Origin of the sequence: Lacticaseibacillus zhaodongensis, assembly GCF_009687905.1 — a bacterium.
GTDB classification, from domain to species: domain Bacteria; phylum Bacillota; class Bacilli; order Lactobacillales; family Lactobacillaceae; genus Lacticaseibacillus; species Lacticaseibacillus zhaodongensis.
On sequence record NZ_BLBG01000002.1, the window covers coordinates 115061 to 172731 of the forward strand.

Below are 57671 nucleotides of genomic sequence, written 5' to 3' on the forward strand. Positions count from 1 at the left end.
GACGGTTAAATTCAATAAGACCGATGCTGACTCTTGGAACAAGAAACACCCTAATACCAAAGTTAAGGTTGGCGACCCCAAGAAGCTGCCTGGTCAAACTTCATGGCGGGTCTTCAATGACACGTATAAGGCCAACGGGACAACGTACTACAACCTTGGTGGGAATCAATACATCGATGCGAGTTATGTCATTCTGAAGAAGTAGCTGCAAGCGACTTGGTGTGTAATCATCGCCTAGTGTGAACTTGTTAAGCAATCAGCTTTCCGGGCTGATTGCTTTTTGTTTACGATCCTTGCCCAGACGTAAATTTGACCCAAGCCAAGAAAAATTTGCACTCTCGATAATAGTCTGCTAACGTCACAAATGCTGTAACCACGGCGTTTGTGGCGTTTTTCGTGCAAAAAAGTCAGAATTTAGTGCTTGCATTTCTACAGGCAGGTGTTATAGTAACAATTGTGTTAGCACTTAGTAATTAAGAGTGCTAAATCTAAACTATAAAACTTATCTTGCATGGAGGGATTGTCTTGCTAAAACCATTAGGAGATCGTGTCATTGTCAGCGTCGCTGAGGAAAAGGAACAAACCGTTGGCGGTATTGTACTTGCCAGCAACGCAAAGGAAAAGCCACAGACCGCTGAAGTAGTTGCAGTTGGTGAAGGCGAATTAGGCAAAGACGGTAAGCGTCTGCCAATGTCCGTTGCTAAGGGCGACGAAGTAATGTTTGATAAGTACGCCGGCTCAGAAGTTAAGTACGAAGGCAAGAAGTACCTGATTCTCCATGATAAAGACATCATGGCAATCGTTAAGTAATTTAAATTCTAAAACTTGAGGTGAATTGTAGAAATGGCAAAAGATATTAAGTTCTCTGAAGACGCACGCGCAGCAATGTTGCGTGGGGTTGATAAACTGGCTGACACCGTTAAGACAACGATCGGTCCTAAGGGTCGCAACGTTGTTCTGGACAAGGACTACGGCAACCCAGAAATCACCAACGATGGTGTTACGATTGCTAAGTCAATCGAACTGGAAGACCGTTACGAAAACATGGGTGCCAAGTTGGTTGCCGAAGTTGCTTCCAAGACCAACGACATCGCTGGTGACGGGACCACAACCGCAACGGTTCTGGCTCAGTCCATCATCCGTGAAGGCATGAAGAACGTTACCGCCGGTGCTAACCCTGTTGGTATCCGTCGCGGGATCGAGCTCGCAACCAAGGCTGCTGTTGACGCTTTGCACGAGCACTCCCACAAGGTTTCCGGCAAGAACGAAATCGCGCAGGTTGGTGCCGTATCTTCAGCTAGTGAAGAAGTCGGTAAGCTGATTGCTGACGCGATGGACAAGGTTGGTCACGATGGTGTTATTACCATTGAAGAAGGCAAGGGGATTCAGACCGAACTTTCTGTTGTTGAAGGGATGCAGTTCGACCGTGGCTACCTGTCCCAGTACATGGTTACCGACAATGACAAGATGGAAGCCGACCTCGACAATCCATACGTTCTGATCACTGACAAGAAGATCAGCAACATTCAGGACATCCTGCCATTGCTGCAGCAGATCGTTCAGCAGGGCAAGTCATTGCTCATCATTGCTGACGATGTTGACGGTGAAGCTCTCCCAACCCTTGTTCTGAACAAGATTCGTGGTACCTTCAACGTTGTTGCCGTTAAGGCTCCTGGCTTCGGTGACCGGCGTAAGGCTCAGCTCGATGACATCGCTGCTCTGACCGGTGCAACGGTTATCACTTCTGACCTTGGACTTGAACTGAAGGACACCACACTTGAACAGCTTGGTACTGCTGGCCGCATCACCGTTACTAAGGACAACACCACTATTGTTGAAGGTGCTGGTTCCAAGGATGCTATCGACGAGCGCGTCAACCTGATCAAGTCCCAGATTGCTGAAACAACTAGCGACTTCGACCGTGAGAAGTTGCAGGAACGCCTTGCTAAGCTCGCTGGTGGTGTAGCTGTTATCCGGGTTGGTGCTGCTACCGAGACCGAACTCAAGGAACGCAAGTACCGCATTGAAGATGCTCTGAACGCTACCCGCGCTGCTGTTGAAGAAGGCTACGTTGCTGGTGGTGGTGTTGCTCTGGTCAACGCTATCCCTGCTGTTGCTAAGTTGCACGAAGAGGGCGACGTTCAGACTGGTATCAACATTGTTGAGCGTGCTCTTGAGGAACCTGTTCGTCAGATCGTCGAGAACGCCGGCCTTGAAGGCTCCGTTATCGTTGAGCGCATGAAGAACGAGAAGGTTGGCTTCGGCTTCAACGCTGCTACTGGCAAGTGGGAAGACCTTGCTGAAGCTGGGATTATCGACCCAACTAAGGTAACTCGTTCCGCACTCCAGAACGCTGCTTCCGTTGCAGCTCTGATGCTGACTACTGAAGCTGTTGTAGCTAACAAGCCAGATCCAAACGCTGACAAGGGACCCGCTGCTGGTGCCCCTGCAGGCGGCATGGGCGGTATGATGTAGTTTCCACCTCACAAAAGTTTTAGAATCAGATCCAAGAAACAGCCGGCCGCAAATGGACGGCTGTTTCTTTGTGCTTGCAAACAAATTTTAGTTCGCTGGGGTGCTACGCAAACTCGGGTGTGCATTCCGGCGTCAATTACTGTAGAATAGTAACTTAACTATTAATAAATGATTTTTAAAAAGAACTAGGAGTTGATGTGCGTGAAACTGACAGTATTTTGCGGATCAAGATTTGGCAAACGTAAGGGCTATGAGCAGGTTGCCAATGCTTTGGGCTGGTACATGGGCCGGAATAATATTGATCTGATCTACGGTGGCTCACAGTCTGGCATCATGGGTACTATCAGCGGCGCCGTTCTTGCTGCGGGCGGGAAGGTCACGGGCATTTACCCTGAAGGTATTTTCGACAACGAGTTGCCACGCTATGATGCAACTGAGAATATCGTGACGAAGGATATGGACGAGCGGAAGCGACTCCTCATGTCCGAGCCTGATGCAATCATGGTTTTCCCTGGTGGCTTAGGCACACTGGAGGAGATTTCCCAGGCACTGTCCTGGATGGCAATCGGCCTGCTGCCAATGAAACCAATTGGTATCTTCAACATGAATCACTACTACGACTCCTTCATTGATATGCTGAATGAGTTCGTGGACGAAGAGTTTGCCGACTCCAAGGTAATGGACGAGCTGTTCGTTTCGGACAACTTCGAGACCTTGTTAACGGAAATGGCGGCTAACATCAGCACGCCTGATGAGCTTGAGGCGGCCAACTAATATTTCCTTGGCAATAAGTTAGGGAAACGATTGCAAAATTAAGGACCAGTTTCTAGTCTGCAGGCTAGAGGCTGGCTCTTTCATTATGGTAGCAAAAGGGCCAAGTAGGTGCTCAGCAGATTGCTGAGACCACTTGGTCCTTTTCGTATGTATCCCGCGTGGAAACCTCTTTCCACGGTGCTGCTGAGCTCAAGTTTACCGGATTGCCGGGCCACATTCGCCGGTGGCCGGTTTGACCAAGGTGCTGCGTGAAGCGAGCTGCCTTGGTGCCGTTGTCGTCATCATGATACGAGCAACAACGGACTTGAGTTTTGAAGTTACTTACGCTCCCATTGGAACACCTAAATTGCTTCGTTTACCTGAGCATGATTGCGACCCCCATCGCTAGTTCAGTGAAACGCGGATCTTGTTGTGCCCCCCAGCACTCATATCCTTTCAACGGTGATTACTATACGTCCGGGACCGGATGCAAGCAAGAAAATATAAATAACGGCGAGCTCGGATTAATGCAGCCGCATTGCTGATATAAAAGGCAAAACCTATTTTACGATAACAGGCCGCCTAAACTTATATAATTGGTTAGACTTTCGTGATGAATCTTGTGCTGAATTGCAAGTCGAATGTAAAGACACACCTGAAAAAATGTATAGCCAACTGTTAATGTAAGCATATAAAAAGCTCAAAATGTGAAAAATGGTGGGTACGAATTCCCAGGTGGCCAATCATTTTCAGACATTAATTACTACTTATTGCATATATAAATAGATGTCTGGTTTCAAAGCAGTCCCGCAATTCACCTAAATAAGTTCAAAAAATTTGTAATTTCTGCAAAAATACTAGAAAAGCGGGCCAACTCTCATCATCTTTTAATGTCTTGCGGATTTGCAAGTAAATCATCATTCTGACTGCCCGGGGTTACTTTCATCGCCAATTTTACGAAAGATCTATCAACACCCAAATTAGTTATTTTTACAACTAATAACCTTGCTCTGCTGGGCATCCGGGCTTGTTTGCCAGTGGCTCATCGTCCTTAAAAACTGGCAAACGCTAGACTACTGACATAAACCTGCAAATAATATTTATCGTGATGATAAGCAAATGTGTTGATGCTTGCTAAGCACATTGGAGATGACGTTGAATTGACGTAAAATCGATCAACTGCCGACTGGCTAATTATTCGCCGATCAGCGGTCTCTGCCCCGGCTTGATTTTCATCCTTTACTAACAGGCTCCTCGGACTACTTTCAGAATACAACCCGGAGTAATATGCTGTGAAATGCCCGTCCTGGGCCAAGCGTGCCAGCGTAAACATTAGGAAGTTGATATATGCATAAACAATAGTTTAAATTTTCATAGCCATTTTCAAAAGTGTGGAGTAGAATGGCTTGGTTCTGCAAAAATACAAGTAAGAATTCGGGAGTTTAGTGATGCAACATCTTAAACGCATGCTCATCGGGCGGCCGCTCAAGTCGTCCGAAGAAGGTGGGCAGAAGTTAGGCAAGTTAAAAGCACTAGCAATGCTCAGTTCCGATGCCCTTAGTTCGGTTGCGTATGGGACCGAACAAATCGTCCTCGTGCTGACCACGCTGTCGGCCGCAGCCATTTGGTACTCGCTACCAATCGCGGGCTTCGTGCTGATCCTGCTGCTGAGCCTGACGCTGTCTTACCGGCAGATCATCCATGCTTACCCCAGTGGTGGTGGCGCCTACGTTGTGTCCAGTGAGAATCTGGGCAAAAATGCCGGCCTACTTGCTGGGGGTTCGCTGCTGATCGACTACATGCTGACCGTTGCGGTTTCCGTGTCCGCGGGTGCTGAGGCCATTACCTCCGCCATCCCCGCGCTGTACGGTCACCAGGTCGCAATTTCGCTGGTTATCATCGTGATCTTGATGGCAATGAACCTGCGCGGGATGAGTGAATCTGCTAACTTCCTGATGATTCCCGTCTACCTCTTCGTGATTTCCATGATTGCGATGATTTTGTGGGGGCTTTACCGCATTGCAACGGGGGATATCCCGATGCAGGCGCGCGCCCAAGTTGGGGCCGTGGTGCCAGGGATTTCTGCAGCACTGATTTTCCGGGCGTTCAGTAGTGGTTCCAGTTCGCTGACCGGGGTCGAGGCGATTTCTAACGCCGTGCCGTTCTTCAAGAAGCCCCGCGCGCACAACGCTGCCAGCACACTCGCCATCATGGCCGGCATTCTGGGCTTCTTCTTCGCCGGCATCACCTTCCTGAACTACTGGTACGGCATCGTGCCACAAGCAAAAGTCACCGTGCTCTCACAAGTCGCCAGCTTCACTTTTGGCCACGGCTTCATGTACTACGTGACCCAGTTCGCGACCGCGATGATTCTCGCCGTTGCCGCCAACACCGGTTTCTCAGCATTCCCGGTCCTCGCTTACAACTTAGCTAAGGACAAGTTTATGCCGCACATGTACCAAGACAGGGGCGACCGGCTTGGCTACTCCAACGGGATCATCACACTGGCGGTCGGGTCCGCGATTTTGATTGCCTTATTCCATGGCAGCACCGCGCGCCTGATTCCGCTGTACGCGGTCGGCGTGTTCATTCCGTTCACGCTCAGTCAGTCCGGAATGATCATCCACTGGCTGCGCCGTAAACCGGCTGGCTGGTTCAAGAAAACCATCGCTAACTTCACTGGGGCCCTGATTTCCTTTGCCATCCTGGTAATTCTCTTCGTTTACCGCTTGCCAGATATCTGGCCATTCTTCGTCATCATGCCGGTTTTGCTGTACTTCTTCTACCGCATCCATAAGCATTATGAGAACGTGGCGGAACAGCTGCGGCTGCCTGAAGAGGTGGCACTCCACGATTATGACGGCAGCACTGTCATCGTGCTCGTCGGCAACGTGACGCGGGTGACCCGCGGCGCGCTCAATTACGCCCAGACGATCGGCGATTACGTCATCGCCATGCACGTGTCCATGGATGAGAATCCGGATAAAGAGCACGAGACGCAGACCGAGTTCCGGAAAGACTTCCCCGACGTGCGTTTTGTTGACGTGCACTCGTCCTACCGTTCAGTTGAAGGGCCGGTCAAGCGCTTTGTGGACATGATCGCCCGCAACGCCGCCAAGCGTAACTACACGACAACCGTGTTGATTCCGCAATTTGTCCCGAGCAAGCCGTGGCAGAACATTCTGCATAACCAGACTAATCTCCGGCTGCGCGCATCATTTGCCAGCCAAGAAAACATTATCGTGGCCACTTACTCCTATCACTTGAAGAAGTAGCTTAACGTAAAAAGTCAGCCGGATCACCCGTAAACGGGATGGTCCGACTGACTTTTTTGACTAGAAGTTTACTCTTAGGCGAGTTCCACCAGGCATAAGCTTGTGCTTAACACACTCAGAGCCAGATACTAAAGTCCAGTATCCGGCTCTGAGTACGTTAATGCTCAGCTTCTGGACGCCTGGTTCCACTCTGTGCTCAGCAGCTCCACGTCCACGTGAATACTCGGCAGCGGATTAGCCAACAACGCCGCGCGCTTCTCCGGGTCAGCTTGCCAGCTGAGCGGTGTCATGCGCACGATGTCGGCGAATAGCTCCGGCGTGCAGGCAAAATCATAACTGATGGGCTCACTCACGGCGTCTGGGTAACGGGCGTAAAAGTGGTCCTTAACGCTCGCGTTGGAGTAAGTGGCCTTATCCGTGCCAGCGTAGAGCGCCTGGCGCAATTCGCGCAGGTAACCACTGGCCGGGATGATCTTGAGAATTTTGCCACCAGGCCGCAAAACGCGCTCGAACTCGGCGTAAGCCCCAGGGGAGAAGATGTCGGCAATGGCGGTGAAGCTGTTCTCGAGGAAGGGTAGGCGCGCGAGGTCGGCAACACAGAATAGGGCCGGCCCATTTAGTGCCCCTGCGAGCTTGATGGCCGGTGCGGAGATGTCAAAGCCCACGCTGGTCGCAACGTTTGCGCCCAGGTAGTCGGTCGGTGTCCCTTCACCACAGCCGATGTCGAGCAGGCGGTCGGCGGGCGCGAGCTGGCTGGCCATCCGTTTGAGGAAGGGCGTGAAGAAGCCTGCAGTGAGCACGCGGCGGCGGGCGGCAAGCATTTCTTCATCGTATTCAGTATTAACGGGAGCGTTCAGAAAGTTGACGCAACCCTTTTTGTTCAGGTCGAAAACGTGGTCCTGGGGACAAACGAGGCTGGTACCCTTAACCGTGAGCTCCTCATGGCAGACGGGACAGGCAAACAGCGGCGCTGCGGCGGCCATGGCCTGCGCCTTCAGTTCAATTTTGCGCATGTGGTCCTCCTTCGAATCGTAAATTACTGTTCCTAGCTTAACATGTATCAGCAGCTAGCATACAATTAAAACATTGTTGTTAGGGTTGCAGTTGGGGGAAGTCGCTTGACTAAGTGGAAATCATTCTTAAATAAGTTACGGTCGCTGTTGCGGCTGGGGTCCCAGACGGGCACCTTTGCTTACGCAGTTCTGCTCATGTGCGCCCAGTTTCTACCGGGCTTCGTCCATGACCCGCTGGATGACGCTCTGCCGAGTTTGGCCCGGCTAGCTGCCAGCATGGCCAAGCTGGACGTCATCGCCAAGCCAGTGGATTATGCATTGCTGATCATGCCTTGGCTCGTTGCGCTGTGTGCGTTGTTTCTGCCGCGCAAAATCCGGTGGTTGGGGCTATTGCCAGCCGTTGTCGAATTGGCAGCGGTCCTGACCGTGGTTGCATGCAGTAGTCGGACGTATATCGGCATGGTGCGGCCACATGGTGAGTTCTTCCTGTTGAAGCCGGCATTCACCGGCTGGGTGGTAATTGCTCTGGCCTGCATCATGTTCATGTCAGTCTTCGCGTGGGCGTGCAAAAGTGAGTATGAACCTGACTAAAAAAGTTATCCCCAAGATGGACACCGTCTTGGCGATAACTTTTTTTCGTGGCATCAATTTAGTGGTTAATAATCTGATCCATGACCTGGCCTGCTAGCGGCCCGATTGCTTCATCGCTGCGCGGGTAAGCCAAGTCATTTTGGCCGTCCCAAGCGATTTCGTGATCGCGCACCACGTAGATGTGGGTGGCCATGCGTACCGCCTCGTTCACGTCGTGGGTGACGAGGATAGTGGTCATTTTGCGTTCCTGCCATAATTCGAGGATGAGATCCTGCATTTTGCGGCGGGTGAGGGCATCAAGGGCACCCAGTGGTTCGTCCAGTAGTAGTAGTTCTGGGTCCGCCATCAGCGCGCGGGCTAAGGCGACCCGCTGGCGCTGACCACCAGACAAGGCATCGGGGTAGACGTCAGCGTAGTCCCCGAGTTCAACCCGGTCCAGCAGGCTGTTGGCGCGGTCCCGGTCAGCGGCGGAGTGAGGCTTGCCAAAAGTGAGGTTGTCGCGGACCGTGAGCCACGGCAGCAGCCGGTCGTCTTGGAACATGACGCGGCTGTTGGCGTTACTGCCGGAAATCTCTTGGCCGTCCTGAACGATGCTGCCGCTGGTAGGTTCTTCCAGCCCGGCAATCAGCCGCAGCAGGGTGCTTTTACCACCACCGGATTGACCAACGAGGGCGACGAACTCACCAGGCGCAATGTCCATTTGGATGTCGCGGAGTACGTGCTGATCGCCGTAGTACTTTTCAATCGCCTGAATGCTCAGTGCGGTTTTAGTAGTAGTTGCCATTAATTTTGCGTCCTTCCTGCGTTTTGCCAGCTGAGGAGTGATTTCTCAAGGGAGCCAGCCATGACGTCAGAAACCTTACCCAGCAGAGCGTAAATCACGATACACATGATGATGGTGGGCATGTCCATGAAGTTCTGGGCGTTGGTCGACATGTAGCCGATCCCGGAGCTAGACGCGATGGTTTCGGAAACGATCAGCGTGGTCCACATCACCCCGAGGGCGTAGCGGACCCCAACCAGGATGGTCGGCAGGGCGCCCGGGAGCAAAATTTTGGTGAACAGCTGCCAAGCGTTGAGCTGGTAGGAGCGGCCCATTTCGATCAGGCGCTTATCTACGGTGGTCAGACCGTGATAGGTGTTGATGTAAATTGGGAAGAGGACCCCGATTGCAACGAGAGAGATTTTGGACGCCTCACCGACCCCGAGCCAAACAATAATCAGGGGAATAAGAGCTAAGTGGGGGATGTTCCGCAGCATCTGCACGGAGGAGTTGAGCAGCAGGTTGAGCGTCTTCGACAGCCCTGTGCACAGCGCGAGGATGAAGCCAACGCTGCCGCCAATCAGGAAGCCGCTGATTGCGCGGTACAAGGAGATGGCCATGTTGCGTTCGAGCACGCCGGTTTGGGCGCTGGCGATGGATGCCGTGACGACCTGACTCGGGCTGGGTAGAACGGTGGTGTCGATGATGCCGACGCTGCAGGCGAGTTGCCAGGCAATGATCAAAACGATGGGGATGGCCCAGGGTAGTAGCGTTCGGATGACCGCTTTGAGACTCCGGCTGCCTAACGAGGGTTTGGCATTGATTGGGTTAGAATTAACTGTTTGCATGCTTAGGTTCCTCCTTGGCGGCTAGTTGCTGCATGATGGCGCGGCGGACGCGGGTGTGTTGGATTTTGCCGGTCGGACCCGCTGCCAGCTCGTGCACGTAGATGACCTGTGCGGGCACCTTGAATGCGGCGAGGCGGTCCGCGGCGTATTGCTGCAGCTGCTTGCTCAGCTGGTCATCCGCGGTGTAGCCGGCATTGGGGATGACAGCCGCAACGACGCGCTCACCATAGATGGGGTCGGGCAGGCCGATGACCGCAAGTGCGGACACGGCGGGGTGCTGAATCAGCACGTTTTCGACTTCGGACGGGCTGACCTTGTCGCCACTACGGTTGATCAGTTCCTTCTTGCGGCCGACGATGAAGAGGAAGCCATCTGCGTCGAGGTAACCAACATCGCCAGTGTGGAACCAGCCGTGCGCAAAATCGGCTTGGTGTGCTGGGTCGAGGTAAGAGGTGATAACGTGGTCGCCGCGCAGGGAAATCTCACCGGTTTCACCAGCTGGCAGGGGCTTGTCGTTTTCATCGAGGATACAGATCGCGGTGCCGCTGCTCTTACCAACCGAGCCAACGCGCGTGTGCCCGATTGGATTCAAGGTGATTTGACTGGCACATTCGGTCATACCGTAGCCTTGGATGATGGGGATGTTGAAGAAGCCTTCAAAATCATTTTGGACTGCCGGCAGCAGGGGTGCGCTGGCCGAGCGGACGAAGCGCAAGCTCGGCACATCTGGTGCAATTTCCGGCCGAGTTTTGTTCAAAATGGCAATAATTGCGGGTGCGGCCGATACCCAGGTGATTGCTTCCTGCGCAATTTGCGGCCAGAACTGGTGGGCCGAGAACTTCGGCGCAATCAGCAACTTGCCGCCGGACACGAGTGTCGAAAGGAGAGAGATGACCTGCGCATTGATGTGGAACAGCGGCAGGATGAGCAGCGACCGGTCCGCAGCGGTCAAATCTTGGGAAGCGGCGATGTCTCTAGCCGCAGCGAGCAGTTGGTCTTGATCAAGTACGACCGCTTTCGGCGCGCCGGTAGTGCCACTGGTGTACATCAGCACGGCTAACGGGCTTGCGGTCCGCTTCTGGAAGGCTGTGAACATGGGATTACTTGGGCGGCCGGTCCGCTGCAGACTGAGCAACGGCTGCGTCTGGCCGAGAATGTTAACGCTGGTCTGGCTGAAGTCACGGCCAGACTGCTGGTAAATGTCGCTCAGCATGGCCGCGTTCTCCGGGCCGGGCACGATTGCCGCATATTCGTGCCGCTGTAAGATCTCCGTGAATTCGGCTGCCGGCATTTTGGGATTAACGGTGTAGGCAATCGCGTCGAGTTGCCAGCAAGCCAGCAGTGCAACCAGTAATTCGGCGGAGTTACCGTGTGCTAGCAAAACGATGTCGCCACTCTGCACGCCCTGCGCTTGCAAGCCAGCAGCGAGGGTGTTACGAGCAGCTGTTAGTTCGGCACCGGTGTACCAAGTGTCCCGCGCGAGCGCTTTGACCAGTGGCTTAGTACTACTCTGGTCGAGCTGCGCTGTTAAAACCGTGTGCAAATATCCCATGTTACAATTCCTCCAAAAATCATCAAAATTATTTAAGTTAAATTAATATTCGTCCGCGCGTTGTGAGCACGGGCGTTTTGCATGCTAAAGTCAACATAATAATGTTTATGTAGGCCAAACGGTTGGGTCACTAACGAACTGAGGTGAGCGGAATGCGAAAAATATTTCTGGCGCTCATTTGCGCGCTCACATTGACCGTGGTTGCTGTGCCCGAAACAACTGTCGCGGCAGCAAGCACCAATGGCTACTCGCGCCCAACCGTGCTGGTGCATGGTTACAAAGCCGGTTCCGGTGCGTTTGACAACTTTATCAACGAAACGCAGGTCAACGGCCAGACGACTTTTGCACTGCGGGTAATCATTGACCGTGGGCACATGGTTGTTCAGGGCCACATGCTGCCGCACATGCACCACCCGCTGGTTCAGGTGGTGTTTACGCAAAACCGGGAACCCTGGAACCAAAATGCAATCTGGCTCAACCGGGCTTTGTGCATGTTGCGGCGCCGTTACGGTATCAGAAGCTTCGATGCCATCACGCATTCGCGCGGCTGCATGGACCTGCTTGTGGCATATGCCCACAAGCAGCCACTGCGTCTGCACAAGGCTGTCCTGATTGCAGGACCATATGACGGCGCGCTTTGGCGGGATGACCGCCTCGGCGCCAACCACTTGAACGCTCAGGATGTCCCAGCAATCAAGCACCGGGAGTACCGTGAGCTGCAGCACCTTGCGCCTGATTTTCCGAAGGGTGTGCAGGTACTGAATGTGATGGGCAACAAAGGGGATCGTAGCGACGGCGTGGTCACCAACGTGTCAACACTATCGCTCAAGTCAGCCCTGGGTTCCCGTTTCCGGGCCTACAAGGTAGCCACATTCCACGGCCCACTAGCGGTGCACCATGCGTTGCCGCGGCGGAACCCATACGTCTGGGCGACAACGGTGCACTTCCTGTGGCCAGGGGATCATGGACACCACCGCTTGCAGCATGTGGCGGCGGCGTTTAACCATGATTACATTCTTAAACACAAATATGGCGAAACTATGAAAACGAAGAGTAAAAAATACCAAGATGCTGTTATGCATGAGTAAATGTGGCTGCTGAGGTCCGCCTGGAGGGGCGCCGCTGCTCCGCACTCCGCGGCTTTGCCGCTCCGATGTCGATTGAACTAGCGGCGGCAGAGCCGTAGCAGTTCAAGTCGCGCCGCAAATACTTTCGCGTGGACCAGCCCGGGGCCGGCTCCCGCCAAACTACGCTGCGCTTCGTGTGGCTCCCACCTAATTTTGGGCCCGCCCTCGCGTTGCTCAGTCGCGGTCCCAAAATCACCCCCAGTTGTTAAGCAGAAAACCACTGCTTAACACCTGTTTGGGCTTTACGCGGCATATACTCCACTACACAGCGGCGCCCCTCCAGGCTACAATCATCTTTTGGTTAGAATGTCTTCGCGGATTCCCCAATTGTGATGTGAGAAATATGATAATCCCTAATCAACCTTATAGTTGTAATTCATAATGGGTATTAGATTCAAGTGAAATTGTGGATTTTCTGCGCCAGTAAGTTTAATTGTTGGCATGTGGCATTGCACCGACGATTACAAACTAAAAACGTGTGCTGACCGGGGCAATTAGCTCATCATCAGCACGCGTTTTTGTTGGAACTACATAATAGTTTGTTTTTCCTTACTGCGCTTTGAATTTTGGCGGACCAAAATAGCATCGACGTCTTCAGCTGGAGTATGTTTGCTTCGGTATCTATTTGCACGTCATTGTGGATTGAATTCCGCGTGTCTTGAACGTTGCCGCCGAATATGAATAGTAGGGTGGTTTTCTCGTCGACATCCAGCAATTTGCATTTGTACTCGGCTGCTAGATATACGTCAAGCAATGTGATGTCTTCCGGGTCCTTGGCTACTGTCAATCCCGCCTTGCCTGCTTAGTTGTTCAGCAAACCACTATTATTTGGTGCAGGCAAAAGAGTACCTGGCAGTTTGCACTGGTGAAGTTATATTTGTGAACCAACGGCATGCGTAGGTTGCGGGGCGCCTCTTCCGGGAACGGAGCTTGTGGTAGTGACCATGCTGAAACGATAAACGAAGGCATTGCCTTCGTTTATCGGGGTTAGCGGAGAGACCGCCAAGGATAATAAACGTTCTAACGGTGAGAGTGACACGATTGTTTGAAAAACACGGGCGGGCTCGCAGCTAAGGCGGAAGACTTGGCGCGAACTTCGCCAAGCCTGAAGACGACCCCAGCATGCCTGTCTGTCACTACCACAAGTGTAGTGGGAGGAAGAGGTGCCCCGCCACCGGGGTCTAGCACTGCAATATTTTGCCCGCAAAGTCTTTGCAGTCCGTTAGCTTATAAGCTAGAATTGAGGGACAGATTACATAGGAAAGCAGGGGCAAAAATGGCACTGAGTCAGGCACAAAAAGCCGCGCAGAAACGCTATAAAGAAAAGAATCGCGAGCGGCAACGTTATTATGTTGCGAAGTCGACCGCGTTGCGCTTTATTGACATGGCCAGCGCCGATGATTTTGCCCAGCTCTGCGCCCGGATTGATGAGCGCCGCAGTCAGGAATCTAAAGAAGTTGAGGAACGAATTAATGGCTAAAACTAAAGCAACAACGCCAATGATGCAGCAGTATTTTGCGGTTAAAAAGCAGTACCCAGACGCATTCCTGTTTTACCGAATTGGCGATTTCTACGAGCTGTTCTACGACGACGCCATCAAGGGTTCCCAGCTGCTTGAGCTGACCCTCACCTCGCGGAATAAGAGTGCGGACGACCCGATTCCAATGTGTGGGGTGCCGCACCGTGCCGTTGATAGTTACATCAACGTTTTGATCGACCACGGATACAAGGTCGCTATCTGTGAACAGATGGAGGACCCCAAGCTGGCCGTGGGGATGGTCAAACGCGAAGTCATTCAGTTGGTGACTCCCGGGACCACCACGAATGTGCACCCTGGTGAGGCCAAAAAGAACAACTACTTAAGTGCCGTTTTGCCGCTGGACAAGGGGTACGCGTTTGCTTACGGGGATGTATCGACCGGTGAGCTTAAGGTGACGGTGCTGGATGACATTTACGCCATCAACAACGAGCTGGAAGCCCTGAACTCGGTTGAAATCGTCGTGCCGGAGCACCTTGACGAGGAGCTGGCCAAGGACCTGCACCGCGGTGACCGCTTGCTGTCAGTACAAAAGGATGACGGCTTGAAGCACTCCGAAATCAGTTACGTCAGTCAGGACTTGGATGATGCGGCGGAAATCGCCGTTGTCAAACAGCTGATGCTCTACATGCTGGCAACGCAAAAGCGCAGTCTGGCGCACATCCAGAAGGCCGTGGCTTACGAACCAGCTGCCTACCTGGAAATGGACGCGGACGCGCGGCGCAACCTAGATATTTTGGCTAACAGCCGTAGCGGCAAGAAGGGCGATAGTCTGCTCGGCCTGCTGGACGCGACCAAGACCGCGATGGGCGGCCGGATGCTACGCAACTGGTTGGAGCGGCCACTTCTGAACTCTAAGGCCATCAATCTGCGGCACGCCCAGGTGGCGACACTGCTGGACAACTTTTTCGAGCGCAGTGAGCTCGCTGACGCGCTGACTAGTGTCTATGACCTGGAGCGGCTCGCTGGCCGGGTGGCTTTCGGGAACGTCAACGGGCGCGACATGCTCCAGCTGGCGACTAGTCTGGAACAAGTACCACTCATTCAAGAAGTAATTGCCAAAATGCCTGGTGACAGCCTGCAGAATTACGCTAAGCTCGATCCGGTTGCGGACATCGACGAGCTGATTCGCCGCAGCATCAACGACGACCCGCCGCTTTCCGTTAAGGATGGCGGCGTCATCAAGGATGGCTACAGTGAGAAGCTGGACCATTATCGGCAAACCGAGAACACCAGCAAAGCATGGCTGGCAGACCTGCAGGCAACCGAGCGGGAGAAGACCGGCATTCACAACCTGCGGATCCGCTACAACTCTGTTTTCGGTTACTACATTGAAGTCACCAAGTCTAACCTGGATTTGGTGCCGGAAGACCGTTACGACCGTAAGCAGACCCTGACCAACGCCGAGCGCTTCACAACGCCGGAACTGAAGGCGAAGGAGTCCGAGATTTTGGAAGCCCAGGCTAGTTCAACGGCGCTTGAATACCAGCTGTTCACGGAGGTGCGGGACCAGATCAAGGCCCAAATCGCACGCTTGCAGAAGCTGGCGAAACAGGTGGCCGAACTCGACGTCTTGCAGAGTTTTGCCCAGATTGCGGAAAGTCAGCATTTTGTGAAGCCGACAATGCACCGTCAGGGTCACGCCATTGATATTGATGCCGGGCGTCATCCTGTGGTCGAGAACGTGATCGGTAAGTCGGCTTATATTCCCAATGACGTCAAAATGCCTGATGGAACCGACATCCTGCTCATCACCGGCCCGAACATGTCCGGAAAGAGTACTTACATGCGCCAGTTGGCTCTGATCGTCATTATGGCCCAAGCGGGGAGCTTTGTGCCCGCGGACAAGGCCGAACTGCCGATTTTTGACCACATCTTCACGCGGATTGGGGCCGCTGATGACCTCGCGAGTGGCCAGAGTACCTTCATGGTCGAGATGCTGGAGGCCAACGCCGCCCTTAGTCACGCCACCGCGCACAGCCTGATTCTGTTTGACGAACTTGGCCGTGGGACCGCCACCTACGACGGGATGGCGCTGGCGCAGGCCATCATCGAGTACCTGCACGACAATGTGCACGCTAAGACGCTGTTCTCCACCCACTACCACGAGCTGACCGCGCTGGACAAGACCCTGCCGCGGCTGCGCAACGTGCACGTCGGGGCGACCCTTGAGCACGGCAACCTCGTGTTCGAACACAAAATGCTGACGGGGCCAGCCGACAAGTCTTATGGGATCCACGTTGCCAAGTTGGCGGGGTTGCCGAACGACTTGCTGAAGCGCGCGGACTCAATTTTGACGCGGCTTGAAGGTAAGGAGCAGGTTGCAATCCCGGCGGCGCCAAGCAGCAGTGCTGACAACGTGGCCGAAGACACAGCACAGCTGACGAGCGCTGACGAAAAGGCACAGCCGGTAGCTGATCAAGCCGCGTCACAACCCGCAACCGCAGGCGAGGCAGACGAGCAGCTTGAACTGTTTGCACCTGAACCAGTACCTGCCAAGTCTTCTCTTAACAAGAAGGAGACCGCGGTGCTTAAGGAACTGGGTGATTTTGACCTACTCAGCGCCAACCCCATGGGCGCGATGAACCTCATTTATGAGCTGCAGAACAAACTAAAGTCGGGGAAGTGATCGCGTGGCTAAGATTCACGAACTATCAGAAGAATTAAGCAACCAGATTTCAGCCGGGGAAGTCATCGAACGCCCCGCGTCCGTCATCAAGGAGCTGGTCGAAAACAGTATTGACGCCGGCGCCACGCAAATTGACGCCCGGGTCGTGGACGCTGGCCTCAAGCTAATTGAAGTTAGTGATAATGGTTCTGGCATCGCCGCTGAAGACGTACCGACGGCATTCAAGCGGCACGCAACCAGCAAAATTGCGACGATTCGCGACCTGTTTGCCATTCATTCCCTGGGCTTCCGTGGCGAGGCCTTGGCTAGTATCGCCAGTGTCGCGGACGTGACCCTTGAAACGGCAGTTGAAGCGGGTAAAGGGACTAGTGCGCACATCGCCGGCAGCAAAATGTTCGATCAACACAGTCTGCCGCTGCGGCAGGGGACTAAAATTGCCGTGGCCGACCTCTTCTTCAACACGCCGGCCCGCCTGAAGTACGTGCGCTCGCAGGCCACCGAGATGAGCCACATCGGTGATATCATCAGCCGGCTGGCACTCGGTCACCCCGAGATTGCCTTCACCTTGCGGAACGGTGACAAAATGGTGTTCCGCACCGCTGGCAACGGCGACCTGCAGCAGACCATCGCCGGCATTTACGGTGTGCAGATTGCCCGCTCAATGTTGCGCTTTGAAGGCGAGGACCAGGACTTCTCCGTTGACGGTTACGTCAGCCTGCCCGACACGACGCGTTCCAGCCGCAACGCTATGACACTGCTGATTAATGGCCGCTATTTTAAGAACTACAACCTGATCAAGGGCGTCATTGCCGGCTACGGTTCAAAACTGATGGTCGGCCGCTTCCCGATTGCGGTCATCAATATTAACCTGGACCCGCAGTTGGTAGATGTGAACGTGCACCCAACCAAGCAGGAAGTCCGCATCAGCAAGGAAAACGCGCTCGCAACATTGCTCCAGCGCAGTATTTACAACCGGATTGCCGGGGAGAACCTGATTCCCGATGCCCTGCACAACCTGCGGGGTAAGCGTGAGCCAAGGCCCGAACAGGGTGACCTCCTGCAGAGCAATAACGTTGCTGAAAGTACGGTTGCCCCGGTCTTTCCAGAACAGGCTAGTCGGGGGGCCTTTGTCCCGACGACACCGGCCGCGGCGCCAGCTAAGCCGCAGCAGCCAGAAACTGGCGCTGCTGCAAGTGCTGATACTGACACCGGTCTGGACATTGACCAGCTCGACAAAAATAGTATTTTCACAGAGCCGGAGCGGCTTGCCGCTTGGGATTCGAAGTATGCGGACGAAGCGGTTGACGCCTTTGATCTCGGCACTGATAACGGGGCGCAGGTCCCAGCGTCGGCCGCGGAACAGGCGGCAGCTGCTGCCGGTCTCGGTGACGCCGCCGCGCCACTGACCGCAAATGACCGCTTCCCGCAGCTCCGCTATCTGGGCCAGGTGCACGGCACTTACCTCATGGCGGAGACGCCGGCCGCATTTTACATGATTGACCAACACGCCGCGCAGGAGCGCGTCAATTACGAGTACTACCGGGTCGAAATCGGCAAGGTTGCGGACGCCCAGCAGCAGTTACTGGCACCAATCGTGTTGGATTATCCGCTGAGTGATGCGGAGCTGATTCGCGACCGCCGCGACATTTTGCGGAGCGTGGGTGTTGAACTCGAGGATTTTGGTCAAAATAGTTTCATTGCCAATAGCCACCCGACTTGGTTCAAAGAGGGTCAGGAGGAAGACACTTTGCGTGAGATGATCGACTGGGTGCTCAAAGACGGCCACCTGACCGTCGCGGCCTTCCGCGAGAAGGCGGCCATCATGATGAGCTGTAAGCGGGCAATCAAGGCCAATCACCATTTGGATGCCAAGCAGGCGCAGGCCCTGCTCGACAAGCTAGCGCACGCCGAGAACCCCTACAATTGTCCGCACGGCCGGCCGGTGCTAGTGTCCTTCAGCAACACGGACCTCGAGAAGATGTTCAAGCGGATCCAAGACAGCCATGAAAGTGACGGGTGGGCAGAATGATCGTTTTAGCAAGTAGTTCACCGCGGCGGCAGGAATTGCTGCGGCGGATCTATCCGGATTTCGTCAGTGACCCCGCCGATATTGACGAGCGGGCGCTGCCCATGTTGCCGGCTCCGGAATACGTTGCGACGCTAGCACATGCAAAAGGGGCGAGTGTTGCGCGGCGGCATCCGGGAGCGGTAGTTATTGGCGCGGATACAGTGGTCGAAATTGATGGCCACATTTTGGGCAAGCCACAAAACCGCACGGATGCGTGCGACATGTTGCAAATGCTCTCTGGGCACTTCCACCATGTGCATACCGGCGTTTGGATTCGGTTTAGCGATGGCAGCACCAAGGAGGACGTCGTTACGACCAGCGTTGAGTTCTGGCACCTAACTAACGCAGAACTCAACGCCTATCTGGATAAAGGTACTTATCAGGGCAAGGCCGGTGCGTATGGCATTCAGGATGATGGCGCAATGTTGATCAAGCGCATCGATGGCGATTTTTATAGCGTCATGGGGCTACCAATCAGCCGCCTCAACCGGATGTTGCGCGACGCTGATGGTAAATTGGCCGAGTGATTTTGCCAAAATGGATTCGCAGCGCGCCATAAGTGTGCTATGGTTTTGGTAGAACATTGCGAACGTACGTGCGTAAACTTGCACGATAATTCAGCACGAGGAGAAGATAATGTACGAATATTTCAAGGGCCTCATTGCGACGGTCACACCCGAATACGTGGTGGTTGATGTGAATGGCGTCGGTTACCACTTACTGGTTGCCAACCCCTACGCTTTCAAACAGGGCGAAACGGCGACCGTGTACGCCCAATTGATCATCCGGGACAACGACCAGAGTCTCTACGGCTTCGTGGACGCGGAGCAAAAGCGTCTCTTCAACCTGTTGTTGTCGGTTACTGGGATCGGTCCCAAAAGTGCGCTCGCTATTCTCGCTAACGTGGACGGCAATGGCCTCGCCAAGGCGGTTAACGCCAACGACGTGACCTTCCTGACGCACTTTCCGGGGATCGGCAAGAAGACGGCGGCCCAGATTATTTTGGACCTGCAGGGCAAGATCGACGCGAACACCGACCTGTTCACGCCGGAAGCGACGACCGATGCCGCCAAGCCGTCGTCTGCTGTTGATGATGCGCTCGCTGCACTGACCGCACTTGGGTTCACGGAACGTGAGGTCAAGCGAGTCGAGCCGAAGCTGCTGGAACAAGACCTGCAGAGCACAGAGGAATACCTGCGCGCCGGTTTGAAACTGCTAACTAAGAAGTAGGAGGGGACTGCATGTCAGAAGATGAACGTCTGCTTGCCAGTGATAAGCAAGACGATGATGCGCAGACAGATAGCACACTGCGGCCCCAGACACTCGCCGAGTATGTGGGGCAAGATGCGGTCAAGGGTCAACTGAAGGTCTACATCGCGGCGGCGAAAAAGCGGGAGGAATCCCTCGACCACGTGTTGCTCTACGGACCACCCGGTTTAGGTAAAACCACCATGGCCCTCGTGATTGCCAACGAACTGGGCGTTAACGTGCGCACGACCAGCGGCCCGGCTATCGATAAGCCTGGCGACCTGGTGGCGTTACTGAACGAACTGCAGGCCGGCGACGTCCTCTTTATTGACGAAATTCACCGCCTGCCTAAAATCGTGGAGGAAATGCTCTACTCGGCGATGGAAGACTTCTACGTTGACATCGTGGTTGGCCAGGGCCCGGCCGCGCACCCAGTGCATTTTCCGCTACCGCCGTTTACGCTGATTGGGGCAACAACGCGGGCAGGGGCCTTGTCCGCACCGTTGCGCGATCGTTTTGGTATTAGTGCACACATGGCCTACTACACGACCAAGGATTTGAGCCAAATCGTTACGCGTTCGGCAGCAATCTATAACCTCGCAATTGCACCGGACGCCGTGCACGAGATTGCTTTGCGGTCGCGGGGCACGCCCCGAATCGCCAACCGGTTGCTGAAGCGGGTCCGTGACTACGCCGACGTGGCGGACATGACTGAAGCTACCCAGCCACTGGTCGACAAGGCACTGACGGCGTTGCAAGTCGATAGCAGTGGCCTGGATGCGACTGACCGGCGGATACTGCAGCTGATGATTACGCAGTACAATGGCGGCCCGGTCGGCTTGAGCACGATTGCCGCTAACATCGGTGAGGAAATGACGACCATCGAGGAGGTTTACGAACCCTACCTGCTGCAGATTGGCTTCCTGCAGCGGACTCCCCGCGGCCGGACGGTCACTAAGGCTGGCTACGCCCACATGGGTGCCATTTGGCCGGAAGAAAAAGAGTAGAGAGTGGGCAGCAATGCGGTTAGCTCCTGAGCATTAGCTTAAAAACCGCTAATTCCTGTACTGGAATTGGCGGTTTTTGGGCTAAGCGGAGCCAGTTTCACTTGTGCAGCTTGCTGCCCATAGCGAAATGGACAACGAAGTAGGAGCTGCATTGCGGGCCACGTTTGGAGGCCGCCTCCTCACCATAATTACGAACGGTCAGGAGGCGGCCGGCGGTGATGGTCCTCAGTCGATTCGAAGCTTGTCATTGTGAGTGAGCCTCGTTTTTGCGTTTTGGCCACGTAAAAAGGGTCACCGCAAGCGATGACCCAACGCGGGGCGTTATTTTCAACCTTGACTACGAAAGTTAGGCAGTTTCTTCTACCGCACTGCCGTACGGACTACAAAAACCAACAAGCGATCACAGAGAGCGTATAAAGGAGCTACGCAAAAAGTTTATCTATTCGCCCCGCACCTTTATTATAAGCGCTTGCACTATAGCGCCGCAAGCGGCTAGCGGGCGGTCTTGAGCAGGCTTGACACGTTTGTCATATTTAAGCGGCTGAAGTGACATTATGTCATGCGGACTATGGCAAAGCAGTCTAAAGTTTGTTACAGTGTCCTATGACGAAAAAATTCAAAATGAGGTGTGATATCCATGTTCGTAGCAGCAGCAAATAGTAATCCAATGATGATGATTGTCCTAGTAGTAATTATGGTTGTCATGATGTACTTCTCCATGGTCCGTGCACCTAAGAAGCAGCAGGAAAAGCGCAAGGAAATGATGAACAGCCTCAAGAAGGGCGACACGGTTGTTACGGTTGGTGGCCTGTACGGTGTGATTGACTCCGTTGACCCGAAGAAGAACACAATCGTGCTCGATTCTAACGGTGTTTACCTGACCTTCTCCGCCCAGGCGGTTGGTCACGTTGACAAGCGTGCTGCCGCTCCTAAGGCTGCTGCAACCACGGCTGATGACGCTAAGGTTGACGCTCCTAAAGCAGACGACGCCAAGGCAGACGATGCTAAGGCTGACGACAAGTAATCACCAATTTCAATAATCAATGCCAAATGGGTCGCTTCGAGAGGAGGGGCCCATTTTGCTTATCCGCAACATATTGTCACGAGGAGGTGAACTAGCGCGCTTGCCCGTCAACACTGCCTTTTCATGCAAAAAACGTTAACAAAAATTTTGATAATTGACTACGCAAATGTGACAAATAATACTATCATGTAATTATGTTGATGACTGATGCGGGCCAAATGGTGCCGCTCAGTCCAAGGTCGGGGGATGGCGCCATGAATGAAAGCTTGAATATGAGCAAACCCGCTGTGGCGGACGATAAAACCTTGCGCGTCGTGCACGTGATGTATCTTGATGATCGGGTGCGCGAATGGCTCTGCACCGATACGGTTTTCGGGAAGAGCGGCGCAACAATTAATTACGACACGGCGCGACGAATTGCGGAGTACAGTGCTCAAGGCTATACACTTGTTAAGGACGATTTTATCAGCGCGCGGACTTTCCGCCGGGCGCCGAGTAGTGACCAAATCTTCACAGTGCACCTTAGTAGTCCGGTAGTTGGCACCGCAGAGCCCGTAGTGCAGGGTGTGGCGACGCGCCGTGCCCGGACTCGCGGCAGCCTTATGCGCCGGCTGCGGGAGCGGCTGGCGTTTATGGCGAAACGGGACTAAAAATGATTGTGGCGGGGGGTCACGATTTTTTTTTGCTTATCAATCCATAAATCGCGAACAATTTTGACGGAATTTGAGCAAAAGTTAAGATTCTGCTTAAACGGCGATTTTGAACAGCTAGCTTTGTTACAATTACGAGTAGTTACACTAACATCCGGCACCCACCAATGGAGGTAGAATTTGACAGATTACATGCAGCAAGATCCACAGTTGTGGACAGCAATCACAAATGAAGAGGCGCGCCAGGAACACAACATTGAATTGATTGCTTCAGAGAACATTGTTTCCCCAGCGGTTCGTGCAGCGCAGGGGTCTGTTTTGACCAACAAGTATTCTGAAGGTTATCCGGGCAAGCGTTACTACGGCGGTAATCAGTACATTGATGTCGTTGAGCAGTTAGCCATCGACCGCGCGAAGAAGTTGTTTGGTGCGGAGGCTGCAAATGTGCAGCCACATTCCGGATCGCAGGCGAATATGGCTGCGTACCGGGCGCTGATCAAGCCTGGTGATAAAGTGCTGGCGATGGACCTGACAGACGGCGGGCACCTGACGCACGGGGCGGACGTTAATTTCTCCGGTCAGACCTACCACTTTTACCATTACGGCTTGGACGAGAACGGCCGCCTAGATTATGCGGCGATTCAGGATCAAGCGGAGCAGGTGCGGCCGGCGTTGATCGTGGCGGGGGCGAGTGCTTATAGCCGGATCATCGACTTCGCCGCGTTTAAACAAATCGCGGATTCAGTTGGCGCGCTTTTGATGGTGGACATGGCGCACATTGCGGGGCTCGTGGCCGCGGGCGTGCACCCGAATCCGGTTCCGTACTGCGATGTGGTCACGACCACGACTCACAAAACGCTGCGCGGTCCGCGGGGTGGCCTGATTTTGTGCAAGGAAAAGTATCTCAAAAAAATCAACTCGGCCCTTTTCCCCGGAATTCAGGGTGGACCGCTCGAGCACGTGATTGCGGGGAAGGCGGTGGCCTTGGGTGAGGCAATGCGGCCAGAATTCACCACTTATGCCAAGCAGATCATCAAGAACATGCAGGCCTTGAATCGGGGCTTGTGCGCCGATGATTCCAAGCTCAGCATCGTATCTGGTGGTTCTGACAATCACCTCGCACTGGTGAACGTGACCGGTTACGGGACGAATGGCCGCGACGTCCAAAACTTACTTGACGAGGTCATGATTACTTGCAACAAGAACCAGCTGCCGGGTGAGCAGGATGGGCCCGTGCGGACCAGTGGCGTTCGGGTCGGCACCGCAGCCATCACCACGCGCGGTTTTGATGAGGATGATTGCTACGCAGTCGGTAAGCTGATTGTGCAGGCAATTGCCGGTCGCGACGATGCTGCCGGCTTGGAACAGGTGGCAGCGCAGGTGCGGGCACTGACTGATAAGCACCCGATTGCTGATATCAAGTATTAAGCAGTTCTGAAAACCAAAATAAGGTCCCTGACTCAGATTACTGAGTCGGGGACCTTATTGCATATTAGCGGTGCTCTTTTACTGAATTTTGCTGGCTGCCTTGGCGATGGTTTGTTTGAGCAGCATGTTGACGGTCATGGGCCCAACGCCACCGGGCACGGGCGTGATGGCGCCGGCAACTTCGGCGACAGCTGGGTAATCAACGTCCCCGACCAGCCGCTTCTTGCCGTTTTCGTCCACGAAGCGGTTCATGCCGACATCGATGACCGTTGCGCCGGGCTTGACGTCGCTAGCTGTGATGAGCCCGCGGCGGCCGGTCGCGGCCACGATGATGTCGGCCGTTAGAAGCAGGCTGTGTAGGTCGGTGGTCTGCGAGTGGGCGATGGTGACGGTGGCCCCCTTATTTAAGAGCATTGCCGCCATGGGCTTACCGACGATGTTTGAGCGGCCCACAATGACGGCGTGCTTGCCGGCAACTGGCAACTGGTAGTAATCCAGCATGGCCATGATGCCCAGTGGGGTGCAGGGACCGACGTGCTCGGGGCTGTTCTTGGGCAGGTTCCAAAGGCGGCCGGTTGTGCTCAGGGTGAAACCATCGACGTCCTTGTCGACGGCAATCGTGTTGATGATGGCGTCCGCATCGATCTGCTGGGGAAGTGGCAACTGGACGATGATGCCGTCGACAGTTGGGTCCGCGTTGAGCTTTTGCACAGCGGTCACAACGTCCTCTTGGGTGCTCGTTGCGGGCATGCGCAGGGTGTCGGAGTGCACCCCGATCTGATCAGCCCGCTTTTGCTTGTTGCGGACGTAGATTGCGCTAGCTGGATCATCGCCGACCAGGACTACCGTTAGCCCCGGCTTGCGGCCCAGAGCTGCCGTTACATGCGCTGCACTAGTACTTAGTTCGTCTGTTAGGGCCGCGACGATGGGTTTCGCCTTCATAATTACCGTCATTCAGTTGACCTCCACAATTCTTTCGTAATTCTAATAATATAGCATCTATTATAACGAATCACGGGCGACCCGTCAGGCATTTTGGTGGCTGAATTAAGTTTAGCCCTTGCTGTTAATATAATGTGATAGCGCTTATAATAACGATGTAAGGGTGAAAATAGGGTCACAACAGGAGGAGCAACTATGACGGAAAATTCTGCGATTCGGCTGACGGATATCCAAAAGCATTTTGGTGCAAAGGCGGTTCTCACGGGCGTTAGCTTCGATATCGCCCCGGGGACGATTGTCGGCTACATCGGGCCCAACGGTGCGGGTAAAAGTACAACTGTTAAAATAATCCTGGGCCTGCTGCAGCAAGATTCCGGCACGGTTGAAATCAATGGCCAGCTGATTGATCCTGAGGCGGCGGATTACAAGCGCCACATCGGTTACGTGCCTGAGGGGGCGGACCTGTTCAACGCGCTGACGGCCCGGGAGTACCTGCAGCTGATCGGCCAACTGTACGGGATGGATCCAGATGTGGCGGGGAATAAGGCGGAGCAGCTTGCCCGGATTGTTGGCTTAGAAGCGGCCTATGACCAGCGGCTGCGCTCGTATTCGAAGGGGATGCGGCAGCTAGTACTGATTATCGCCAGCCTGATTCACAATCCCGACATTCTCTTTTGGGACGAACCGCTCAACGGGCTAGATGCCAACTCGGTGCTAGTGATCGAGGAGATCCTGCAAGAATTGCGGGACCGGGGCAAAACCATCTTCTACTCCAGCCACATCATGGACGTTGTGCAGAAGCTATCTGACCGGATTATTTTGCTGAACGGCGGCCAGGTGGTTGCGGACGGGTCCTTCAAGGAAATCTCCCAGGCCGCGGACGTGAACCTGCAGGAGCTATTCAACACCATGACTGGCTTTGCGGAACACGGCGAGAAGGCGCGGGCCTTCGTCGACGTGGTGACAGGAGGCGACGCTGATGCCTGAAGCAAAAGAGGCAATGGCCCCGGCAATGGTGCTGCTGGACCACCTTTCTGGCTTGATCAAAAGTTGGGGGATTGATTATGGCCAGTACCGGCTGATCGTGGCGACCAAGTTCAAACTGGCGGCGCGAGATAACGTTGGCGTTGGGCTCGCCTTGAATACCACCAGCAAGAAACCAAGCGGGCACCCGGTGCGCAACTCATTTTTAATCAATCTGCTATTTGGAGTCTTCATGATTATCCTCACAATCTTGCCGATGCCTGAAATCATGACTTACACGATGTACTTTTCGACCTTGTTCGTCATGACCTTCCTGACCATGTTGACGAGCTATTCCGGGCTGATGCTGGATCCACGCGACAGGGAACTATACATCACGCGCGGGGTCCAGCCGCGGACGCTCAACGCAGCGCGGTTGACGGTGGTTGCCGTCTACCTATTCCTGAACGTGCTGGCATTAGGCGTACCAGCGTTGATTGGCATCTTTTTGCGGCTCGGTGTTTTTGCAACCGTTGGCACCTTTATCAGCCTGCTGATCATGACCGAGTTTGCGTTCATGCTGGCGCTGTTTGTGTACCTGCTGGTGCTCCGCTTCTTCGATGGTGAACGCCTGAAGAATATTTTGAATTTTGTCCAAATTGCCCTCATCATTGGTATCTACGGTGGCTCACAAATTCTACCGCGGCTGTCGGGCAACTGGATGCAGGTTCTCGGTAAGGGTGCGGCACACACTCCTTGGTACACTTTGCTGTCGATTCCAAGCTGGTTCGGTGGGTTGCCAATGCTGCTGCGGGGACATTTTGAGGTGATTCCAGTTGCATTAACGGTGCTGAGCATCGTTGTGCCGGTGGCGTTGACCTTGGTTTACGCGCGCAACGCGGGTAATTTTGAACAGTACTTGGCAAAATTGGACCAGGCGAGCAGCCGCAAACGCAAGGACAGCTGGTACTTCCGGATCAGTCGGCGCCTGCTCATCAAGAGTTCCGAGGAGGCCACTTACTATGACTTCGGCTGGCACATGTTGCAAGAGGAGCGCGAATACAAGCTGCGGGTTTACCCGTCAATCGGCTACGCGCTGATCATTCCCATTGTGATGGGCGCCAGTTTTTTCAATAGCGGCGGCGGGCACCTCCTGCAGCAAATCACCAATTTCGGACCCTATGCCTTGATTGCACTGCTGATGGCCTTGCCGGGGGCGATTTATAATCTGGCCTTTTCCAGCCAGCCGGCCGCAATGAGCCTGTTTCTGCGGGTACCAATGCTGCACCACGGTTACATGTTGCGGGCAATTCTGAAGGCGATGTTCGTGCGCATCTTCTTGCCCCTGATTGTTGTGTGGACGGTGGTGATGCTGGTGCTGGGCGGCTGGAACGCACTGCTGGCCTGTGTCGGCATGGCGGTATTAATTTACGCGGCGACCCTAGTAATGGGCCGAATTTTAGGCGATAACGCACTGCCGTTTGCTCGGGAATTTAACCCCAACAAGCAAAATGGTGGCGGTGCGGTCGGCAGCGTGATGATCACCTTGCCAATTATCATTATCGTGATTGTTGCTGGTGGCCTGCTGCACACCTGGCTACTCGGCGCTGCCTTCTTAGTCATCGGGCTGATTATCTTCTTCAGTATTAATTCTGGGTTCAAGGACAGCATCCACTTTGATTTGAGCAAAATTGACGCGGACGAACACTAACACAGAGCGGAACGAGGCGTTTTGAAGCTGAGGACTAGAGGGCTTTGGACATAATGCCGGGTTTCAGGCATTAGGTTCAAAGCCAGCTAGCCGCAAGCTTCAGCCTTGTGTAGCTCGACTAGAACACAGAGCGGGGACACACGGTCAAGAGCTGAGCATTGCGTACTTTGTTCTCTGATAATAGTCAGTGACATAAAAGGGCACCTGCATCCCAAACTTTTGGAATGCAGATGCCCTTATTTTCTACTTTACTGCGCATCACTGCGGCGTTTGATTGCTAGTCCGAAGACAGAGAGAATGAACGCAATCGTGCCCAGCAAGGTGAGGCTGTGGTTCTGCCGGTCACCAGTTTGGGGTAGTGTCCGCTCACTAGTTGTAGTGTGCTGCGCTACCGCTGATTGTTGTTGAATCTGTTCGCCAGCTGTCTTCTTGGCGTCAGTTGTGGCAATTTTTACTGGCTTACTAGAATCCTTAGCGGTGTCCGCACCGCCAAAAGTATCTGGCAGCGTGCTCGGTTCGTCACCAGCGGTATTTGGCAATGTTGTGGCAATCGGCTCCTCAGTAACGGACTGGTTGTCTGGTGTTGGTGTGGTTGCTGGTGTACTGCCATCAGGATTAGTGACTACCGGCACATCGGCAGATGGAGCTGGGTCGGCCGTGTAGGTGATTGTCAGCTCAACATTGGCTGGCAGGTGGTCGCTAGCCCCCACATTTTGCATGGCAGTTTCTGTTTGCTTAGTTGTGTAGCCGGCAATCGCTGGACTAGTGCTCGCAGCATAAACGTTTTGCGGCGTGTACACGGTGTTGCCGCTAGCCGGATCAGTCGTGCTGAGGTAAACAATCGTCTGCACTAAATCTGGTGCCAGTGTGTGGCCGGCCTCGTCAACATAGTGGATTGTCCGAGTCGTGGATGCGGTGCCATGGGTGAATGCGGGTGCTGCGTAGATGACTCGCTCCGTAGTATTTGTCGGTGCTTCCGTGCTTGGCTGAACGAGTGCCCGGGCAATCGTTGCTTGACCAGCATCTACCAGTGTCAAGCCGGCCGGTGTTGGACTGGTCACAGCTTCGTAAACATTTTGTGCTGTGTAGACGGTGTGGCCGGCTGCATCAGTCGTTGTCTTGTAGATAATAGTTTGGGTGACGCTTGGGGCTACCGTTTTGCCGTCTTCGGTCTGGTAATTAATCGTCCGTGTCGAGCTCACGGTGCCGTGCGCAAAATCTGGTGCGGCATACTTGACGGTGACTTCTGAATCACTTGGGGTCGTGGTGCTGGCACCGGCAGACACCGCCGAAATTGTGGCTTGCTTAGGGTCTGCGAGTGTGAGAGCCGTTGGGCTGGTCACCGCCGAAATCTGGTTTTGGGCGGTGTAGACAGTCCGACCATTTTCGTCGGTAACGGTCTTGTAATTGATGGTCTGCACAACGTCTGGTGCGACGGTCTTGCCATCTTCAGTTTGGTAATGGATCGTGCGGGTCGCGGTTGCCGTGCCGTAGCTGTAACTTGGGTTTACGTACCAGACGGTGATCTCACTGTCGTGTGGAGCGTTTGTACCTGGGGAACTAATTTCCCGGGCAATAATGGCTTGGTTCGCCGTTTTAAGGGTGAGCGCTGGCTTATTTGGACTGGTGACTGCTTCGTAAACATTTTGCGGGGTGTAGATGGTTTTGCCCGCTTTATCTGTCGTGGTCTTGTAGTCAATTGTTTGCATAACGTCTGGTGCGACGGTTTTGCCGTCTTCCGTGCGGTAGTGGATGGTGCGGGTCGCGGTGGCCGTGCCATAGCTGTAAGTCGGATCGGCGTAAGTGACCGTGATTTCTTCAGCTTGCGGTTTAGTAGTGCCTGGAACAATCACTTTTTGCGCAACTATTTCCTGCTGTGAGTCTAGAAGTGTTAGGTCAGCACCAGTTGGGCTGGTCACCGAAGCGTATAAACCGGTTGGTGTGTAGACCGTTGTTCCGTCTGGTATGCTGACTGTCTTGTAATTAACGGTTTGCACAGCATCGGGAGCGACGGTGCGGCCAGATTCAGTTTGATAGTGGATGGTTCGCGTGGAAGTCATGGTGCCGTATGTGAAGCTTGGCTTGTAGAGAACCTTGATTTCTTCATCTTTGGGGGCAGCGGTGCTTGGTGCAAGTAGATTCTGGCTAATTGTTGCCTGGTTAGCGTCCGCCAAAGTTACTCCGTCTGGTTGCGGACTCGTGACACTGGTGTAAATGCCTCTTGGTGTGTAGATTGTGGACTTGCCATCAGTTGTGGTTGCGTAAGTCACAGTCTGGACATTATCTGGGGCAACGGTGATCCCGTCTTTGGTGACATAGTGAATGGTGCGTTTAGTACTGAGAGTGCCATGCGTCACCTTTGCATAATCGAGCGTGGCCACGCCGTTATCACCAGAGACGATGGTGTACTCTTGGGCAGACTTAAGGCTGTAGCCCATATCAGTTTCTGGAACGGCAATTTGGGCAACATATGCCTTGCCATTTTTATCTGCTGTGGCCGGCGTGGTGCCTTTAGGGTAGAACAAGACCGTGTCACCAACAAAGCCAACAATGTTACTTTGGTCGGGGCGGTTGTCTCCCTCCGGTAAGCCCGTAGCAGTAATCGCAAAATGCCCAGTTGCGGGATGGTAGGTGAAGTAGTTGATTTGCGCGGTATAGGTCGCTTTGGATTCGGCAATGCTCGCTGAAGCTCCCAAGGTGAATGAAGTGCTGGTTTTGGACGCAGATTCAGGGACAGCGTAATCCCAAGTGGCAATCTGATTATTGCTGTCAGCGGTCGCTGCGGCAGCGCCTTTATAGACTTGGGTGTTTAGGTGGCGCGTGGCGGCCGTGTATTTCATCAGCAAGGTATAAGTAATGCTGCCGTCTTGATCGTCCAGGACGATGCCGGTGTCGGTGACCGCACTAGTTGGCTTAGTGGCGTCTGCCCCAGCTTGAAACAGGTACCATTTGTCTGCGTCATCTTTAGCGGTGTAGCCGGCGAGATTGTGCGATGCGTTAGTAGAGACGTTGAAGCTAATTGTATCTTTGGCGTTAGGGTACTTGTTGGTGTTTGTGACTAGGCCGAGATGTTCACCGCTTTGTGCATCAGCAGAGTTAATTGTTGTTGGGTCCAGTGCTTCGAAAAAGAGCGAGATACCGTCACCACCAAGCCAAGGATTATGGACGGCTTGGTTATTGCGCATGTCAGTTGTGTAGGTGGAGGTGAGGGTGGTGCTGAGGGTGAAATCAGTCGTGAAGTCGATGCGTTGATTTGACAGCAGGTAGCCCGTTCCTTGTGCATAGCCACCCAACAATTTCATTTGGGTGTGACCTTCAGTGAGGGTGGTGGACCCATCAGGGCGAATTTCCAGTTGCTCGCCGGCTCTATTCGTCGCTGTGAAGTAGTGAGCGGCGTCTGCCGGCGTCAAGGCAACTGTCCCGCCCGTTTTGTCAGGGGTGACTGAATAGTCGCCGCGTGCATCTTTAGCCGTGACGAGCTGGGTGTTTACTGGCTCACTTTTTGGGGACCCAGTTGGTAGTTGGCTGTCTGGATTGGTATTAGCAGTTATTTGCTCTGTGGAGGCCAGTGTATCCTTAGTTTCTGCGTCTGGGTTACGGCCGCCGTTTGTATCTGTCCCATCCGTGTTGGTAACGGTGGACGCTTTCGGAGTGGGGTTAGTGCCGGAATTGGCCGCCAATGGTTCGCCACCTGGTTCCGTTGTAGTTGCACTGATTGGCGAGCTAGTGCTTGTTTCCGAATTAGGTGTGGGGTCATCCTTTGGAACGATGGGCTGGTTGTTTTCCTTACTGGTTTCTGCCGCACCCGCTTGGTCTTGACCACCGCTTTGCAAAATCTGGGTACTTCCAGTAGTCACCCCGGTAGTGGGCGGAGCCTCCGTGGTTGCTGGTGGTTCTGAAGCGGCGTGGGTATTATGGCTAGGCAAAATGCCAATTGTACCCACACCAGCGATTGTAATCACCGCGGCAACCCACATTTTTTCTGACTTGTACAGCTTGGTTCTGGTTATTTCGTCAGCCATTACGTCCGTTATTCTATTTTTGGTGGTGTGCATAATCTAATCCCCTCCCGGTTCGATTGTGGCTGAAATATTTTGCCGCGATAGATCCAACTAATGCCGATGTTAAGCTATTAATTCGCGGAGCCACATTCATTTGTTTATGTCCATTCTGATTATATTGCTGATTTGTGGATGACTGGCTTATAAACGCTAAACCGATTTTATCGTTATTGGAAACCGCTTGCTGGCAATGCGAAATTGTCATTATAGATGCGGAATTTTACTACTGCAACGCTGCGCCCATCAAAAAAAGCTCAGCCCGCAGCTAAGGGGATGAGCTTTTTGTGGAAATCGTTGTGTTCATGGTTGCCGGGACCGCATGCACGCGGCTTACGGGAGAAATACGTAATATATAGCTGTGCTGCTTAAATTTTGTCGAGTGCCTGGGCTAGATCAGCGATAATGTCCTCACTGTTCTCAATGCCAACGGAAATCCGAATCAAGTCCGGCGTAATTCCGGCCTTGGCAAGCGCAGCGTCAGAGAGCTGAGCGTGGGTGGTGGACTTCGGGTGGATGATCAGGGACTTGGCATCACCAACGTTAGCAAGCAAGCTGAACAGCTTAAGGTTGTTGATGAGTTTGACGGCACCCTCTTCACCCGACTTGAGGCCAAAGGTGAAAATCGAACCGGTGCCGCGCGGGAAGTACTTCTTGGCGAGGTCCTTGTACTTGGACTCTGGTGTCTGCGGGTAGGAGACCCAAGCTACCTTTGGGTGGTTCTCAAGGAAGGCGACCACCTTGCGGGCGTTTTCGCCGTGACGCTCAACGCGCAGGGACAGGGTTTCTAGTCCCTGCAGGAAGTACCAGGCTGACTGGGGTGAGAGGGTCGCACCGGTGTCGCGCAAAGTTTCTGCCCGAATCTTGGTCGTGAATGCTGCTGGTCCAAGGTCTGCCCAAACGAGGCCGTTGTAAGATTCAACTGGGGTCGTGAAGCCAGGGTAGCGCCCACTAGCCGCGTAGTCAAAGTCACCTTTTTCAACGACCAAGCCGCCGAGCGTGGCCCCGTGACCACCAATGAACTTGGTTGCTGAGTGCACCACAACGTCAATGCCGTAGTCAAATGGGCGGATCAGGTATGGTGTTGCAAACGTGGAGTCGACGATGGTGATAATGCCGTGGTCGTGGGCAATTTTGGCGACCGCCTCGAAGTCGACGATGTTAATCGCCGGGTTGCCAAGTGATTCGAAGAAGATGGCTTTCGTGTTGTCCTGGATGGCATCCGCAAAATTCTGGGGGTCATCAGGGTTTACGAAGGTGACATCGATGCCGAGCCGCTTGAAGGTCTCAGAGAACAACTCGTAGCTGCCACCATAGATGGTGCTGGCACTGACGATGTGATCGCCGGCACCAGCCACGTTCAGCACGGCAGCGGTGACGGCCGCAGCCCCAGATGCTAGTGAAATGGCACTGGTGCCACCTTCGAGTGCGTCAATGCGGTCTTCAAGCGCCGCGTTGGTTGGGTTGGTTAAACGACCGTAAATGTTGCCGGGGTCGCGCAAAGCGAAGCGGTCAGCCGCTTGTTTGGCATCCTTAAAGACGAACGCGGCGGTTTGGTAAATCGGGGTTACGCGGGCACCCGTTGCGGGGTCTGCTTCCTCCTGGCCGGCGTGCAACTGCAAGGTTTCAAAGTGATATTTGTTTTCTGACATGTGAATCCATCCTTTCGAGACAATTAGTGATTAATTAATAGAATGAAAGGAGTGCCACGCCGTGAACGGCCCTGTTCCGGAGGGGTACCTCTTTGAGATTAGTGCAAGCAAGCCACCGGGAGCGTTGCTGCCGGAATGCTTGCGGGGTGCAGACCGGCTGCCAGCCAGCCTGCACGGAGGAAAATGGAACTAATTTGGTGCCAAGTATTTTTGTTTAAGCCCAAACCTCTTCACTGATTTCGCGGATGAGTCTGAGCTTTGCCCACTCGTCGGCTTCGGTGAGGGCGTTGCCTTCCTCTGTTGAAGCGAAGCCACACTGTGTGGAGAGGGCGAGGTTGCTGAGCGGAACGTACTTTGCAGCGTCGTGGATCCGTTCCTCAACGTCTTCCTTCTTCTCAAGCTCGGGAAACTTGCTGGTAACTAGTCCGAGGACGATTTCAACGTCTTCACGGTTGTTCCAGATTTTTGCTAGTGGGGCAAAATCACCAGAACGCTCGTTGTCGTATTCGAGGAAGAAGGCGTCATAGTTCAACTGGCCTAAGTAGTCAGCAACATCTTCGTAACCACCGGCAAACAAATAGGTAGATTTGAAGTTGCCGCGGCAGATGTGGGTGGAAACGCGCAAGCTGTCAGGTAAGTCCTCAAGTGCCTTGTTAACAACGTAGACGATGTCTTCAGCGAGCTGAGCGTACTTGGTGAATTCGCTGGGGTTGTCTTCGTTGCTGGAGAGACGCGCAATCAGGAATGCCCAAGTGGTGTCGTCAAGCTGCACATAGCGAGCGCCATGGTCAAATAGCTGCTGCAGGGTGTCGTGGTATGTCTGGGCCAGTGCGTCCAGGTACTGACCCCAAGTGGTGTAGAATTGGTGCCAGTTGTCGGAACGGTTGTCGCGGAACAACATGCTTGGTGAGGGGATGGTAATTTTTGCTTCAACTCCGGCTGGCAACAAGGACTTCAGGAAGTCGAAGTCCGCGTAGAAGGGGTGCTCCGGGTTAGCCGCGATGGGACCGGTCAGTTCAACATTGTCCGTGCGCGTTTTGGAGCCGTGGAACTTGTAGGACTTGTCGTAGTCGTACTTGCTGACACCCGTGAGGTTCCATAAGAAGTCGAGGTGCCACCATGACCGGTTGAATTCCCCGTCGGTTACGTCGCGGAGGCCAGCCTTGATTTCGTTGGCAACCAGCGCTTCGATAGCAGTGTGCTTAGCATCAGCTAAGGCCTGGGCGTCAATCTTTCCGGCGGCAAAATCCTTATGTGCCTGTTTCAGTGCTGCTGGGCGGAGGTAGGAACCGACCTGATCGATTTTGTAGTTAAGACTTGTACTCATAATGTGAACTCCTTTGTGTTTGTAGTGATGTTAAGTAATGGGGCTGAGTTTTTACTGTTTCCGGTGTCTAGTCGAGCTACGGCCCGCAGAAGCTTGCGCTTTGCACGCTCCAGAAGTAATGCCTAAAACCAGGCATTCCTCGTGAAGTACGCAAATGCTCAGCTTCTGAGCGCGGGCCTCCGCTCTGTGTGCACAAAAAAGTCCCGGCAAACGTTAATATACGTTTGCCGGGACGATTACTCGTGTTACCACCCGTGTTCCGAATACTGTCATCAGTATCCGCTCAGTAACTGCAGTCATCCGGCCAAAAGCAGATGACGATAGCTCTGCGCGATAACGGGCGCACCCGGAGGCAGTTTACTTTGCAGCTCACCGCCATTACGGCTCCAGGACCATTTTCTAGCAAGAAGGTCACCGGCTCGCACCAACCGCCGGCTCTCTGAACATCTGCTTGCTGTACTTATCCTTTCATCACCATGTGATTGCGATTAGCTTATTATGATTAACTATCATTGTCAAGAACTTTTTCTAATTAAATTTTGGCGCCAGACTTAGAGTGCGTAGTCCAAACGATTACGCGAACGATTAGCTTGGCAGACGGACGAATTATTAGACTTGCAGGTGTCATTTTTTTGGGAATCAGGCATAATAGAGTAGTGAAATACTCAAATAGGGGATTGACCATGACTCCAAATAAAGAAGACTATCTCAAAATCATACTGGAATTAGGTGGGGACACACGGAAGGTGAACAATAAGGAAATCGTTGCTAGCCTTAACGTGTCAGCCGCTTCGGTGAGCGAGATGATCAGCAAAATGGTCAAACAGAATTACGTTACGCACACCCCATATCAGGGCATTCAGCTCACAAAATCAGGAATTTCGCTCGCAGCCAAGTTGGTCCGGAACCACCGGCTGTGGGAGGTCTTCCTCATGAAGCAACTGCTTTATCCTTATGATGCGCTCCATAAAGAGGCCGAAGCACTTGAGCACGCGACGACTGACGACATGGCTAACCGCCTTGATTACTTGCTTGAGCATCCCCGTTACTGTCCGCACGGCGGGGTGATTCCGGATGCAAACGGGAAGTACGAGCAGCAAAGCCGGGTGACAATGGCGAGTCTTGCCATCGGTGACCGGGCGCGGGTCGAGCGCGTGATCGATGAGACCTCATTGCTTGATTATCTGAGCGCGATCGACATCAAACTCGGTGATTCTGTTTTCGTGCTCGCGGCGACGCCGAAATTGTTAACAGTGCGTAACGCCCGGACCAAGAAGGTTACGCCCATTCAAGCCCTGAACGCGAAGAACGTCTTCGTTGACCAGATTGAACATGCGGGCAGCTTAGATTAGAATCGGCTACGAATAAAATTGATGGGAAGTAGAAAAATGGCTAAGGAACAAGCAAGCATTATCACTATTTTTGGTGGCTCAGGTGACCTTGCACGGCGGAAGCTGTACCCGTCACTGTATCAGTTGTACCATCGCGGCGTTCTTAAGCAGCATTTTGCCGTGATTGGGACCGCACGGCGGCCGTGGACTAATGACTACTACCACCAGATCATCGCGGAAAGTCTGCAGGATGAACCGAATACCGATGCGGAATCCGTACGCGATTTTGCCAGTCACTTCTATTACCAAAGCCATGACGTGACTGATTCCGATCACTACGTCACGCTGAAGAACCTTTCCAGCAAGTTGGATGAAGAATACGGCGCTGAAGGAAACCGCCTGTTCTATATGGCGATGGCACCACGTTTCTTTGGCACCATTGCGAGCCACATTAAGTCGGAAGACCTGTTCTCCAAGACCGGTTACAACCGCCTGATCATTGAAAAGCCGTTCGGCCGCGATTATGCCACGGCTAAGGAACTGAACGATTCCATCCGGGCCGCGTTCGATGAGGACCAGATCTACCGGATCGATCACTATCTGGGCAAGGAAATGGTGCAAGGCCTGCTGGCACTGCGCTTCACCAACCCGCTACTGACGCCGATTTGGAACAAGGATTACATCGCGAACGTGCAGATCACGCTCGCCGAATCCGTTGGGGTCGAGGAACGTGCCGGTTACTATGAGACCGCTGGTGCCTTGCGCGATATGGTCCAAAATCACATCATGCAGCTGATTGCCTATGTGGCGATGGAACAGCCAGAAAGCTTCACCCCGGAACATGTGCACGCGGCGAAAAACAAGCTCTTTAGCCACCTGCCAGTGTTGAGCGCTGAGCAGGCGGCCAAGGATTGGGTCCGCGGCCAGTATGCGGCTGGCAATGGGCAGCCCGCCTACTGCGACGAAGATAAAGTTGACGCGGGTTCCCAAATCGAAACCTACGTTGCCGGTAAGGTTGAGCTTGATGATCCCCGCTGGGTCGGCGTCCCGTTCTATGTCCGCACCGGTAAGCGGCTACCTCGGAAAACAACGCAGATCACAATCAACTTCAAGTCGATGGGTCAAAACATTTTTGATACAGTCGGCTGCGCCGAGGCCCGTACTAACCGGCTCACCGTCTACGTTGAACCAGAGCAAGGTTACACGCTGACCTTGAACGGGAAAACTCTGGGTGCAAACTACGAGTTGGAACAGCATGACCTTGACTTCCGCCAGCAGCAGGCTGATATCGACGCGGCTCCGGAGGCATATGAGCGGCTGATTCGCGACGCACTGTCCGGCGACCAGACCAACTTCACCCGCTGGACTGAGCAGAAGTACACCTGGCAGTACATTGATGCGATTCGGCAGGCTTGGGATGCCGGTGCATCATTGACGAAATACGCTGCTGGCAGCAATGGGCCCGCAGCTGCCGATGAGTTACTCGCCCGCGATGGTTTTGAATGGGCGGAGCAGTTCAAATAAATTTAAACGTTAATTTGCTGGATAAGGGACTTCCTGCCGCTGTGGGGAGTCCCTTTTGTTTGGTTAGGGTTTGGCTGGCTAAATCGTGGTACCATGTAGGCGATTAGAGCGACAGAATGGGAATCGAAACGAGATACGGAGGCAAATTGATGCTTAGTGATGAAGAGTTACGCACCCAGTTGAGTGGAATCGTGCATGACGTTCTTGACGCTGCCCGCTTGGAACCAGGCGACACGTTGGTCCTAGGCTGCACGACTAGTGAGGTCGTCGGTGGCCAGATTGGCAAGCAGTCCAGCCCGGAAACGGGTAAGGTGATCGTGCGCACCCTGCTCGATATTTTGCAGCCACTGCACATTAACTTGGCGGTGCAGGGTTGTGAACACATCAACCGGGCACTGGCAGTTGAGCGCAAGGTGGCTAAAGAGAAGGGCTGGGAAATCGTCAGCGTCGTGCCCGCGCTGCACGCCGGCGGGTCTTGCTCGATGGCGACCTTTGAGATGTTCACTGATCCGGTCGAGGTCGAGCACATTGTCGCCGAAGCCGGCATTGATATTGGTGACACCAGTATCGGCATGCACGTGAAGTTCGTGCAGGTGCCAGTGCGGCCGCGGCAAAAGGAACTTGGCGGCGCCCACGTCACTGCACTGCGGTCGCGGCCGAAGTACATCGGCGGCGAGCGGGCGCAGTATGGGCCTAGGTTGTAGGATTAGCTAAATCAAGTCACCGTCAACACAGGATCAAGTTGACGGTGGCTTTTTTTTGTCCTTCATGTCCGCGGGGAGGGGCGCCGCTGCTCCATTACGTATATGCTTTCGCGTGGAACAGCCCGGGGCCGGCTCCAGCCTAGCTGCGCGAGGCTTACACCTAATTTTGGGGCCGCCTCGCTATCGCTCGCTGCGGTCCCAAAATCACCCCCAGCTGTTAAGCAGAAACCCACTGCTTAACAACTGTTTGGGCTTTACGCGGCATATACTCCATTACGCAGCGGCATCCCTCCCGGCTACATTTGTTTCTAACCAGCAGATGATGACATAGTCTACCTAACTAAGAAGACTGCTTACAATACATAATGTAACCTCCAACGGCATGAGGTACATTCTCCTAGGCTGCTGAGTATCCAAGCGACCCGTGATGCTTATACGTGGTAAGTAAGATGATGGTCAGATTTCACTTCTGGCTGAATAGACGTCCAGTTCAGATGTGCGTGAATTAAGGACAACGACATAGGGTGGCGGGCGCCTTTTCCGGGAGCGAAACTGGTGATAGTGACCATGCTGAAACGAATATTGGAGGTAATTGTCTTGCGGGCTTTGCAAGGCTACTACCCCCAATATTCGGGGATAGCGGAGAGACCGCCAAGAAAGATTGAAGAAGTACTGCAGGCTTACCGATAGCGTTGAGAAAACACGGCGGGCTCGTAGCTAAGGCGGAAGACTTGACCTGGTCTTGGTCAAGCCTGAAGCCGGACCCCAGCATGCCTGTCTGTCACTAACGCCAGTGTAGCGGACGAAAAATGCGCCCGCCGACCGGAAGCTAAAAGCAGAGCGGCCGCGCATGCAAAACGCGTGAACTACTCAGTCATTTATGGCCGAGTAGTTCACGCTTGTATGGCGAATATGAATATGCGAAAATCAATTACGAAAGTATGTTCGTAATTTTGCCGGGAGGAGGTAACTGGAGCGTGGGTGAATTATTTAGATTGCGCTTTCCGAACGATACTAGCCGGCGCATTGTGCACGTCGACATGGACGCGTTCTACGCCTCAATCGAGATGCGGGACCGCCCCGAATACCGCAAGAAGGCCCTAGTCATCGCGCACGATCCGCGCAAAACGGGTGGCAAGGGGGTTGTCACGACCGCCAATTATGTTGCCCGCCAGTTTGGTGTGCACTCCGCGATGCCAGCTCAGGAGGCCTTGCACCTGGTTCCCCGGGAATTGCTGGTGTTTCGGGATCCCGATTTTGAAAAATACCGGGCGGTTTCCGCGCAGATTCACCAGATTTTTCATCAGGTCAGTGACCTCGTGCAACCGGTGGCGCTTGATGAAGCGTACATTGACGTTACCGCTAACCATGATTTCAGTAACAGCATCAGCCTCGCGGTGTGGCTGCAGCGCAGTATTGAGGCGGCGACGCACCTGACCTGTGCCGTGGGCGTGTCCTACAACAAATTTCTGGCCAAAATGGCGTCAGAATACAACAAACCGGGTGGCCGCACCGTGGTGACACCGGACTCAGCACAGGAATTCCTTGCTGACCAGCCGATTGGTAGCTTCCATGGGGTCGGCAAGAAGACACTCCCCAAGCTCATCGACATGCACATCACGAACGGGGCCGAACTGCGCGCCGCTGACCCGCAGCTGCTGGAACGGCGCTTTGGCAAAATGGGCTTCGTGCTCGCGCAGCACGCCCGGGGGATCGATCCGCGGCCAGTTGAGGTGCGCAAGGCCAAGTCCATCGGCAAGGAGCGGACTTACAATCCGCCGCTGCAAAGTGATGTTGCCGTTAAAAAGGAGCTAGAACATCTAGCAGCGATGACGGTTGCCGCGGCCCGCAAGCATGAATTGCACGGCAAGACCGTCGTCCTCAAGGTGCGGGACGTTGATTTCCATACGCAGACGCGGCGGGTGACCGCGGAGAATTATTTTGAAGATGAGACGGCGGTGGCAGAAGCGGCGTGGCAGCTCTGGGTCGAATTGGGGCGCCTGCAGCGGCCGGTGCGCTTGCTGGGCGTGACGGAGACGGCCCTTGCGCCAATGAGTTATCAGAACATCGACCTGCCATTGAATTAACAGGTACAGTTTAGCCGAACTGTAACAATTCCATGCTATACTTGTACTAATTAAGCAGGAAAGGCGGGTGCAGCGTGCAGAAGAGCGAAGTGTTACTCCACTATATTGAATCCTTAGACGTTGGGAGCCGGATCTCGGTGCGGCAGATGGCGATGCACCAGCACGTTTCGGCCGGAACGGCTTACCGGGCAATTAAGGCTGCGAAGGACCGCGGCTTGGTCGCAACCATTGACCGGGTCGGGACGGTGCGGACGGATCCGCGCCCGCGCAGCACCGGTACTAGTCTGACTTTTGCCGACCTCGTGCGCATCATCAACGGCACGGTACTTGGCGGAAATGCCGGACTCGACAAACCCCTCGAGAAGTTCGTCATTGGGGCGATGAAGAATAGCGCGATGGAGCACTACATCAGCCGTAACTCGCTGCTCATCGTTGGTAACCGGGAAGAGGCCCAGATGCTTGCGCTGCGCAGTGGTGCGGCGGTGCTGATCACTGGGGGCTTCGATAGCACGAAGGAAGTCACGCAGCAGGCTAACGCAGCGGCGTTGCCCGTGATCACGACTTCCTATGATACTTTCACCGTGGCAACGATGATCAACCGGGCCTTGTCGGACCAGGCAATTCGGCGGGACATCCTGACGGTTGCCAGCCTCTACACACCGCTCGCAGATGCCAGTTACCTGGTTGTACCGGCGACAATTGCTGATTACATGGCGATGAACGAAGCGAGCGGGCACGCAGAGCTACCGGTAGTTTCCGCTAGTGGGCGCGTGCTTGGCGTGGCCACTCCTGCGACTGTTCTTGGCAAGCGTCCCGGCAGTATGATCGAACGGGGGATGGAGAAACATCCCGCTGTAGTCAAAACCGCCGAGTCCGTCGCGACCGTGAACCACCTGATGCAGGCCCGGGGCATCAACCTCGTGCCCGTTGTCGACGATGCCGGGCAACTGCTTGGCGTTTTGACCAAGGCCACCGTGTTGGCGCAACTGCAGGACGTGCCGGTGCAAGAACGCCTGCCTGACACCATTGCCGACCAGCTCAGCGCGGCTTTGCACGCGCAGGACGTAGCAGATAGTGAACTGAACGCTTGCTACACCGTCGCCACCGCGCCGATGATGACCAACAAGTATGGGGCGCTCAACGTGGGGGTCCTGAGCGGGCTCATCACTTCTGCCGCCAGCAAGTTTCTGCGCGGTCAAGGCCGGCAGAACGTGCTTGTCGACAAACTGGACCTGACGACTGTGCGGCCAATTCAGCTGACCGCGCACGTTGAAATCAAGCTGCGGGTTCTAGAAATCAACCGGCGCAACGCGATTTTCGACGTGGATATTGATGCGGATAAGCAGGTGGCGGCCAAAGCACTATTGACCTGTCAGCTACTGGAGAGGAATTAATTTAACATGATTCAAGATAAAATTTTGCAGGCAATCGCTGCGCATGATACGATCATTGTTCACCGGCACGCGCGCCCGGATCCGGATGCGTACGGGTCTCAGGTGGGGTTGGCGGAGACCATTCGTAACTCCTACCCTGACAAGAAGGTTTATGTTGTCGGTGAGTCTGTCCCGAGCCTAGCTTGGGAGGCCACGATGGACACCGTCAGTGATGATCAATATGCTGGTGCGCTGGTCATTGTGACCGATACGGCCGACACACCGCGGATTGACGATGACCGTTACGACAAGGGTGCCATGCTGATTAAAATCGATCACCATCCAAATGATGATGCGTATGGCGACCTGCAGCTGGTGCAGCCGGAACTCTCCAGTGCATCTGAACTGCTTGTTGACCTGATCAACGGTAGTAATGGTCAGCTCAAAATGAACACGGCCGCCGCCCGCCTCTTCTACACCGGCATCGTGGGTGACACTGGCCGCTTCATGTACAACAACACGACCGCCAAAACTTTGACCATCGTGGCCCAGCTGTATGGCTATGATTTTGACCCAAGCCTCGTTAACCAAAAGATGAACGAGGTGACGCTCGGTCAAGCCAAGCTGCAAGCACTCGCGATGGACGAACTGACGATTACGGATAATGGCGCGGGCTACTACGTCATTCGCCAGGCGGACCTCAAGCGTCTCGGTGTTGCAGCTGATCAGTACCAGGCCGCGGTCGGCACTGGTGGCCGGCTCGCCGAGGTGCGCGCTTGGGCGATGTTTACCGAACAGCCTGAGGGTAACTTCCGGGTCAGCCTGCGTTCAAAGGGGCCAGTCATTAGCGGCATTGCTAAGAACCACAACGGTGGCGGGCATGACCTGGCTAGTGGCGCCAAGGCGGCCAATGAAGATGAAATTAAGCAAATTGTCAGCGAGCTAGACGAATTACTCGCTAGCACGAGAAAGTGAGAACATGGAAAACCAATTTAAACAGTACGCACTGAAGCCGGAGTTAATCACGGCGCTCAGCGACAACGGCTTTGTGAAGCCAACGCCAATTCAGACGAAGGTCATTCCTAAGGCCCTGCGCGGCGACTCCATCGTTGGCCAGTCGCAGACGGGTTCCGGCAAAACGCTGGCCTTTCTGTTGCCAATTATGAACAACATTGATCTTGGTTCCGACACGCTCCAAGCGGTTATCACCACCCCGAGCCGGGAACTAGCCGACCAAATCTATCAGGTTGCTAAAAGCCTCCAAGACACGCTACCTGAATTGCGCATTGGCCGCTACGTTGGCGGTACTGACCGCCAGAAGCAAGAACGCAAGCTGGAGAACCACGAGGCGCAGATTGCCATTGGTACCCCCGGCCGGATTTTGGACCTTCTGAGTGATAGTGCCCTGACCGGTTACACCGTCAAGACCTTCGTTGTTGATGAGGCCGACATGACCCTCGACATGGGCTTCCTAGACACAGTCGACAAGATTGCCAGCACCTTCCCCGAGAAGCTGCAGATGATGGTCTTTTCCGCAACCATTCCCCAGAAGTTGCAGCCGTTCCTGAAGAAGTACATGGCCAACCCTGTCACCATCGAGCTCAAGCCCCAGACGGTCATTGCTGACTCAGTTGATAACTGGCTGATTGCGAAGAAGGGTAAGGATGCCAACGAAATCATCTACCACCTGCTGACGATTGGCCAGCCATACTTGGTTTTGATTTTTGCTAACACGAAGACGGCCGTTGACAAGATTCACGCCTACCTGAAGAATCAGGGCCTGAAGGTTGCCAAAATTCACGGGGGCATCGAGCCGCGTGAACGGCGGCGGGTCATGAAGGAAGTTGCCGCCCAGAAGTTCCAGTTCGTTGTGGCGACCGACCTCGCAGCCCGCGGGATCGACATCAAGGGCGTTTCGCACGTCATTAACGCCGAAATCCCGACCGACAACGAGTTCTTCATTCACCGCGTGGGCCGGACCGGTCGCAACGGGATGAAGGGAATCGCCATCACGCTCTACGCTCCCGGTGAGGAAAATAAGGTTGCTGAGCTTGAAGCCATGGGCATTCACTTTACCCCGAAGGCAATCAAGAACGGCGAAATCGTGGATACGCACGACCGTAACCGCCGGACCACGCGCAGCAAGAAGAACGAGAAGCTTTCGCAGACCATGTACGGGATGCTGAAGAAGGAACAGAAGAAGCGGATGCCTGGCTACAAGAAGAAGGTCCGCAAGGCGGTTGAAAAAGAAGAGTGGTTTAACCGCCGGGTTGAGAAGCGCGCGCAGATGCGGGCTACCAAGAAGAAGAACAAGTCCAAGGGGCTCGGTCACGCATAGGATGTTGTGCACTTGCTTATGGACTAGTTAGACACAGCTAGGCATTTATTTAGTACTCAACAAAATGAAGACTTCAACGCCGATTATGGTGATCGAAGGCTTCTTTTTTTGCACTTGGCCATGATATGATAACAACATCAATAAGCGTAGCCGAATTCAGAACTGCTACATTTAAGAATGTAAACGCTTATTATTGTTGCAAAATTGTTTTTCACGAAATGATAATACAAGCCGGTATAACCTGTAAAATCGGAAATTGTTCGTGTTTTTGGATACAGTTTCGTGACAAGTTTCAGAAAACACCTTATAGCTCTATAATCCCGTTAACCATGGTGGTACTATAACGATTGTGCATAAAAGTATTTGGGGAATCGTCCGCGTCTATCCGCAATAGACTGGTCGAAGGTATAAAAAATGGGGAATTTATATTAATGAAATTGACTTACGCTGCGCAACCAATTGTGTATATCGACTCGAAACTCGCATTTCGTTACGAGCTCCTTTTACGCGGTTGGGATGAACAAGAGCAACGCTGGCGCCTGCCGGATAGCTTTGAAATCCCGGCTGAACAGCAATTGGCACTTTTGGATAAGGCACTGGCAGATTTGCCAGTCAGCAACGTGAGTCTCAATTTATCATACGCACAGTTTGCAGATGAGCGCGTGGCGGATCAGTTTATTGCATATGCCCAAGCTCACCCCGAAATCGAGCAGCTGACTGTTGAATTGGTGGCGGCCCCAAACATGGCGGACATCAAGCAGATTGGCAAGCGCTACCGCGAGGCCGGGATTGCGCTCGCCATTGACGATGTCGGCTCTGATAACCTTTATGACAAAGTGGCACCGCTGTTGCCCTATGTCGATTGCGTTAAGTTTGCCCTGCAGAACCTGCGGGCAACTGGTGAAACGGCTCATGCAGAACATGATATTGCCTTTTGGGCCAAAATTGCCCGCGAGTCAGGCAAGCTTTTTACCTTTGAAGGGGTGGAGAGTTCTGCCGATGTGTGCTTGGCCAAGCGTTTGGGCATTACCCGCGCACAGGGTTACTATTTTGGTAAGCCCATGGCGACTAGGGACATGCCGAAGCGGCGCTACAACCAGATTCTGGAGAATGAACATTTACACCTTCAGAACGGTTAATGCCGGGTGAGTTGACATGCGCCGGCTGCAAATTTATAATTCGAGAAGTTAGGATATGCTGCGCGCGGGTGACACCTTACAGAAAGGACTAAATGCTGAGATTAGTCCGGTAACCGCGGGTAGTGCTCCCTGATTCGTCAGCAATTTATATACTTAATGAAGTGGTTAACGACTAGCATCGTTGCAATCAAGGTGGTACCGCGCTTAGGCGTCCTTGAAATTGCGGCGGTGCTATTTATATCTTTATGGAGCTGGTGCGGCCATCACGGTGGGCGCACAAAAGATTCGCGGTACATCAGTGCAGCGGTCAGCTCAAACAAACAGGAGGAAGCAACAAGATGAAGCAAATGAGTAGCGCAGAAGTGCGCCAAAAGTTTCTCGATTTCTTTAAAAGTAAGGGCCATTACGTTGAACCAAGCGCGAGCCTGATTCCTAAGGACGACCCGACCCTGCTGTGGATCAACTCCGGGGTTGCGACCCTCAAGAAGTATTTTGACGGTAGTGTTATTCCTGAAAATCCGCGGATCACGAACGCCCAGAAGTCGATCCGGACGAATGATATTGAGAACGTTGGTAAGACTGCCCGGCACCACACCTTCTTCGAAATGCTTGGTAACTTCTCCGTTGGCGATTACTTCAAGAAGGAAGTTATCCCGTGGGCGTGGGAATTATTGACGTCTGACGAATGGTTCGGCATGGACCCAGAAAAGCTGTACATCACCGTTTACCCCAAGGACAAGGAATCCAAGGAACTCTGGGAAAAGACCGGGGTTAAGCCCGACCACATCTACGAAGCTGAGGACAACTTCTGGGATATTGGTGGCGGCCCCTGTGGCCCTGACTCCGAAATTTTCTACGACCGTGGCCAGGAAATGAACAACTTGCCAGAAGACGACCCTGAAAGCTATCCTGGTGGCGAAAACGAACGCTATCTCGAAATCTGGAACATCGTGTTCTCCCAGTTCAACCACTTGCCAGACGGCCGTATCGTTGACCAGCCCCACAAGAACATTGATACCGGGATGGGCCTCGAACGGGTCGTTTCCGTAATGCAGAACACGCCAACGAACTTCGAGACTGACCTCTTTATGCCGATCATCAAGGCGACGGAGAAGCTCTCCGCCGGTAAGAAGTACGGTGTGAACAAGGAAGACGATGTTTCCTTCAAAATCGTTGCGGACCACGCCCGGACGGTTACTTTTGCCATCGGTGATGGTGCCTTACCAAGCAACGAAGGCCGTGGTTACGTTTTGCGGCGTTTGATTCGGCGGGCCGTTGTTAACGGCAAGAAGCTTGGTATCGACCAGGACTTCCTCTACACGCTGGTCCCAGTTGTCGGTAAGATCATGGAATCTTACTACCCTGAAGTCCTCGAAAATAAGGATTACATTCAGAAGGTCATCGAATCTGAAGAGGCCCGTTTCCGCCAGAGTCTTGACGGCGGGATGAATAAACTCGATGCGGTCATGGCCCAAGTTAAGGAAGATGGCGGCAAGCAGATTGATGGTAGTGATGCCTTCCTGCTCTTTGATACGTATGGCTTCCCAGTTGAAATGACCAACGAAATCGCTGAAGATGCCGGTCTCACCGTCGACATGGACGGCTTCAAGGCCAACATGGAGCAGCAACGGGCCCGCGCCCGTGCCGCCCGCGGTAACGCGCAGTCCATGGGTAACCAGGATACGACCTTGATGGACATCAAGACCGATTCCAAGTTTACTGGTTGGACCAGCATGGCTGAAGATGGTGCGGTACTCACCGACCTGATCCAGAATGATGCGACGGTTGACAGTGCGAGCGCCGGCACCGCCTTGGCTGTCTTTGAGAAGACACCATTTTATGCCGAGATGGGTGGTCAGGTTGCTGACCACGGGACTGTTAAGGATGAAAAGGGCAAGGTCGTTGCTACCGTTACCGACGTGCAGCACGCACCAAACGGTCAGAACCTGCACACCTTGCAGCTCAGTGCCCCAATCAAGAAGGGCGCTAAGTACAGTCTGACGGTTGATGCCCAGCGGCGGCACAAGGTTTCACTTAACCACACCGCGACCCACCTTTTGGACCAGTCCCTGCGGAATGTTCTTGGCGAACACACGCACCAGGCGGGTTCACTGGTTGAGCCGAACTACTTGCGCTTTGACTTCACTAACTTTGGTCAGGTAACCGATGAGCAGTTGCACCAGGTTGAACGAATGGTCAACGAGCAGATTTGGAAGGCATTGCCAATCACGGCCATCGAAACCGACATCGAGAGCGCCAAGAAGCTGGGCGCGATTGCCGTGTTTGGCGACAAGTACGGTGACGTGGTCCGGGTCGTTTCAATCGGTGACTTTAACAAGGAATTTGATGGCGGGACCCACCCAAGTAACACCAGCGAGCTCGGCCTGTTCAAAATCACGAGTGAGAGCGGCATCGGTGCCGGCACCCGTCGGATCGAAGCCGTGACCTCTAAGGAAGCCTTCGAATACCTGTCCGCACAGGCCGATGAGCTGCACAAGACTGCGGGCGAACTCAAGGTGGCCAAGGTTGAGGAAACACCTGCGAAGGCCAAGAGCCTGCAGCAAGAGCTTCGTGACGCCCAGAAGCAAATCGCAGCTCTGCAGAGCAAAATTGCTAGTCAGGCCGCTGCCAGCATCTTCGACAGTGCCGAGAAGGCTGGTGAGTACACACTGATTGCCAAGTCGGTTCAGGTTGCGGGGATGAATGAACTGCGCCAGCTGGCTGACCAGTGGAAGGCTAAGGGTTCTTCCGACGTATTGGTTTTGGCCACAACCGTCTGCGAGAAGGTCAACCTGCTTGTTGCTGCCAGCAAGGATGCCATTAGCAAGGGCATCAAGGCCGGCGACCTGATCAAGGCTATTGCGCCCGCAATTGGAGGCGGCGGTGGTGGTCGGCCCGACATGGCGCAGGCCGGTGGTAAAAAGCCAGCCGGTATTAGTCAGGCACTTCAGCTTGCGAAGGAAACCCTAGAAAACGCTTAACAAATGTTTGTACTTTATTTAACTATCAAGTAAAATGAAGTAGAGTTCTAAAGAATAGAGGTGTGGAGCATGAGTTCATTAGACGAGACAGTCCACTTTGATTTCCGTGACAATGATCCCAAGAACGTGCGTGAAACCTTGGAAACAGTTTACGCAGCGCTTGAAGAGAAGGGCTATGATCCAATTAACCAGATCGTGGGTTACCTGCTTTCTGGGGATCCAGCTTATATTCCGCGTTATAATGATGCGCGGAACATTATTCGGAAGCACGAACGAGATGAGATTATCGAGGAACTCGTTCGCAACTACCTCGGTAAAGAGAAACAATGACGCGCCTCATGGGGCTAGACGTTGGTTCTAAAACCATTGGGGTCGCGATTTCCGATCCACTGGGGTGGACAGCCCAGAGTCTTGAGATTATTCCGATTGATGAAGAAGCTGGTAACTTCGGCATGAGTCGGCTCAAGAAGCTGGTCCCCGCCCAAGATGTCGCCGGTTTTGTTCTCGGCTTGCCGAAGAACATGAATAATTCCGCCGGTCCCAGGGTAGCCAAGACGAAGGCATTTGCGGCCCGCCTGGAAAAGAAGTTTGGCTTGCCCATCGATTTTCAAGATGAGCGCCTCACAACCGTTTCAGCATACCGCGTATTAATTGACGACGCAGATGTGTCGCGGCGCAAGCAAAAACAAGCGATCGATAAGCTTGCCGCCCAGTTCATTCTGCAAAACTATCTAGACGCACACGGTCCGTTGACTGCGTTGCAAAAGGAGGACAACAATGGCTGATAACGACGAAAACATTCGCCCTGGCGATGACGACCAACAGATTACGCTGATTGACGACAAGGGCAATGAAGAATTGTACAACGTGCTCTTCACCTTTGATTCTGAAGATTATGGCAAGTCGTACGTATTGCTTTACCCAGAGGGCGCGGATGAAGAAGGCGACGAGGTCCAAATCGAAGCCTTTTCCTTCACCCCAAACGAGAAGGGGGACGCATCTTCCGGCGATCTCTTCCCAATTGAAGACGATGATGAATGGTCCATGGTTGAGGAAGTTCTGAACACCTTCTTGGCCGATGAGGACGAAAACTAGAGAGTGGCCCCCAATGCGGTTAACTCCTGAGCATTAGCAGAAAAGTGCACCTAGTCCCGAATTTTGGGAGTGGGTGCGCTTTTCAGTTAAGCGGAAGGAGTTGCATTGGGGGCCACGTTTGTATGCTAGGAGAGTCGGCGGCTTGCCGCATACTCTCCTACATCCGTAGCGTAGCGAAGGTGGCCGACTCCTCACCATAACTATTAACGGTCAGGAGTCGGCCGGCAGTAATGATCGCCGGTAAATTCGAAGCTGCTTATTGCGACCGAGCGCCTTTTTTGTGTCCAGAAATAATTTTGGAAAAAAACTTCCGAAAAGTTTCTGCACTTGATGCACGTCAAGGCTGCCTGCCACTTTTAGCCTTATTCTTGAACCATCAAGAAGGCAAACGGAGGTAGTTATCATGAGTACGAGCAGCAGCATGAGTAAAGAAGTTACGAAGTTGAATCTGTGGTACAGCCAGAATCCAGGTAAAACATCCGCGGTGCTAGCCGTACTAATTGTTATCAGTTTTGGTTTAGATTTATTGCACCTCGGGACGGTGGGGCCGGTCATCATGTACATCGCCGGTGTGTTTGGGACCATCCCGATTGCGATTCGCGCCTGGAGCGCCCTGAAGATGAAGACCATCAGTATCGAACTTCTGGTCACCATCGCCTGCATTGGCGCCTTAGGAATCGGTGAACCAGAAGAAGCCGCAATCGTTACTTTCCTCTTCCTATTCGGGAACGTCCTGGAAGCACGGACGCTCGCCAAGACACGGTCTGCAGTTAAGGACCTGACGGCGATGGCCCCCGAACAGGCGGATGTCGTTCAGGAAGATGGAACGATCGTTGCGACCGATATTGACGACATTGACGAAGGCGACCAAGTGCTGGTCCGCCCTGGTGGTCAAATCCCAGTTGACGGCAAGGTGTTGAAAGGTTCCGGCAGCGCAATTGAGTCCATGATCACTGGTGAAGCTAAGCCGGTCGAGAAGGAAGTTGGCGATGATGTGTACGCCGGGTCGACACTTGATTCCGGGGCGCTCACTGTTGAAACCAGTGCCGCTGGTGAGGATAGTACTTTTGGCCAGATCATCGACCTGGTTGAAAACGCCCAGGACGCACAGGCACCAGTTGCCCGCTTTATTGACAAGTTTGCGACGTATTACACGCCCGCAGTACTGGTGATTGCACTGCTCGTTCTCATTGTGAGTCGGAATATTTCTTTGGCGATCACGATGCTCGTTCTGGGTTGCCCTGGGGCCCTCGTTATTGGGGCGCCAGTCGCCAACGTAGCTGGGATTGGCCGCTCCGCGAGCAACGGAATCCTCTTTAAAGGTGGCAACGCTGTGGCTGCTTTAGCTGGTGCCGACACCTTAATGATGGATAAGACCGGGACCATTACCACCGGCAAAATGAACGTTAACGAAACTAAGACCTTCACGACTGATACTGATCAGGCTTTTGCGGAACTCGCCGCAATTGAAGCTGATTCCAGTCACCCACTTGCTAACGCAATCGTTGCGGAGAGCAAGAAGCGCGGCATTGAACTGAACGCAGCTCCCGAAATGACCACGATCAAGGGCCGCGGGCTGGTGAATGCTGACGAAACGATTCTCGCAGGTAATCCGCAGCTCATGGCTGACAATGGTGTTGTGCTGCCAGCTGCCGTCCAGGAAGCTGTGACCGCAGCACAAAATGCAGGGAACTCAGTTGTCCTTTACGCAAAAGATGGGACGGTCCAGCTCATGGTTGCAGTTGGGGACCACGTTCGGCCTGGTGCCGCTGCTGGTCTTACTGATTTGAAGAAGCACGGCATCAAGCGAATTGTAATGCTGACGGGGGACAATCAAGCCGCTGCCGCGCAAATTGCATCCGGCCTGCCAATTGACGAAGTGCGCGCCGAATTGCTGCCGCAAGACAAATTGACCATTGTTAAGGAAGCTCAGGACAAGGGTGCTAAGGTCGCGTTTGTCGGTGATGGTATCAATGACGCACCGGCGCTGGCAACAGCTGATGTTGGGGTCGGCATGGGCGGTGGCACCGCCGTTGCGCTCGACACTGCCGATGTGGTTCTCGTCAAGGCGGATTTTGACACGCTTGCAAGCGCCGTTCGCACCGCGAAGGGTACGACCCGCGTTACCACGCAGAATATTGTCATCGCGGTCGGCACCGTCGTTCTGCTCTTACTGGGCTTACTTGTCGGAATCGTGCAAATGGGTAGTGGGATGTTCGTTCACGAAGCTTCGATCCTGCTCGTAATTGCCAACGCTCTGCGGCTGCTCCGGAACAAATAAAAAAGTTTACCGACTTGATTTAGGTCAAGGACGGCTGGTCGAGTTGGCACTAAACTTGTCGTAACAAAATTATTGATGGAGGTAAATAATTATGAAACAAGCAATTATGAAGTTAGACGGTCTGACCTGCCCATCTTGCATGCAGAAAATTGAACACGCAGTCTATGGTGTCAATGGTGTTCAGGACGTAAAGGTTTTGTTCAACGCAGCAAAGCTTAAGACCCACTTCGATTCAGCCGCGACCAGCGCTGACGACCTGGCGAACGTGGTTCAGGAACTGGGTTACACCGTTAAGAGCATCAAGGTTAAGGATTAATTTAGTAAGCAGACCGGCAACCACGGCTAACGAAGGGGGAGTTTTCAAAATGACATTTTCAGACGACATCAAGCAGCAGTACGCAGCAGAAGTTAAGCAATCCGATCACGACCACCACAACCCAACGGCGGGGGCGATGACCAACCACATTATCAGTAACCATGTGGTCATGACCAACCGCTTGCGGCAGGCAGAGTGGTTCGTTAAGGGTCCGGAAGCTAAGCAGCTCGCAACCAACTTCAAGGAAACTGGGCTGGCTAACAATGAATGGATCGACCGAATCGCCCAGGACCTCTTGGACGAGGGCGAGATTCCCGCAAACATCGCCAGTGAGTACGCTGAATGGAACATGTTGGAAGAGCATGGCGAATGCAAATACCTCGACGCTGCCGGTTTGATTGACGGGATCGTGCACGACTTCAACACCGACAACCTCTTTGTGACGAGGGCCATCAAACTTGCCGAGCGTGAAGACCGGCCCGCATTAGCAGCCGAGCTGGTTGCCCTCCTTGGTTTTAACAACCGCCAGATCCGTGAGTATCAAGCGCTGCTAGGCAACACCGCTCGCGTTGGTTTGGACGAAGAAGACGATGACGAGGATGACTGACACAGAGCGGAGACCCGCGGTTAAAAGCTGAGGATTAACGTACTTAGGGTAAATACCGGGTCATAGGTATTTTCCCTAAGTGGGTTAACCGCAAGCTTTTGCGGGTCGTAGCTCGACTACAACACAGAGCGGAGCAGGCTTCTGCCCTGCGCAGCTCGACTACAATCCAGAGCGCCGACCCGCTCACTAATAAGCGTTAACCAAGTACCTTAAAGCCAATGCCTGCAACCGGCATTGGCTTTGGTGCGTCACCACTGCAGCGAATTGGTGTAGTTGGCGCTATAATTAAACTATGAGGTAACTGAAAGGGGGATGCAGACCGTGGATATCAAAGAGGCCGAAGAATGTGTGCGGCTCGTGTCGATTTTTTCCGGGATGGATGATTCCGTTGTGCACGAAATCGCGGGATTGGTAAGAGACAGGGATTATGATGCGGGTGAGTACTTGTTCAGCGCTGGTGATAGTGCCGAGCGGCTGTTCATTATTTCACAGGGGCAGGTGAAGGTCAGCTCTGATTCAGCCAGTGGCCGGGAACAGATGCTGCGATTGCTGACCCCTGGTGATTTTGACGGCGAATCCGTACTGTTTAGCAGCGGTGATTACAGCACGACGGCCATTGCCCTAACTCAGGTCCAGGCGTGCACGATCAGCCGCGATGATTTTCAGCACCTGCTGAACAGTCAGCCGGCGCTTGCCCGCAACGTGCTCAATGCACTGGGACAACGGGTCGTTGCACTTGAGGCCCAAGCAGCGGCCGTCACGACCAGTAGCGTGGGTGAGCGACTCGCCAGCTACTTGGTCGAAACAGCCGCAACACTTGGGAGTAAGGATTTTGCCTTGCCACTGCGGAAAAAAGATTTGGCTGCCTACCTGGGGACTAGCCCCGAGACGGTCAGTCGGCGCTTGCGGACCTTCGAAGATGGGGGTTACATCAGTCAGCATGGTCGCGGTAGAATTCAATTACTTGATGGCGATGGCTTGTTACTCGCGGCAGAAAATTAAGTGCGATTATGGGGCGCTCATCTACATTGATGAGCGCTTTTTTGGTGTTAGCAAGCTCCGAAAAGCCCGCCATCACTGGAAACTAGCGGCGCTCATGATTTAATGATAAAATTAAAAGCAAAACCAATGAGGAGGCGGGGACATGACTGAAGAAAAGCGGCGTTACAAGGCCAATATCGGTGGTAAGAACTACACTTTGATCGGCCGGGGCAGCACGGCGAAGTTTGCCGCTGCAACGCAAATCGTCAACGACCAGTTGGACCAGATTAAACGTCTTGCGCCCAAAATCAGTACGGAGGACGCGGCGGTGCTACTTGCATTCAATGCCATTGCTGAGCAGGTTGGGGCTGAAGCCCAGCGTGCTGAGACCAGTACCGAGTCCTAATTCGGGAGAAACGAATGTTAACAATTATTGTTCTTTTGTTCCTTGCGTACAGTTTTTACGCCGGTGCCCGGCGCGGAGTTGCACTGCAGGGTGTGTACACGATCGGATACTTAGTGAGTTTTATTATTGCTCGGCTGAGCGCCAAAGCTCTTAGTCCCGCGCTGGAGTTGTGGGTGCCATACCCATCGGCGACGCCAAGCAGTAAATTTGTATTTTTCGCTAGCAACCTTGATTTCCGCCTCGACTCGGCGTTCTATTACGGGGTGTCTTTTATCTTCGTTCTGGCCGTTTGCTGGTGTATTGTGCGGATCATCGGACTGGCAGCCGGGGATTTAGAATATTTCCACATTGAGGATGAACGCCTCAACAAGTTGGCTGGCGGTTTTCTTAACTTTCTGTGCGCTTATGTTTTCGTATTCCTGCTTCTTTACTTGCTGGCACTCGTGCCGGTCAACGGGCTGCAGGACTTCCTGGGGCACTCACCGATTGCAGTGCTCATGGTTCGGTACACCCCAATTCTTTCCCACCTGATTTCAAACTGGTGGATTGTTAGTCAATAACGTTAATTGCAGCAAACAAAATGCTGCCAGGGACTGGATGTCGTTTCTAGTCCCTGTTTTGATAGTTAGGAGAAAAAATGTACAAAAAGATTCTAAATACACTTGAGTTCGGCCGCATCCGTGAGGGTCTGCAGCACCACACGGTCACCGCGAAGGGGAAGGACATGGCTGCCCGCTTGGTGCCAAGATCCAAGCCGGACAAGGTCCAGGAGATGCTGGATGAAACAGCCGATGGGGCCAAAATCCTGCGTTTGCGCGGTGGAATTCCCATCCCTTCACTGCCCGACATTAGTCAGAGCCTGAAACGTGTCCGCATTGGTGGGGTGCTTAACGGCACGGAACTGGCCGGCATCAGTCGGGTTTTGCAGACGGTCAGCACTGTGGTTGATTTCATGACCGACATTCAGGAAACCATTGAGCTCAAGCGACTCTATGAACTGAAGGATGAATTGACCTCGCTGCCGGCCCTAGAACGCCGACTCAAGCGCTCGATTGATGATGATGGTACGGTTACCGATGAGGCCAGCAGTCAGCTCGGTGCCATCCGGGCGCAGGTGAAGGCCATTGAGAATCAGATCCGCGAAAAGATGGAGAGCTTTACGCGCGGTAATAGTGCGAAGTACTTGAGTGACCCCATCGTCACGATTCGCGATGATCGTTACGTGATCCCGGTCCGTTCTGATAGCAAGAACCGCTTCGGCGGGGTCGTGCACGACCAGTCAGCTTCCGGGCAGACGCTCTTTATTGAACCCGAAGCCATCGTCAACCTGAACAATCGACTCCGCGAGGCCCAGTTGCGTGAAACGCAGGAAGTTGCGCGGATTCTGGCGGAACTGTCCGCAGAAATCACCCCAGATATCGACTCCTTATTCGACAATGCGCGCGTGCTCGGGTACTTTGACTTCATCAACGCGAAGGCAAAGTACGCGCTCGACATCAAGGGCAGCGAGCCCACCATCAATCCCGACAATGTGGTGAACCTCCGTCAGGCGCGGCACCCGCTGCTGGATCCGCAGAAGGTCGTTGCCAACGACATCAAGCTCGGCGGTGACTACCAGGCCATCGTCATTACCGGTCCTAACACCGGTGGTAAAACCATCACCCTCAAAACCTTGGGGCTGGTACAGGTGATGGCTCAGGCCGGTCTGTTTATTCCCGCAGGTGAGGGCAGCGAGGTTGCTGTTTTCAGCAACATTTTTGCTGATATCGGGGATGAGCAGTCCATTGAACAGAACTTATCCACATTTTCAGCGCACATGTCCAACATCATCTCAATTCTCGATCGAATTGATGACCGCAGCCTGGCCCTGTTTGATGAGCTAGGCGCCGGGACTGACCCCCAAGAAGGGGCCGCCCTCGCGATTTCCATTTTGGACGCGGTTGGTGAAGTGGGCGCAGATGTTGTGGCCACGACCCACTATCCAGAGCTCAAACTCTACGGCTACAACACACCGAAGACGATCAACGCCTCCATGGCTTTTGATGTCGATACCCTGCAGCCAACATACCAGTTGTTGATTGGGGTCCCTGGACGTAGTAACGCTTTTGACATTGCTAGTCGGCTTGGGTTGTCAGATACCATCGTTGACCGGGCCAAGCTACTTATTAGCAGTGATTCCCACGAGCTGAACGACATGATCTCAGACCTGGAGAAGGAGCGCCAGGCCGCTGCGATGACCGACTCTAACTTGCAGGCTAAGCTGGACGAAACCACCCGTTTGCACAGCGAATTGAAGAAGAGTTACGACGAACTGAACGCGCGGCGCGACAAGGAGGTCAAGGACGCCAAGGCGCGTGCGAACGCAATCGTTTTGAACGCCCAGACCGAGGCCGACAAAATCATCAAGGAACTGCGGAAACTCCAGCAGGAAGCCCCTAAGGCCATCAAGGATGACAAGCTGATTGACGCCAAAACGCGGCTGAACAAACTGCACGAGGACGAGCAGCCGGTGATCAAAAACAAGGTGCTGCGCCGCGCCAAGAACCAGGCGGCGCTCCACGTTGGCGATACGGTCAAAGTATTGCAGTACGGTCAGACCGGGACGATTGTCAAAAAGCTGGATAATAAGCAGTGGCAAGTGCAAGTCGGAATCATGAAACTTGCGGTTAAGGACAATGGTCTTGAAAAGGTCAAGCCGGAGCCACAGTCACCAAAACGGCGGATTGCCGCAACTGTTAAGGGTGCTGGTGGGATTGCTGATGGTCCGGGAACCACGTTCGACTTGCGTGGTGAACGCTACAACGAGGCGATGACCGATCTGGACAACTACATCGACGCTGCGCTGCTGGCCAATTACCCAACCGTCACCATCATCCACGGTCTAGGGACAGGGGCCATCCGCAAGGGGGTCACCGAGTACCTGAAGCGTAGCCGCAACGTTGCGAAGTTCGGCTACGCACCGGCCAATGCTGGTGGTTCCGGAGCCACGATTGTTACTTTCAAATAGTTAGGCTTTACTTTTGGGACGGGTTATCATATAATACTTACTAAAGGTAAGAAAAGCTGTCACAAACAATGGAGGAATTTTCATGGTTAAAGTAGTTACTGATAATGATTTTGCCGCAGAAACTGATACTGGTGTTGTCCTCACTGACTTCTGGGCAACTTGGTGTGGCCCTTGTCGCATGCAGAGTCCTGTTGTCGAGAAGCTTGAAGAGACTATGAAGGACGTCAAGTTCACCAAGATGGACGTTGACGCTAACCCAGACACTCCGCGCGATTTCGGTATCCAGGCAATCCCAACTTTGCTCGTCAAGAAGGACGGCAAGCCAGTTGAGCAGATCGTTGGTTACCACACGAAGGACCAGCTGGAAGAGATTCTGAACAAGTACACCGCTTAATTAAATCGAATAACTAACTGGGGGGAGTCGGCACATCACGTGCTGGCTCCCCTTTATGTTGTTACTGATGTGGGTTGAAGCCGCCCGGGCGGTGGGGGTAGCTACTCCCGCACTTCGCTTCGCTACGATGTCCGGAGTTCTAATTGCTAAAGCACTAAGAACTTCCGGCTCCGCCACGGGGCAGCATTCCTTCGCTATCTAGCTACCCCGACCGCCCTACACTCGATATTTGAAAGCTACAACGGCCTGGCCGGTATCATGGTGGGTTCAATTATTATGTATTGTAATTTGCAAAAGATTTAAAAGCGTTAACGTTACGAAGTTTGGAAGTTATTGCTTGGGTAATAATTTGTCCAGAAACAAGACTACGGAACAATTAGTTTGCGGAGGATTTCATCCAAAAGTGCAGTAACGACTGTGTAGGGCTGGACGTGTCTCTTCCAGAACGGAGCTGGCGGGAGTGACC

General features: G+C 53.6%; 46 protein-coding genes and 1 other annotated feature (1 of these 47 cut by a window edge). Of the genes, 38 read left to right on the top strand and 8 right to left on the bottom strand.

Translation table 11 applies throughout. The features are described from left to right. The 5 genes from GN107_RS03065 to kimA all read left to right on the top strand — a co-directional run. A protein-coding gene (locus GN107_RS03065; RefSeq protein ID WP_155286385.1) for an SLAP domain-containing protein crosses the window boundary here: on the top strand, positions 1–205 show its 3' portion. Its footprint begins 443 nt before the window's first position; only the last 205 of its 648 coding nucleotides appear in the window; its start codon lies off the left edge, out of view; it ends in the stop codon at positions 203–205. 320 nt (positions 206–525) lie between these two features. Beyond that, the gene (gene groES, locus GN107_RS03070; RefSeq protein ID WP_155286386.1) at positions 526–810 is read left to right on the top strand and encodes a co-chaperone GroES; all 285 of its coding nucleotides are present in this window, start codon (positions 526–528) and stop codon (positions 808–810) included. Positions 811–843: 33 nt separating this feature from the next. Beyond that, entirely contained in the window at positions 844–2475 is a 1632-nt protein-coding gene (gene groL / locus GN107_RS03075; protein WP_155286387.1) for a chaperonin GroEL, read from the top strand. A gap of 201 nt (positions 2476–2676) precedes the next feature. Beyond that, entirely contained in the window at positions 2677–3249 is a 573-nt protein-coding gene (locus tag GN107_RS03080; RefSeq protein WP_155286388.1) for an LOG family protein, read from the top strand. A gap of 1427 nt (positions 3250–4676) precedes the next feature. Further along, a complete protein-coding gene (kimA, locus tag GN107_RS03085) occupies positions 4677–6503 on the top strand; it encodes a potassium transporter KimA (RefSeq protein WP_155286389.1) in 1827 nt (608 codons plus the stop codon). Positions 6504–6667: 164 nt separating this feature from the next. Here kimA and GN107_RS03090 read toward each other — a convergent pair whose 3' ends face one another. Further along, positions 6668–7516: a methyltransferase domain-containing protein gene (locus GN107_RS03090; RefSeq protein WP_155286390.1), complete on the bottom strand. Its 849-nt coding sequence runs from the start codon at positions 7514–7516 to the stop codon at positions 6668–6670. A 105-nt stretch (positions 7517–7621) separates the two neighbouring features. Between GN107_RS03090 and GN107_RS03095 the strand changes: the two genes are divergently transcribed. Beyond that, positions 7622–8107: a hypothetical protein gene (locus tag GN107_RS03095; protein WP_155286391.1), complete on the top strand. Its 486-nt coding sequence runs from the start codon at positions 7622–7624 to the stop codon at positions 8105–8107. Positions 8108–8165: 58 nt separating this feature from the next. Here the strand turns inward: GN107_RS03095 and GN107_RS03100 are convergent, their stop codons facing one another. Genes GN107_RS03100 through GN107_RS03110 form a run of 3 tightly spaced genes read right to left on the bottom strand, consistent with a single transcriptional unit; the run spans position 8166 to position 11270 of the window. Further along, a complete protein-coding gene (locus tag GN107_RS03100; RefSeq protein WP_155286392.1) occupies positions 8166–8891 on the bottom strand; it encodes an ABC transporter ATP-binding protein in 726 nt (241 codons plus the stop codon). Next, entirely contained in the window at positions 8891–9718 is an 828-nt protein-coding gene (locus GN107_RS03105) for an ABC transporter permease subunit (RefSeq protein WP_155286393.1), read from the bottom strand. The genes GN107_RS03100 and GN107_RS03105 overlap by 1 nt, the downstream gene beginning before the upstream one ends. Then, a complete protein-coding gene (locus GN107_RS03110; RefSeq protein WP_155286394.1) occupies positions 9705–11270 on the bottom strand; it encodes an AMP-binding protein in 1566 nt (521 codons plus the stop codon). Before GN107_RS03110 ends, GN107_RS03105 begins: the two co-directional genes overlap by 14 nt. Positions 11271–11422: 152 nt before the next feature. Here GN107_RS03110 and GN107_RS03115 point away from each other — a divergent pair, with 152 nt between their 5' ends. From GN107_RS03115 to glyA, 10 genes are all read left to right on the top strand, one after another. Then, a complete protein-coding gene (locus tag GN107_RS03115; protein ID WP_155286395.1) occupies positions 11423–12358 on the top strand; it encodes an alpha/beta hydrolase in 936 nt (311 codons plus the stop codon). Positions 12359–13673: 1315 nt separating this feature from the next. Continuing rightward, the gene (locus GN107_RS03120; RefSeq protein WP_155286396.1) at positions 13674–13877 is read left to right on the top strand and encodes a hypothetical protein; all 204 of its coding nucleotides are present in this window, start codon (positions 13674–13676) and stop codon (positions 13875–13877) included. Beyond that, positions 13870–16563: a DNA mismatch repair protein MutS gene (mutS, locus tag GN107_RS03125; protein ID WP_230678543.1), complete on the top strand. Its 2694-nt coding sequence runs from the start codon at positions 13870–13872 to the stop codon at positions 16561–16563. Before GN107_RS03120 ends, mutS begins: the two co-directional genes overlap by 8 nt. A 4-nt stretch (positions 16564–16567) precedes the next feature. Next, positions 16568–18592: a DNA mismatch repair endonuclease MutL gene (gene mutL / locus GN107_RS03130; protein ID WP_155286397.1), complete on the top strand. Its 2025-nt coding sequence runs from the start codon at positions 16568–16570 to the stop codon at positions 18590–18592. Continuing rightward, entirely contained in the window at positions 18589–19158 is a 570-nt protein-coding gene (locus GN107_RS03135) for a Maf family protein (protein WP_155286398.1), read from the top strand. Before mutL ends, GN107_RS03135 begins: the two co-directional genes overlap by 4 nt. A 109-nt stretch (positions 19159–19267) precedes the next feature. Further along, positions 19268–19861: a Holliday junction branch migration protein RuvA gene (gene ruvA, locus GN107_RS03140; protein WP_155286399.1), complete on the top strand. Its 594-nt coding sequence runs from the start codon at positions 19268–19270 to the stop codon at positions 19859–19861. Between the two features lie 11 nt (positions 19862–19872). Further along, positions 19873–20886: a Holliday junction branch migration DNA helicase RuvB gene (gene ruvB / locus GN107_RS03145; protein ID WP_155286400.1), complete on the top strand. Its 1014-nt coding sequence runs from the start codon at positions 19873–19875 to the stop codon at positions 20884–20886. Between the two features lie 637 nt (positions 20887–21523). After that, positions 21524–21910: a preprotein translocase subunit YajC gene (gene yajC, locus GN107_RS03150; protein WP_155286401.1), complete on the top strand. Its 387-nt coding sequence runs from the start codon at positions 21524–21526 to the stop codon at positions 21908–21910. A 254-nt stretch (positions 21911–22164) separates the two neighbouring features. After that, positions 22165–22560, top strand: a complete 396-nt coding sequence (locus GN107_RS03155; protein ID WP_155286402.1) for a mucin-binding protein — start codon at positions 22165–22167, stop codon at positions 22558–22560. A 192-nt stretch (positions 22561–22752) separates the two neighbouring features. Continuing rightward, positions 22753–23988, top strand: a complete 1236-nt coding sequence (gene glyA, locus GN107_RS03160; RefSeq protein ID WP_155286570.1) for a serine hydroxymethyltransferase — start codon at positions 22753–22755, stop codon at positions 23986–23988. A gap of 78 nt (positions 23989–24066) precedes the next feature. Here the strand turns inward: glyA and GN107_RS03165 are convergent, their stop codons facing one another. Beyond that, positions 24067–24942 carry a bifunctional 5,10-methylenetetrahydrofolate dehydrogenase/5,10-methenyltetrahydrofolate cyclohydrolase gene (locus GN107_RS03165; protein WP_155286403.1) on the bottom strand — a complete coding sequence of 292 codons (876 nt, stop codon included), beginning with the start codon at positions 24940–24942 and terminating at the stop codon, positions 24067–24069. Positions 24943–25125: 183 nt separating this feature from the next. Here GN107_RS03165 and GN107_RS03170 point away from each other — a divergent pair, with 183 nt between their 5' ends. Together GN107_RS03170 and GN107_RS03175 are read left to right on the top strand one after the other, a co-directional pair. Then, positions 25126–25917 carry an ABC transporter ATP-binding protein gene (locus GN107_RS03170; protein ID WP_155286404.1) on the top strand — a complete coding sequence of 264 codons (792 nt, stop codon included), beginning with the start codon at positions 25126–25128 and terminating at the stop codon, positions 25915–25917. Next, complete coding sequence (locus tag GN107_RS03175) at positions 25910–27604, top strand: ABC transporter permease (RefSeq protein WP_155286405.1); 1695 nt, start codon at positions 25910–25912, stop codon at positions 27602–27604. Before GN107_RS03170 ends, GN107_RS03175 begins: the two co-directional genes overlap by 8 nt. A gap of 248 nt (positions 27605–27852) precedes the next feature. Here the strand turns inward: GN107_RS03175 and GN107_RS03180 are convergent, their stop codons facing one another. The 3 genes from GN107_RS03180 to GN107_RS03190 all read right to left on the bottom strand — a co-directional run bounded on the left by GN107_RS03180 (position 27853) and on the right by GN107_RS03190 (position 34641). Then, entirely contained in the window at positions 27853–31626 is a 3774-nt protein-coding gene (locus tag GN107_RS03180) for a mucin-binding protein (protein WP_196246634.1), read from the bottom strand. A 404-nt stretch (positions 31627–32030) separates the two neighbouring features. Further along, positions 32031–33314: an O-acetylhomoserine aminocarboxypropyltransferase/cysteine synthase family protein gene (locus GN107_RS03185; protein ID WP_155286407.1), complete on the bottom strand. Its 1284-nt coding sequence runs from the start codon at positions 33312–33314 to the stop codon at positions 32031–32033. A gap of 214 nt (positions 33315–33528) precedes the next feature. Beyond that, a complete protein-coding gene (locus tag GN107_RS03190; protein ID WP_155286408.1) occupies positions 33529–34641 on the bottom strand; it encodes a vitamin B12 independent methionine synthase in 1113 nt (370 codons plus the stop codon). 225 nt (positions 34642–34866) lie between these two features. Then, positions 34867–35122: a binding site (T-box leader), on the bottom strand. Between the two features lie 202 nt (positions 35123–35324). Between GN107_RS03190 and GN107_RS03195 the strand changes: the two genes are divergently transcribed. The 20 genes from GN107_RS03195 (at position 35325) to trxA (ending at position 57205) form a co-directional block, all read left to right on the top strand. Further along, a complete protein-coding gene (locus tag GN107_RS03195; protein ID WP_155286409.1) occupies positions 35325–35993 on the top strand; it encodes a metal-dependent transcriptional regulator in 669 nt (222 codons plus the stop codon). A 36-nt stretch (positions 35994–36029) separates the two neighbouring features. Further along, on the top strand, positions 36030–37496 hold the full coding sequence (gene zwf / locus GN107_RS03200) for a glucose-6-phosphate dehydrogenase (protein ID WP_155286410.1): 1467 nt from the start codon (positions 36030–36032) through the stop codon (positions 37494–37496). Positions 37497–37642: 146 nt separating this feature from the next. After that, complete coding sequence (locus GN107_RS03205; RefSeq protein WP_155286411.1) at positions 37643–38200, top strand: TIGR01440 family protein; 558 nt, start codon at positions 37643–37645, stop codon at positions 38198–38200. Positions 38201–39177: 977 nt separating this feature from the next. After that, positions 39178–40287, top strand: a complete 1110-nt coding sequence (gene dinB, locus GN107_RS03210) for a DNA polymerase IV (protein ID WP_269057683.1) — start codon at positions 39178–39180, stop codon at positions 40285–40287. A gap of 74 nt (positions 40288–40361) precedes the next feature. After that, a complete protein-coding gene (locus GN107_RS03215) occupies positions 40362–41681 on the top strand; it encodes a DRTGG domain-containing protein (protein ID WP_230678544.1) in 1320 nt (439 codons plus the stop codon). Between the two features lie 6 nt (positions 41682–41687). Then, on the top strand, positions 41688–42635 hold the full coding sequence (locus GN107_RS03220) for a DHH family phosphoesterase (protein WP_155286412.1): 948 nt from the start codon (positions 41688–41690) through the stop codon (positions 42633–42635). A 4-nt stretch (positions 42636–42639) separates the two neighbouring features. After that, the gene (locus GN107_RS03225; protein ID WP_155286413.1) at positions 42640–43998 is read left to right on the top strand and encodes a DEAD/DEAH box helicase; all 1359 of its coding nucleotides are present in this window, start codon (positions 42640–42642) and stop codon (positions 43996–43998) included. A 431-nt stretch (positions 43999–44429) separates the two neighbouring features. Then, positions 44430–45137: an EAL domain-containing protein gene (locus GN107_RS03230; protein ID WP_155286414.1), complete on the top strand. Its 708-nt coding sequence runs from the start codon at positions 44430–44432 to the stop codon at positions 45135–45137. 338 nt (positions 45138–45475) lie between these two features. Further along, positions 45476–48118, top strand: a complete 2643-nt coding sequence (gene alaS, locus GN107_RS03235) for an alanine--tRNA ligase (protein ID WP_155286415.1) — start codon at positions 45476–45478, stop codon at positions 48116–48118. A gap of 69 nt (positions 48119–48187) precedes the next feature. Then, complete coding sequence (locus GN107_RS03240; protein ID WP_155286416.1) at positions 48188–48448, top strand: IreB family regulatory phosphoprotein; 261 nt, start codon at positions 48188–48190, stop codon at positions 48446–48448. Next, complete coding sequence (gene ruvX, locus GN107_RS03245) at positions 48445–48903, top strand: Holliday junction resolvase RuvX (protein ID WP_155286417.1); 459 nt, start codon at positions 48445–48447, stop codon at positions 48901–48903. Before GN107_RS03240 ends, ruvX begins: the two co-directional genes overlap by 4 nt. Further along, a complete protein-coding gene (locus tag GN107_RS03250; RefSeq protein WP_155286418.1) occupies positions 48896–49213 on the top strand; it encodes a DUF1292 domain-containing protein in 318 nt (105 codons plus the stop codon). The genes ruvX and GN107_RS03250 overlap by 8 nt, the downstream gene beginning before the upstream one ends. A 403-nt stretch (positions 49214–49616) precedes the next feature. Beyond that, positions 49617–51494 carry a heavy metal translocating P-type ATPase gene (locus tag GN107_RS03255; protein ID WP_230678545.1) on the top strand — a complete coding sequence of 626 codons (1878 nt, stop codon included), beginning with the start codon at positions 49617–49619 and terminating at the stop codon, positions 51492–51494. Positions 51495–51585: 91 nt separating this feature from the next. Next, the gene (locus GN107_RS03260) at positions 51586–51810 is read left to right on the top strand and encodes a heavy-metal-associated domain-containing protein (RefSeq protein ID WP_155286419.1); all 225 of its coding nucleotides are present in this window, start codon (positions 51586–51588) and stop codon (positions 51808–51810) included. Between the two features lie 49 nt (positions 51811–51859). Beyond that, positions 51860–52417 carry a ferritin-like domain-containing protein gene (locus tag GN107_RS03265; RefSeq protein ID WP_155286420.1) on the top strand — a complete coding sequence of 186 codons (558 nt, stop codon included), beginning with the start codon at positions 51860–51862 and terminating at the stop codon, positions 52415–52417. Between the two features lie 321 nt (positions 52418–52738). After that, complete coding sequence (locus tag GN107_RS03270) at positions 52739–53419, top strand: Crp/Fnr family transcriptional regulator (protein WP_196246234.1); 681 nt, start codon at positions 52739–52741, stop codon at positions 53417–53419. Positions 53420–53561: 142 nt separating this feature from the next. After that, positions 53562–53804 carry a cell division protein ZapA gene (zapA, locus tag GN107_RS03275; RefSeq protein ID WP_155286422.1) on the top strand — a complete coding sequence of 81 codons (243 nt, stop codon included), beginning with the start codon at positions 53562–53564 and terminating at the stop codon, positions 53802–53804. A gap of 14 nt (positions 53805–53818) precedes the next feature. Then, positions 53819–54364 (top strand): CvpA family protein, encoded by a 546-nt coding sequence (locus tag GN107_RS03280; protein ID WP_155286423.1) that lies wholly within the window; start codon positions 53819–53821, stop codon positions 54362–54364. A 77-nt stretch (positions 54365–54441) separates the two neighbouring features. Continuing rightward, positions 54442–56811, top strand: a complete 2370-nt coding sequence (locus GN107_RS03285) for an endonuclease MutS2 (protein ID WP_155286424.1) — start codon at positions 54442–54444, stop codon at positions 56809–56811. Positions 56812–56893: 82 nt separating this feature from the next. Then, a complete protein-coding gene (gene trxA, locus GN107_RS03290) occupies positions 56894–57205 on the top strand; it encodes a thioredoxin (protein ID WP_155286425.1) in 312 nt (103 codons plus the stop codon). Positions 57206–57671 lie beyond the last annotated feature (466 nt).

Excerpts from the sequence above, each read along its gene's own strand:
- zwf (WP_155286410.1), top strand. The coding sequence starts at position 36,030 with ATGGCTAAGGAACAAGCAAGCATTATCACTATTTTTGGTGGCTCAGGT.
- ruvB (WP_155286400.1), top strand. The coding sequence starts at position 19,873 with ATGTCAGAAGATGAACGTCTGCTTGCCAGTGATAAGCAAGACGATGAT.
- GN107_RS03180 (WP_196246634.1), bottom strand. The coding sequence starts at position 31,626 with ATGGCTGACGAAATAACCAGAACCAAGCTGTACAAGTCAGAAAAAATG.
- GN107_RS03165 (WP_155286403.1), bottom strand. The coding sequence starts at position 24,942 with ATGACGGTAATTATGAAGGCGAAACCCATCGTCGCGGCCCTAACAGAC.
- GN107_RS03240 (WP_155286416.1), top strand. The coding sequence starts at position 48,188 with ATGAGTTCATTAGACGAGACAGTCCACTTTGATTTCCGTGACAATGAT.
- GN107_RS03170 (WP_155286404.1), top strand. The coding sequence starts at position 25,126 with ATGACGGAAAATTCTGCGATTCGGCTGACGGATATCCAAAAGCATTTT.
- GN107_RS03175 (WP_155286405.1), top strand. The coding sequence starts at position 25,910 with ATGCCTGAAGCAAAAGAGGCAATGGCCCCGGCAATGGTGCTGCTGGAC.
- ruvA (WP_155286399.1), top strand. The coding sequence starts at position 19,268 with ATGTACGAATATTTCAAGGGCCTCATTGCGACGGTCACACCCGAATAC.
- GN107_RS03105 (WP_155286393.1), bottom strand. The coding sequence starts at position 9,718 with ATGCAAACAGTTAATTCTAACCCAATCAATGCCAAACCCTCGTTAGGC.
- GN107_RS03225 (WP_155286413.1), top strand. The coding sequence starts at position 42,640 with ATGGAAAACCAATTTAAACAGTACGCACTGAAGCCGGAGTTAATCACG.
- GN107_RS03100 (WP_155286392.1), bottom strand. The coding sequence starts at position 8,891 with ATGGCAACTACTACTAAAACCGCACTGAGCATTCAGGCGATTGAAAAG.
- GN107_RS03280 (WP_155286423.1), top strand. The coding sequence starts at position 53,819 with ATGTTAACAATTATTGTTCTTTTGTTCCTTGCGTACAGTTTTTACGCC.
- GN107_RS03115 (WP_155286395.1), top strand. The coding sequence starts at position 11,423 with ATGCGAAAAATATTTCTGGCGCTCATTTGCGCGCTCACATTGACCGTG.
- GN107_RS03135 (WP_155286398.1), top strand. The coding sequence starts at position 18,589 with ATGATCGTTTTAGCAAGTAGTTCACCGCGGCGGCAGGAATTGCTGCGG.
- GN107_RS03120 (WP_155286396.1), top strand. The coding sequence starts at position 13,674 with ATGGCACTGAGTCAGGCACAAAAAGCCGCGCAGAAACGCTATAAAGAA.
- GN107_RS03285 (WP_155286424.1), top strand. The coding sequence starts at position 54,442 with ATGTACAAAAAGATTCTAAATACACTTGAGTTCGGCCGCATCCGTGAG.
- GN107_RS03265 (WP_155286420.1), top strand. The coding sequence starts at position 51,860 with ATGACATTTTCAGACGACATCAAGCAGCAGTACGCAGCAGAAGTTAAG.
- kimA (WP_155286389.1), top strand. The coding sequence starts at position 4,677 with ATGCAACATCTTAAACGCATGCTCATCGGGCGGCCGCTCAAGTCGTCC.
- GN107_RS03190 (WP_155286408.1), bottom strand. The coding sequence starts at position 34,641 with ATGAGTACAAGTCTTAACTACAAAATCGATCAGGTCGGTTCCTACCTC.
- GN107_RS03255 (WP_230678545.1), top strand. The coding sequence starts at position 49,617 with ATGAGTACGAGCAGCAGCATGAGTAAAGAAGTTACGAAGTTGAATCTG.
- alaS (WP_155286415.1), top strand. The coding sequence starts at position 45,476 with ATGAAGCAAATGAGTAGCGCAGAAGTGCGCCAAAAGTTTCTCGATTTC.
- yajC (WP_155286401.1), top strand. The coding sequence starts at position 21,524 with ATGTTCGTAGCAGCAGCAAATAGTAATCCAATGATGATGATTGTCCTA.
- glyA (WP_155286570.1), top strand. The coding sequence starts at position 22,753 with ATGCAGCAAGATCCACAGTTGTGGACAGCAATCACAAATGAAGAGGCG.
- GN107_RS03090 (WP_155286390.1), bottom strand. The coding sequence starts at position 7,516 with ATGCGCAAAATTGAACTGAAGGCGCAGGCCATGGCCGCCGCAGCGCCG.
- GN107_RS03185 (WP_155286407.1), bottom strand. The coding sequence starts at position 33,314 with ATGTCAGAAAACAAATATCACTTTGAAACCTTGCAGTTGCACGCCGGC.
- mutS (WP_230678543.1), top strand. The coding sequence starts at position 13,870 with ATGGCTAAAACTAAAGCAACAACGCCAATGATGCAGCAGTATTTTGCG.
- GN107_RS03220 (WP_155286412.1), top strand. The coding sequence starts at position 41,688 with ATGATTCAAGATAAAATTTTGCAGGCAATCGCTGCGCATGATACGATC.
- GN107_RS03155 (WP_155286402.1), top strand. The coding sequence starts at position 22,165 with ATGAATGAAAGCTTGAATATGAGCAAACCCGCTGTGGCGGACGATAAA.
- trxA (WP_155286425.1), top strand. The coding sequence starts at position 56,894 with ATGGTTAAAGTAGTTACTGATAATGATTTTGCCGCAGAAACTGATACT.
- GN107_RS03230 (WP_155286414.1), top strand. The coding sequence starts at position 44,430 with ATGAAATTGACTTACGCTGCGCAACCAATTGTGTATATCGACTCGAAA.
- GN107_RS03250 (WP_155286418.1), top strand. The coding sequence starts at position 48,896 with ATGGCTGATAACGACGAAAACATTCGCCCTGGCGATGACGACCAACAG.
- ruvX (WP_155286417.1), top strand. The coding sequence starts at position 48,445 with ATGACGCGCCTCATGGGGCTAGACGTTGGTTCTAAAACCATTGGGGTC.
- groL (WP_155286387.1), top strand. The coding sequence starts at position 844 with ATGGCAAAAGATATTAAGTTCTCTGAAGACGCACGCGCAGCAATGTTG.
- zapA (WP_155286422.1), top strand. The coding sequence starts at position 53,562 with ATGACTGAAGAAAAGCGGCGTTACAAGGCCAATATCGGTGGTAAGAAC.
- GN107_RS03260 (WP_155286419.1), top strand. The coding sequence starts at position 51,586 with ATGAAACAAGCAATTATGAAGTTAGACGGTCTGACCTGCCCATCTTGC.
- GN107_RS03195 (WP_155286409.1), top strand. The coding sequence starts at position 35,325 with ATGACTCCAAATAAAGAAGACTATCTCAAAATCATACTGGAATTAGGT.
- GN107_RS03110 (WP_155286394.1), bottom strand. The coding sequence starts at position 11,270 with ATGGGATATTTGCACACGGTTTTAACAGCGCAGCTCGACCAGAGTAGT.